General features: G+C 37.0%; 51 protein-coding genes, 1 pseudogene and 1 other annotated feature (2 of these 53 only partly in view). Of the genes and pseudogenes, 4 read left to right on the forward strand and 48 right to left on the reverse strand.

Annotation, left to right across the window (positions count from 1 at the left end):
* From priA to ACUXEY_RS09915, 7 genes are all read right to left on the reverse strand, one after another.
* Positions 1-1,910 carry the 5' portion of a primosomal protein N' gene (gene priA, locus ACUXEY_RS09885; protein WP_461300577.1) on the reverse strand. The gene continues 496 nt to the left of window position 1, outside the view, so 1,910 of the gene's 2,406 nt are visible here — the first part of the coding sequence; it begins with the start codon at positions 1,908-1,910; its stop codon lies off the left edge, out of view.
* Complete coding sequence (gene coaBC / locus ACUXEY_RS09890; protein WP_166702010.1) at positions 1,907-3,112, reverse strand: bifunctional phosphopantothenoylcysteine decarboxylase/phosphopantothenate--cysteine ligase CoaBC; 1,206 nt, start codon at positions 3,110-3,112, stop codon at positions 1,907-1,909. Before coaBC ends, priA begins: the two co-directional genes overlap by 4 nt.
* A gap of 172 nt (positions 3,113-3,284) precedes the next feature.
* A complete protein-coding gene (gene rpoZ / locus ACUXEY_RS09895) occupies positions 3,285-3,497 on the reverse strand; it encodes a DNA-directed RNA polymerase subunit omega (protein WP_000933968.1) in 213 nt (70 codons plus the stop codon).
* A gap of 2 nt (positions 3,498-3,499) precedes the next feature.
* Positions 3,500-4,117 carry a guanylate kinase gene (gene gmk, locus ACUXEY_RS09900; RefSeq protein WP_001257740.1) on the reverse strand — a complete coding sequence of 206 codons (618 nt, stop codon included), beginning with the start codon at positions 4,115-4,117 and terminating at the stop codon, positions 3,500-3,502.
* A 13-nt stretch (positions 4,118-4,130) separates the two neighbouring features.
* Positions 4,131-4,394, reverse strand: a complete 264-nt coding sequence (gene remA, locus ACUXEY_RS09905; protein ID WP_001251456.1) for an extracellular matrix/biofilm regulator RemA — start codon at positions 4,392-4,394, stop codon at positions 4,131-4,133.
* 67 nt (positions 4,395-4,461) lie between these two features.
* Complete coding sequence (locus ACUXEY_RS09910; protein ID WP_461300578.1) at positions 4,462-5,337, reverse strand: YicC/YloC family endoribonuclease; 876 nt, start codon at positions 5,335-5,337, stop codon at positions 4,462-4,464.
* Positions 5,338-5,437: 100 nt separating this feature from the next.
* Positions 5,438-8,161 carry a calcium-translocating P-type ATPase, SERCA-type gene (locus tag ACUXEY_RS09915; RefSeq protein ID WP_461300579.1) on the reverse strand — a complete coding sequence of 908 codons (2,724 nt, stop codon included), beginning with the start codon at positions 8,159-8,161 and terminating at the stop codon, positions 5,438-5,440.
* A gap of 103 nt (positions 8,162-8,264) precedes the next feature.
* On the opposite strand from ACUXEY_RS09915, the gene ACUXEY_RS09920 reads away from it, so the two are divergent.
* Positions 8,265-9,974: an Rqc2 family fibronectin-binding protein gene (locus ACUXEY_RS09920; protein ID WP_461300580.1), complete on the forward strand. Its 1,710-nt coding sequence runs from the start codon at positions 8,265-8,267 to the stop codon at positions 9,972-9,974.
* A gap of 342 nt (positions 9,975-10,316) precedes the next feature.
* A complete protein-coding gene (locus ACUXEY_RS09925; protein ID WP_461300581.1) occupies positions 10,317-11,387 on the forward strand; it encodes a M24 family metallopeptidase in 1,071 nt (356 codons plus the stop codon).
* Positions 11,388-11,429: 42 nt separating this feature from the next.
* Here ACUXEY_RS09925 and ACUXEY_RS09930 read toward each other — a convergent pair whose 3' ends face one another.
* Entirely contained in the window at positions 11,430-11,798 is a 369-nt protein-coding gene (locus ACUXEY_RS09930; protein ID WP_429599537.1) for a YoqO family protein, read from the reverse strand.
* A 15-nt stretch (positions 11,799-11,813) separates the two neighbouring features.
* Positions 11,814-12,178, reverse strand: a pseudogene (locus ACUXEY_RS09935) (YoqO family protein).
* Positions 12,179-12,343: 165 nt separating this feature from the next.
* Between ACUXEY_RS09935 and ACUXEY_RS09940 the strand changes: the two are divergent.
* Together ACUXEY_RS09940 and ACUXEY_RS09945 are read left to right on the forward strand one after the other, a co-directional pair.
* Positions 12,344-13,729 (forward strand): hypothetical protein, encoded by a 1,386-nt coding sequence (locus tag ACUXEY_RS09940; RefSeq protein WP_461300582.1) that lies wholly within the window; start codon positions 12,344-12,346, stop codon positions 13,727-13,729.
* A gap of 165 nt (positions 13,730-13,894) precedes the next feature.
* On the forward strand, positions 13,895-14,149 hold the full coding sequence (locus ACUXEY_RS09945) for a YbeF family protein (RefSeq protein WP_166702002.1): 255 nt from the start codon (positions 13,895-13,897) through the stop codon (positions 14,147-14,149).
* 113 nt (positions 14,150-14,262) lie between these two features.
* On the opposite strand, the gene pyrE is transcribed toward ACUXEY_RS09945, so the two are convergent.
* The 39 genes from pyrE to panE form a co-directional block, all read right to left on the reverse strand.
* Positions 14,263-14,895, reverse strand: a complete 633-nt coding sequence (pyrE, locus tag ACUXEY_RS09950) for an orotate phosphoribosyltransferase (protein ID WP_000711449.1) — start codon at positions 14,893-14,895, stop codon at positions 14,263-14,265.
* Positions 14,892-15,608: an orotidine-5'-phosphate decarboxylase gene (pyrF, locus tag ACUXEY_RS09955; protein ID WP_461300583.1), complete on the reverse strand. Its 717-nt coding sequence runs from the start codon at positions 15,606-15,608 to the stop codon at positions 14,892-14,894. The genes pyrE and pyrF overlap by 4 nt, the downstream gene beginning before the upstream one ends.
* The gene (gene pyrD / locus ACUXEY_RS09960) at positions 15,593-16,522 is read right to left on the reverse strand and encodes a dihydroorotate oxidase B catalytic subunit (protein ID WP_001081057.1); all 930 of its coding nucleotides are present in this window, start codon (positions 16,520-16,522) and stop codon (positions 15,593-15,595) included. Before pyrD ends, pyrF begins: the two co-directional genes overlap by 16 nt.
* A complete protein-coding gene (gene pyrK / locus ACUXEY_RS09965; protein ID WP_000983359.1) occupies positions 16,519-17,298 on the reverse strand; it encodes a dihydroorotate oxidase B electron transfer subunit in 780 nt (259 codons plus the stop codon). The genes pyrD and pyrK overlap by 4 nt, the downstream gene beginning before the upstream one ends.
* The gene (gene carB, locus ACUXEY_RS09970) at positions 17,295-20,513 is read right to left on the reverse strand and encodes a carbamoyl-phosphate synthase large subunit (RefSeq protein ID WP_461300584.1); all 3,219 of its coding nucleotides are present in this window, start codon (positions 20,511-20,513) and stop codon (positions 17,295-17,297) included. The genes pyrK and carB overlap by 4 nt, the downstream gene beginning before the upstream one ends.
* Positions 20,498-21,595, reverse strand: coding sequence for a carbamoyl phosphate synthase small subunit (locus ACUXEY_RS09975; protein ID WP_000828668.1), 1,098 nt, complete (start codon positions 21,593-21,595; stop codon positions 20,498-20,500). Before ACUXEY_RS09975 ends, carB begins: the two co-directional genes overlap by 16 nt.
* On the reverse strand, positions 21,592-22,878 hold the full coding sequence (pyrC, locus tag ACUXEY_RS09980) for a dihydroorotase (RefSeq protein WP_461300585.1): 1,287 nt from the start codon (positions 22,876-22,878) through the stop codon (positions 21,592-21,594). Before pyrC ends, ACUXEY_RS09975 begins: the two co-directional genes overlap by 4 nt.
* The gene (gene pyrB, locus ACUXEY_RS09985) at positions 22,862-23,776 is read right to left on the reverse strand and encodes an aspartate carbamoyltransferase (protein ID WP_166701998.1); all 915 of its coding nucleotides are present in this window, start codon (positions 23,774-23,776) and stop codon (positions 22,862-22,864) included. The genes pyrC and pyrB overlap by 17 nt, the downstream gene beginning before the upstream one ends.
* 148 nt (positions 23,777-23,924) lie before the next feature.
* Positions 23,925-25,208, reverse strand: a complete 1,284-nt coding sequence (gene uraA, locus ACUXEY_RS09990; RefSeq protein ID WP_000435928.1) for a uracil permease — start codon at positions 25,206-25,208, stop codon at positions 23,925-23,927.
* 146 nt (positions 25,209-25,354) lie between these two features.
* On the reverse strand, positions 25,355-25,897 hold the full coding sequence (gene pyrR / locus ACUXEY_RS09995) for a bifunctional pyrimidine operon transcriptional regulator/uracil phosphoribosyltransferase (protein ID WP_001156490.1): 543 nt from the start codon (positions 25,895-25,897) through the stop codon (positions 25,355-25,357).
* 203 nt (positions 25,898-26,100) lie between these two features.
* Positions 26,101-27,009 carry an RluA family pseudouridine synthase gene (locus tag ACUXEY_RS10000; RefSeq protein ID WP_001980601.1) on the reverse strand — a complete coding sequence of 303 codons (909 nt, stop codon included), beginning with the start codon at positions 27,007-27,009 and terminating at the stop codon, positions 26,101-26,103.
* Between the two features lie 4 nt (positions 27,010-27,013).
* Positions 27,014-27,472 carry a lipoprotein signal peptidase LspA gene (gene lspA, locus ACUXEY_RS10005; protein WP_001980603.1) on the reverse strand — a complete coding sequence of 153 codons (459 nt, stop codon included), beginning with the start codon at positions 27,470-27,472 and terminating at the stop codon, positions 27,014-27,016.
* Positions 27,473-27,596: 124 nt separating this feature from the next.
* Positions 27,597-27,926, reverse strand: a complete 330-nt coding sequence (locus tag ACUXEY_RS10010; RefSeq protein WP_001004659.1) for a TraR/DksA C4-type zinc finger protein — start codon at positions 27,924-27,926, stop codon at positions 27,597-27,599.
* A gap of 156 nt (positions 27,927-28,082) precedes the next feature.
* A complete protein-coding gene (gene ileS2 / locus ACUXEY_RS10015) occupies positions 28,083-30,848 on the reverse strand; it encodes an isoleucine--tRNA ligase (protein WP_166701997.1) in 2,766 nt (921 codons plus the stop codon).
* Positions 30,849-30,919: 71 nt separating this feature from the next.
* Positions 30,920-31,144, reverse strand: a binding site (T-box leader).
* Between the two features lie 51 nt (positions 31,145-31,195).
* On the reverse strand, positions 31,196-31,702 hold the full coding sequence (divIVA, locus tag ACUXEY_RS10020) for a septum site-determining protein DivIVA (RefSeq protein WP_001131611.1): 507 nt from the start codon (positions 31,700-31,702) through the stop codon (positions 31,196-31,198).
* Positions 31,703-31,791: 89 nt separating this feature from the next.
* Positions 31,792-32,559, reverse strand: a complete 768-nt coding sequence (locus tag ACUXEY_RS10025) for a YlmH family RNA-binding protein (protein WP_461300586.1) — start codon at positions 32,557-32,559, stop codon at positions 31,792-31,794.
* Between the two features lie 15 nt (positions 32,560-32,574).
* Positions 32,575-32,838 carry a YggT family protein gene (locus ACUXEY_RS10030; protein WP_048530595.1) on the reverse strand — a complete coding sequence of 88 codons (264 nt, stop codon included), beginning with the start codon at positions 32,836-32,838 and terminating at the stop codon, positions 32,575-32,577.
* 6 nt (positions 32,839-32,844) lie between these two features.
* The gene (locus tag ACUXEY_RS10035) at positions 32,845-33,315 is read right to left on the reverse strand and encodes a cell division protein SepF (protein ID WP_000119136.1); all 471 of its coding nucleotides are present in this window, start codon (positions 33,313-33,315) and stop codon (positions 32,845-32,847) included.
* A 19-nt stretch (positions 33,316-33,334) separates the two neighbouring features.
* The gene (locus tag ACUXEY_RS10040) at positions 33,335-34,009 is read right to left on the reverse strand and encodes a YggS family pyridoxal phosphate-dependent enzyme (RefSeq protein WP_461300587.1); all 675 of its coding nucleotides are present in this window, start codon (positions 34,007-34,009) and stop codon (positions 33,335-33,337) included.
* Positions 34,006-34,824 (reverse strand): peptidoglycan editing factor PgeF, encoded by an 819-nt coding sequence (pgeF, locus tag ACUXEY_RS10045; protein ID WP_063221170.1) that lies wholly within the window; start codon positions 34,822-34,824, stop codon positions 34,006-34,008. Before pgeF ends, ACUXEY_RS10040 begins: the two co-directional genes overlap by 4 nt.
* Positions 34,825-34,946: 122 nt before the next feature.
* Positions 34,947-35,231 carry a YlmC/YmxH family sporulation protein gene (locus ACUXEY_RS10050; protein WP_048530599.1) on the reverse strand — a complete coding sequence of 95 codons (285 nt, stop codon included), beginning with the start codon at positions 35,229-35,231 and terminating at the stop codon, positions 34,947-34,949.
* A 166-nt stretch (positions 35,232-35,397) separates the two neighbouring features.
* Positions 35,398-36,177, reverse strand: a complete 780-nt coding sequence (sigG, locus tag ACUXEY_RS10055; protein ID WP_000197753.1) for an RNA polymerase sporulation sigma factor SigG — start codon at positions 36,175-36,177, stop codon at positions 35,398-35,400.
* Positions 36,178-36,334: 157 nt separating this feature from the next.
* Positions 36,335-37,054 carry an RNA polymerase sporulation sigma factor SigE gene (gene sigE / locus ACUXEY_RS10060; RefSeq protein WP_000976948.1) on the reverse strand — a complete coding sequence of 240 codons (720 nt, stop codon included), beginning with the start codon at positions 37,052-37,054 and terminating at the stop codon, positions 36,335-36,337.
* A 19-nt stretch (positions 37,055-37,073) separates the two neighbouring features.
* Positions 37,074-37,991, reverse strand: coding sequence for a sigma-E processing peptidase SpoIIGA (spoIIGA, locus tag ACUXEY_RS10065; protein ID WP_048530602.1), 918 nt, complete (start codon positions 37,989-37,991; stop codon positions 37,074-37,076).
* A gap of 411 nt (positions 37,992-38,402) precedes the next feature.
* Positions 38,403-39,557, reverse strand: a complete 1,155-nt coding sequence (ftsZ, locus tag ACUXEY_RS10070) for a cell division protein FtsZ (protein ID WP_000888987.1) — start codon at positions 39,555-39,557, stop codon at positions 38,403-38,405.
* Between the two features lie 39 nt (positions 39,558-39,596).
* Positions 39,597-40,904, reverse strand: coding sequence for a cell division protein FtsA (gene ftsA, locus ACUXEY_RS10075; RefSeq protein ID WP_166701994.1), 1,308 nt, complete (start codon positions 40,902-40,904; stop codon positions 39,597-39,599).
* A 400-nt stretch (positions 40,905-41,304) separates the two neighbouring features.
* Positions 41,305-42,075 (reverse strand): cell division protein DivIB, encoded by a 771-nt coding sequence (gene divIB / locus ACUXEY_RS10080; protein ID WP_000798231.1) that lies wholly within the window; start codon positions 42,073-42,075, stop codon positions 41,305-41,307.
* Between the two features lie 98 nt (positions 42,076-42,173).
* Positions 42,174-43,079, reverse strand: a complete 906-nt coding sequence (gene murB / locus ACUXEY_RS10085) for a UDP-N-acetylmuramate dehydrogenase (RefSeq protein WP_461300588.1) — start codon at positions 43,077-43,079, stop codon at positions 42,174-42,176.
* Positions 43,080-43,140: 61 nt separating this feature from the next.
* Positions 43,141-44,235 carry an undecaprenyldiphospho-muramoylpentapeptide beta-N-acetylglucosaminyltransferase gene (murG, locus tag ACUXEY_RS10090; RefSeq protein WP_087959020.1) on the reverse strand — a complete coding sequence of 365 codons (1,095 nt, stop codon included), beginning with the start codon at positions 44,233-44,235 and terminating at the stop codon, positions 43,141-43,143.
* A 105-nt stretch (positions 44,236-44,340) separates the two neighbouring features.
* Positions 44,341-45,432 (reverse strand): stage V sporulation protein E, encoded by a 1,092-nt coding sequence (gene spoVE, locus ACUXEY_RS10095; RefSeq protein ID WP_166701990.1) that lies wholly within the window; start codon positions 45,430-45,432, stop codon positions 44,341-44,343.
* A gap of 90 nt (positions 45,433-45,522) precedes the next feature.
* Positions 45,523-46,875: a UDP-N-acetylmuramoyl-L-alanine--D-glutamate ligase gene (murD, locus tag ACUXEY_RS10100; RefSeq protein WP_461300589.1), complete on the reverse strand. Its 1,353-nt coding sequence runs from the start codon at positions 46,873-46,875 to the stop codon at positions 45,523-45,525.
* Positions 46,876-47,850 carry a phospho-N-acetylmuramoyl-pentapeptide-transferase gene (gene mraY, locus ACUXEY_RS10105; RefSeq protein ID WP_062923009.1) on the reverse strand — a complete coding sequence of 325 codons (975 nt, stop codon included), beginning with the start codon at positions 47,848-47,850 and terminating at the stop codon, positions 46,876-46,878.
* Between the two features lie 22 nt (positions 47,851-47,872).
* Positions 47,873-49,348 carry a UDP-N-acetylmuramoyl-L-alanyl-D-glutamate--2,6-diaminopimelate ligase gene (gene murE, locus ACUXEY_RS10110; RefSeq protein ID WP_461300590.1) on the reverse strand — a complete coding sequence of 492 codons (1,476 nt, stop codon included), beginning with the start codon at positions 49,346-49,348 and terminating at the stop codon, positions 47,873-47,875.
* Positions 49,349-49,555: 207 nt separating this feature from the next.
* Positions 49,556-51,472 (reverse strand): stage V sporulation protein D, encoded by a 1,917-nt coding sequence (locus ACUXEY_RS10115; protein ID WP_461300591.1) that lies wholly within the window; start codon positions 51,470-51,472, stop codon positions 49,556-49,558.
* 54 nt (positions 51,473-51,526) lie between these two features.
* Entirely contained in the window at positions 51,527-53,686 is a 2,160-nt protein-coding gene (locus ACUXEY_RS10120) for a penicillin-binding protein (protein WP_461300592.1), read from the reverse strand.
* 21 nt (positions 53,687-53,707) lie between these two features.
* On the reverse strand, positions 53,708-54,070 hold the full coding sequence (ftsL, locus tag ACUXEY_RS10125; RefSeq protein WP_000067082.1) for a cell division protein FtsL: 363 nt from the start codon (positions 54,068-54,070) through the stop codon (positions 53,708-53,710).
* A 15-nt stretch (positions 54,071-54,085) separates the two neighbouring features.
* Positions 54,086-55,018, reverse strand: a complete 933-nt coding sequence (gene rsmH / locus ACUXEY_RS10130) for a 16S rRNA (cytosine(1402)-N(4))-methyltransferase RsmH (RefSeq protein ID WP_166701987.1) — start codon at positions 55,016-55,018, stop codon at positions 54,086-54,088.
* Positions 55,019-55,386: 368 nt separating this feature from the next.
* The gene (gene bshC, locus ACUXEY_RS10135) at positions 55,387-57,003 is read right to left on the reverse strand and encodes a bacillithiol biosynthesis cysteine-adding enzyme BshC (protein ID WP_461300593.1); all 1,617 of its coding nucleotides are present in this window, start codon (positions 57,001-57,003) and stop codon (positions 55,387-55,389) included.
* 79 nt (positions 57,004-57,082) lie between these two features.
* On the reverse strand, positions 57,083-57,671 hold the 3' portion of the coding sequence (gene panE, locus ACUXEY_RS10140; RefSeq protein ID WP_432207161.1) for a 2-dehydropantoate 2-reductase. The gene runs 296 nt beyond the window's last position; 589 of the gene's 885 nt are visible here — the last part of the coding sequence; its start codon lies beyond the right edge, outside the window — the gene reads right to left on this strand; its stop codon occupies positions 57,083-57,085.

The following is a 57,671-nucleotide window of genomic DNA, read 5'->3' on the forward strand; positions in this document are numbered from 1 at the left end:
GGTAAGTGAAGCATCGTATCTGCAGTTAAAACCCCGACAAGCGTTACTTTAGGAAAATCTAATCCTTTCGCTATCATTTGTGTTCCAAGTAATATATCTGCTTTTTCTTCCCCAAATGCCTTTAATAATTTTTCATGCATTCCTTTGCGACTTGTCGTATCTACATCCATTCGAATGACTCGTGCCTCTGGAAATAGTTTTGTAATTTCTTCTTCTACCTTTTGTGTACCTGTACCAAAGAAACGAATATATGTACTTTGACAAGCAGGACACGCATTCGGCATATTCTCTTCGTAACTGCAATAATGACATTTTAAACGATGATTCATTTTATGATATGTCAGCGAGATATCACAATGCGGACATTGTACAACATACCCACAATCACGGCACATAACAAATGTAGAATGACCTCTTCTATTTAAAAAGAGCACCATTTGTTCTCTCTTTTCTAATCGATCTGCTATTTTTTCATGCAGTGCCTTCGAAAACATGGAACGATTTCCATCACGAAGTTCCTCACGCATATCAACAATCTCTACTGTCGGTAAGGCTTGTTCGTTCATACGTTTTTCCATCGTTAGTAATTCATACACACCTTTTTTCGCTCTTGCAAACGATTCAAGTGTCGGTGTTGCACTACCAAGAATGATAGGACATTTATGATATTGTCCCCTCCACACAGCTACATCCCTTGCATGATACCTCGGATTATCTTCTTGCTTATAGCTCGATTCATGCTCCTCATCAATAATAATAATCCCTAAATTTTCAAAAGGAGCAAATACAGCTGAACGTGCACCAACTACAACTTTCACTTCTTTTCTTAAAATCTTACGCCATTCATCATATTTTTCTCCAACAGACAGCGCACTATGAAGAACCGCAACTTGCGAGCCAAATCTACCTTTAAAACGATCTACCATTTGAGGCGTTAGTGCAATTTCAGGAACAAGCACAATAGCTTCTTTCCCTTTCTCGAGCACCGCCGCTATAGATTGTAAATATACTTCTGTTTTTCCACTTCCTGTAACACCATATAGTAAAAATGGATTGTAAGTTTCATTTGTAATTGATGATAAGATTGGTGCAATAACTTGCTTTTGTTCCTGCGTAAGTGGGAATGGTTTCGTTTGTTCAAAATTATCATCGTCATACGGATTCCGATATACTTCCACATACTTTTCTGAGATTAGCCCTTTTTTAACAAGTGCTTTAATCGGAGCATCTGTTATTTGCAACTCTTCTGTTATCACTTTCAACGGCACACTTTTATAATTTTCCACAAAATAATAGAGTACATCTTGTTGTTTTTTGCTTTTCAGTTCAAATGCTGCTAATTCTAATTTATCTTCTGGCAACTCTGGTTGAACGACTCTTTGTTTCTTCTTTTGCACTTTATCTTTTACCTGATAAACAACTTCAATCGTGCCATTTTTAATTTCTTGTTGAATCGTGCGGTATAGATGTGGCTGCGTCTCAATAACTTCCCAATCTATCGCTTCTTTGTCCTGAAATAAAAACATTAGTTCAGGTGCTACTTCTTCTTGTTTACGCAGTTGTAGACGCTTTTTATACGTCGCTTTTATCGCCGTTGGAAGCATGACTTGAAAAGCTGAAATCATATAACATAACGTCTCGCTTGTAAGCCAATATCCAAGCTTTAATAATTCCTCGTTTAAAACCGGTGTTACATCTAATATTTCATGGATTGTCTTTAACTTCTTACTTTCTACTTCAGCCGAATCTTTGATCCCAATAATAAAGCCTTGCAATTTTCTTGGGCCAAATGGAACTACTACACGCATGCCTGTCTGGACAATATCTTCCCACTTTTTAGGGATAATATAATCAAATGGTCGATCTGTCTGACGTGCAGGTACATCAACAATTACACTTGCAAATTTCATAGACGACCATCTTCTAACATCATTTCAATTTGCTTTAATATTTCACGAGCAACCTCTTTCTTCGTTAAAAGTGGCAACTCTATAACTTCTCCATCTTTTCTATACATTGTTACAATGTTCGTATCAGTGCCAAATCCAGCTCCTTGTGCCTTTACATCGTTCGCAACAATCATATTCGCATTTTTCTCACGTAATTTTTTTGTTGCATATTCCTCTACGTTTGTCGTTTCAGCCGCAAAACCGATAAGTAACTGTTTGTCCTTCATCTCACCTAACGTTTTTAAAATATCTACTGTTCTCTCGAGTTCGATTACAGCATCACCATTTTTCTTTTTCATTTTATTATCATGAACATATTTTGGGCGATAATCTGCAACTGCTGCTGTTTTAATGACAACATCTACGTTTTGATAATGGTGCAAAACTACTTCTAACATATCTTGTGCAGATTCCACTTGTACCGTATTTACATGTAATGGTGGGTTTAATGCTGTCGGTCCCGAAACAAGTATGACATCAGCACCTAAGTTCGCTGCCACTTCCGCAATTGCATATCCCATTTTCCCAGAAGAAAAATTGGTCATAAAACGCACTGGATCAATCTTTTCACGAGTTGGGCCAGCAGTTATTAATATTTTTTTTCCTTGCAATGGTTTTTTTGCTGAAAAAGCCTCTTCTAACCGTGCAATAATTGCTTCAGGTTCTTCTAGCCTTCCCTTGGCTACATAACCACACGCTAAAAAACCTTCTCCAGGCTCAATAAATGTATATCCTAACGTTTTTAACGTCATCATGTTTTTTTGAACAATTTTATTTTCATACATATGCACATTCATAGCAGGTGCAATCCACACTGGAGCTGTAGTAGCTAACAAAGTAGTTGTAATCATATCGTCTGCAATACCGCCAGCTAACTTCCCAATACAATTGGCAGTAGCAGGTGCAACAAGTACTACATCTGCCCAATCTGCTAAATCTATATGTGCAATAACAGCTGAGTCTTTCTCATCGAATGTATCTGTATATACGTCATGGCGAGAAAGTGCTTGAAATGTAAGAGGTGTAACAAACTTCATTGCCGACTCACTCATCATTACTTTTACAATAGCACCAGCTTGTGTCAATTTACTAGTTAACGCAGCCGCTTTAAAGACCGCAATGCCTCCTGTTACACATAGAAGTATCTTTTTCCCTTTTAGCATATGGCTCGTCCTCTTTCTTTTTCAAACTTATAATACTGAATCAGAATTCCCAGCTCGTCAGTACCAATATGTCTTCCCTATCGTAAAAAAATAACAACCTACTTGTAAATAGGTTGTTACCGTTACATAGAAAATTATAAAGTCTATGTTTTAATTTGTCGAAAAGAATGTCTTAATCGATGATTTTGTCTTCGCTTGGTACATATTTTAATACTTCTGCATCGATTTCTTCTAATGATTTACCTACACATTTATGAGAAACAGGTTGCTCAATAACACAATTGTTCGCAAGTTGCATTTCACGCGCACGTTTTGCAGCTACTGTTACAAGTGTATATTTAGAATCGATTTTTGTTAATAATGAATCAATTGATGGATTTAACATAATTATAGACCCTCCGTCATTTCTTTATAATATTTTGCTACTCTTTCGCGGCGGCAATGTTCACCAACCACAATTGCTTTAATTCTTTCACAAGCTAATTCAACTTGATCGTTTTCTACAACATAGTCGTAAGCGTCCATCATTTCGATTTCTTCTTTCGCTACCGTTAAACGATTTTCAATAACATCTTCAGTTTCTGTACCACGGCCGACAATTCGGTTCTTTAGTTCAGATAAACTTGGAGGTGCTAAGAAAATAAATACACCTTCTGGGAAAGCTTTCTTAACTTGAATTGCTCCTTGCACTTCAATTTCTAAGAATACATCTTTTCCTTCTTGTAATGTTTTTTCAACATAGTCAATCGGTGTTCCGTAATAATTACCTACGAACTCAGCCCACTCAAGTAATTTTTCATTACGAATCATTTCCTCAAATTCTTCTCTCTCTTTAAAGAAATAATCCACACCATCTACTTCTCCTTCACGTGGCTTACGTGTCGTTACTGAAATGGAGTACTGAAAACGTGTATCCTCATGACTAAACAGCTCTTTTCGAACCGTTCCTTTACCAACCCCAGAAGGTCCTGAAAGAACGATGAGCAATCCTCTTCTACTTCTCATAAATATGTAAAACCTACCCTTCCTCACTTAAATCTTCTTTATTATTCAAACGATGTGCAATCGTCTCTGGCTGAATTGGACTTAATACTACATGCCCATCATCCATAACAATAACCGCCCTTGTTTTTCTCCCATACGTAGCATCAAGTAAAGCATTATGTTCGCGTGCTTCCTGTACTGTCCGTTTAATAGGAGCTGACTCCGGACTTACAATAGCAATAATTCGATGAGCGGATACAATATTTCCGTATCCAATATTTAAAAACCGCATGGCCATAGTTTGCGCCTCCTAGTAAGTCTATCCGATTTCTCCACCACGTATAACTTTATATATTTTTTGAAAGCTACTCAATATTTTGTACTTGTTCACGAATTTTTTCAAGGTTATTTTTCATTTCTACAACATATTTTGAAATTGTTAAGTCATTTGCCTTAGAACCAATCGTATTAATTTCTCTATGCATCTCTTGAACGATGAAATCCATTTTCCTTCCAACAGGCTCTTCTAGCTGCAGTGTTTCACGAAATTGCTCTAAATGACTTTGCAAACGGACTAACTCTTCGTGAATATCACAACGCTCAGCAAAGATTGCAACTTCTGTGAGCAATCTTTGTTCATCTAACTCTTGATTATGTAATTCTTTTAAGCGATTTTCTAATCGTTCACGATATTTTTGTGTAACAATTGGTGCATGCGGAATAATTGCATTTACACAATTGTGAATCTCTTGTAAACGATACGCTATATCTTTATGTAATCGTTCTCCTTCGCCATCTCTCATCGTTTTTAACATATGAGCAGCTTGGCGAACAGCCTCATATAAACTGTTCTCAAATTGTTCATTTACATTTTCTGCTTCTTCAATCGCTGTTACTTCTGGCATTGCCATTAATTGCTGAAGTGTAACAGAATCTTGTAATTGAAATTTTCCTTTTATATCTTCCATGAGCGATTGGTACTGCTCAAGAAGCGACCAATTCACACTTAATTTTCTTTCAACAAGCCCTTCACCCGTTATACTAATAGACACTTCAATACGTCCACGTCGAACTTGCTCTGCAATTATTTTACGGATTTTGTCTTCGAATACCATCATTTGCTTCGGAAGTCGAATACTCATCTCTAGAAAACGGTGGTTCACCGATTTCATTTCTACTGTAATTTGAAAAGTATCATTTTCTACTTTTGACCTTCCAAATCCTGTCATACTACAAATCATTTTTTATCACATCCAAGCCATGAAATAACTCAATGAAAAAGGTAATAGAGACAAGGCTCTACTACCTTCTGTAAATTATATCACATTTTCATATCATTGACTATTTCAAGTTTAATCCCTTCTTATATAATACTGGCTTTTCCTTCTTCCCCTTTTTCCCTGTTAATAAAGAACCTACTAATAAGAAGGTCGGAATTGATGACAAACCTCCAATTAACAACCAATCTCTCGCTTGTATTGGCATTGTACTAAAGATCGGTTGTAGCGGTGGGTAATATATAACCACTAACATTAACAGTAAAGAAATGATAACCGCTCCTACTAAATATACATTCCCAAACGGATTACGGTGGAAGATAGAATGTTCACTTCGGCAATCAAATACATGAATAAGTTGTGCAAGTACTAACGTCGCAAACGCCACAGTTTGTGCATATTTCAGCTCATTTGGGTGTTGATTATATGCAATAATAAACGCCACTAACGTCACTGCTCCAATTAGAAAACCACGGCTTATAATTTTCCATGCAAGCCCTCTAGCAAATACCCCTTCTTTCGGATGACGCGGCGTTCTCTTCATCACGTCCCCTTCCGCCTTATCCAATCCTAATGCCATCGCCGGTAAACCGTCAGTAACTAAGTTCACCCATAAAATTTGAATGGGAACCATTGGCAGCGGTAATGCAAGTAACATTGCAAATAACATGACTAAAATTTCTCCTACGTTCGATGCTAATAAATAACGAATAAACTTACGTATATTCTCGTATATATTTCTACCTTCTTTAATTGCTGATTTAATCGTAGCAAAATTGTCATCCAGCAATACAAGGGAAGAAGCTTCTTTCGCAACGTCTGTCCCTGTAATTCCCATCGCTATTCCAATATCCGCTGTTTTTATAGCTGGAGCATCGTTCACACCATCACCTGTCATCGCTACTATATGCCCTTTATTTTGCAACGCTTTAACAATTTTCAATTTATGTTCTGGTGATACACGAGCGAATACATACGTATCTTCTACAACATTTTCTAATTCTTCTACATCCATATTTGCAAGTTCTATCCCTTCAACAACACGTCCACCTGGTGGTAAAACCCCTAATTGTTCTGCAATCGCCATTGCAGTCACTTTATGGTCCCCTGTAATCATAACTGTTCGAATACCAGCTTCTCTGCACTCTTTTACAGCCTGCTCTACCTCTAGTCTTGGCGGATCAATCATTCCTTGTATCCCAACCAACATAAAATCTTTTTCAACGTCTCTTTCATGTTCAATAGAATCTGTTACTTTTAAAGGCTTAAAGGCAACTGCAATTGTTCGAAGAGCTTGACTACCTAAGCTATGAATAGCCGCCTGTACTTCTTTTCTATACAACTCACTTAACGGTTGTTGCTTATCCCCCCACAAAATTGTTTGGCTCATTTGCAAGAGGACATCTGGTGCTCCCTTCGTAACAAGAAACTTTTTCCCTTCTCTATCTCGCACAATAACACTCATCATTTTTCGAGTTGAATCAAACGGAAACTCACGAATAATTTCAAATTTCCCTTTCAGTGCCTCACGCGTTATCCCCGCTTTCATTGCTGCAGCTACAAGCGCTCCCTCAGTTGGATCTCCATCTAATACATACGCCTTTTTCTTTTGAATAATATTTGCGTTATTACATAGTGAACCAAATGTAAGTAGTTGATAAAGCGCTTTCGTCTTAGCTGGATTAATTTCTTTTTCACCTTTTACAAAAGAGCCATTAGGTTCATACCCTTGGCCTGTTACTTTCCACAACTCTCCACCTGACCACATATGTGTTACCATCATTTTGTTTTGCGTCATCGTTCCTGTTTTATCAGAGCATATAACGGAAGCACAACCTAACGTTTCTACTGCTGGCAACTTCCTTACAATTGCTCTCTTTTTAATCATACGCTGTACACCAAGCGATAAAGCTACTGTAACGATTGCTGGTAATCCTTCTGGAATAGCAGCAACAGCTAACGACACGCCAGCTAAAAACATATGATACACTTCATTCCCTTGATACACACCGGCTAATACGACAAGCGCTGTCAAAACAAGAGCCACTATAATTAATATTTTTCCAAGTTGCTCTAATCTTCTTTGCAGTGGTGTTTCCATTTGCTCTGCATTTTGTAACATATTTGCAATTTGGCCCATCGCTGTATTCATACCCGTTGCTACAACGACTCCTGTTCCAGCTCCTCGTGTAATCATCGTACCCATAAAAGCCATATTTTTTTGATCACCAATTGAAACATCTTGCCCTTGCAATGCTTCTACTTTTTTCTGCACCGGTACTGACTCTCCTGTCAAAGCTGATTCTTCGATATATAAACTCGATGCCTCAACAAGACGTACATCAGCACCAATTCGATCGCCACTAGAAAATTTAATAACATCACCTAAAACGAGTGCTTTAGACGGTGCCTTTATCCACTTTCCATTCCGCATTACAGTAACTTGCGGGGCGGCTAGCTCTTTTAAAGCTTCCAATGACTTTTCAGCCTTTCTTTCTTGGAAAAAGCCGAGAATACCGTTGATAATCACAATTGCAACAATCGCAATCGAATCAATGTATTCCCCTAAAAAAGCCGAAACGATTGTTGCACCAAACAAAACAAGTACCATGAAATCTTTAAATTGCGCTAAAAAGACCATTAGTGCAGAAGGCCTTTTCGCTTCATCTAATTCATTTGTACCAAATTTCTTTATTCGCCCTTCTGCTTCTTTCTCTGTCAATCCAACCTTCACATTTGTATTCGTTCTTTCTTCCACTTCATGTGCGCGCATTCCATACCAGTTCATCCTGCTATCGACCTCCTCATTCCAGACATACTCTATTGAAAGCTTATTCAGCCTCGTCCAAAAAAATGCTATAATTAACTTTTAGTTAGAAAGGAGTGTTTTTATGGCATTCGATGGATTATTTACAAGAGCAATTACACATGAAATTGCAAATTCTCTTTACACGGGGAGAATTTCAAAAATATATCAACCTTCAAAATATGAGATTTTATTACATATTCGAGCAAACGGAAAAAATCAAAAACTGATTCTTTCCGCTCATCCGACATATGCACGTTTACACTTAACAAATCAAAATTACGATTCACCTGCACTTCCACCAATGTTTTGCATGCTTCTTCGTAAGCATTTAGAAGGTGGATTCATTGAAAAAATTGAACAAATTGATTTAGAGCGTATTATTCAAATTACTGTGCGAAGCAGAAATGAAATTGGTGATGAATCACTAAAAACATTAGTAATTGAAATAATGGGACGACATAGTAACATCATTTTAGTAGACACAAAAACAAACAATATTTTAGATAGCTTAAAACACGTTTCTTTAGCGGTAAACCGACATCGAACGGTATATGCTGGAGCGGAGTATATTGCACCACCAGCACAACATAAAATTAACCCACTTCAGATTGAAACAAATGATGAATTTATTAGACCGCTAGACTTTCTATCTGGAAACATGGATAAACAGCTTGTCGGCACCTTTACGGGAATATCACCATTATTCGCAAAAGAAGTAGTGAAAAAAGCTGGTATGGTAAATGAAAAAGCATTAGCAGACGCATTTTTCTCCATACAAAAACCATTATTAACTCATACATATTCACCAACGATGACTACTTCAAATGGGAAAGAATTCTTCTACCTTTTCCCTCTTGCACACTTGCAAGGGACAGACAAGACGTTCTCATCTGTTAGTGAATTGCTAGACCGTTTCTTTTTCGGAAAAGCAGAGCGCGACCGTGTAAAACAACAAGCTTATGATTTAGAGCGCTTTATGCAAAACGAAAAAAATAAAAATGAGAAAAAACTCATTAAACTACAAAAAACATTACAAGATGCTGGAAAAGCAGATAAATATCAACTATTTGGCGAACTACTTACAGCCAATATGTACGCTCTGAAAAAAGGTGATAAAGATATTGAAGTCGTTAACTATTACGATGAAAATGGCGGAACTGTAAAGATCACATTAGATCCTTTAAAAACGCCTTCTGACAATGCACAACGCTATTTCCAAAAGTATCAAAAGGCAAAAAATTCAGTTGTTGTTGTAGAAGAACAAATCGCAAAAACAAATGAAGAAATTCTTTACTTTGATAGCTTACTTCAACAAATGGAAGCTGCTTCTTCAAAAGATATTGAAGAAATTCGCGAGGAATTAGCTGAAGAAGGTTATATGCGCAATCGTAAAACGAAAAACGCAAAGAAAAAGCCTACTAAACCATTATTAGATAAATATTTAGCAAGTGATGGCACAGAGATTTTCGTTGGTAAAAACAATAAACAAAACGATTATTTAACAACGAAATTTGCTCGCCGTGATGAAATTTGGTTACATACGAAAGACATACCTGGTTCTCACGTTGTCATTCGTTCTTTAGAGCCTGCTGAAGAAACTTTACTAGAAGCTGCCAAGATTGCTGCCTATTACAGTAAAGCAAAAGAGTCTAGCTCTGTACCTGTTGATTTCACCAAAATACGCCATGTCAAAAAACCGAGTGGTGCAAAACTTGGTTTTGTTACGTATGACAATCAGCAAACTGTTTATGTAACACCAGATGCTGATACTGTAATGAAATTAAAAGCGTAAATACAAAAATGCGTTGCTTTTAAGCAACGCATTTTTTATATGTTTTCAATTTAGTTGCTATATCCATTCCATATTGTCAAAAAAATTGACAGCTTCATTTCATATTTGTATAAATTTTTTTACACCATGTAAATAACGTACAACTGCAATTCCAATCAATATTTTTTCATCCCCTGCTATTTATTGAAGTAATTTGGATTTTATGAACAAACCGTCTCCCACAAATTGCAGACTATTTTTTTATCTCCCCTAAAATATATGTTGTCCCTACTATCTTTTCTTCAAATATATATTTTGGCACACTATTTGCTTTATTCAATACTGTGAATAGGGGGAATTAACATGACTTCAAAAATTAATAAAATCCAAAATCAACTACAAAACTACGAAATTGACGGATTGCTTATTACAAAAAAAGAAAACCGCCAATATGCAACTGGCTTTACAGGTAGCGCTGGCGTCGTCTTACTCTCTGCGGATAAGGCTGTTTTTATAACTGATTTTCGCTATGTAGATCAAGCGAAATCACAAATAAAAGATGCTGAAATTATTATGCATCAAGGAAATTTAGAAAAAGAAATTGCAAATCAAGTATCGAAATTAAACATTCAAAAACTCGGAATTGAAGAAAACAACATGACATTGCAACAATATAAAAACTTACAAAAATACGTACATGTAGAAATGGTTCAAGTGTGCGAAATTATCGAAAATATTCGTATCATTAAAGACACGCCTGAAATAGAAACAATGAAAATCGCAGCTAATATCGCGGACGAGGCATTTCACCACATCCTTACGTTTTTAAAAACGGGAATAAGTGAAAATGATGTACGAGATGAGTTAGAGTTTTTCATGCGAAAAAAAGGGGCTACATCCTCTTCATTTCAAATTATTGTAGCTTCTGGCGTTCGCTCTTCTCTTCCTCATGGAGTTGCATCAAATAAAATAATCGAACGAGGCGACGTCGTTACATTAGATTTCGGTGCACTTTACGATGGATATTGTTCTGATATAACTCGTACTGTAGCAATCGGGGAACCATCAGAAGAATTCAAAAAAATATACAGTGTTGTCCTAGAAGCGTTAAAACGTGGGACTGAAGCAATTAAGCCTGGAGAAACCGCGAAGAGTATCGATGATATAACGAGAGATTACATTACAGAACATGGATATGGTCAATATTTTGGACACTCTACCGGTCATGGTCTTGGGTTAGAAATACATGAACCTCTTCGCCTATCTCAGGAAAGTAAAGCTACTTTAGAAGAAGGTATGGTTGTTACAGTTGAACCTGGTATTTACATTCCAAACTGGGGCGGCTGTAGAATTGAAGATGATATCGTTATTACAAAAGACGGATATGAAGTGATTACAAAATCAAATCGAGAACTAATTGTTATTCCTTGTTGAAATCATAGAAAAAAATGCCACCGAATAAGGTGGCATTTTCTTTTATTCATTAACGAATAACTTTTCGTTTACTTTTTTAGTGATTACCGCTATCGACATTAATATACATATTAAATATAGCATTTTCGCAATAAACAACCACCCTTGAAACATTACAATTCCATCTATTATCTCATTTCCTTTCAATAGCAAAAACGGAATTGTGCTAATGATAATGACAAACTCGATGCTGAACACAATTTTCTTTTTTTGGCTATATGATTTCCATTCGTTCCAGCGATACATAGGTGCAAAAATCAATACTCCTATACATAATATAGCTGGTACCCAGTCACTGTTAAGGAATTGTCCTGAAATAACTGATAATAGTAAACAAACGAGCACACCATAATATCCTATTTTTTCTCTCATTCGTACTCCCCCATTCTACTTCTCCTTTAGTATGTAACTTGCTACGCTTATAACAATTCTTAGAAAAACAACAACGACAATTACAAGATAAAGACCCTTCGCAGAAGACATCCATTCTTGAAAAATAGACATTTTCTCTATTTGTTTCTGCCCTTCTATTAAAATAAACCCTACGAAAAATGAGCAAACAACAATAATACCAATCATAATTCGATACTTTTCTTACTATATTGTTTCATATCTTCCCAGTTATATAAAAGTATAAATACAAACCCGAAAACAGGTATGATACTGATCCATTCATTGTTTGTAAACAAATTTAAAGTGATTAATAGACTACAAGATATGATAAATCCCCAAAACCCAATTTTTTTACGCATAAGTCCTCCTTTAATTCCATTTTTAGGATTAATTGTATTGTAACATCCATTTATCGTTCTTACCATTACAGTACATGAAATTTCATTTTTTCTTTTTCCTATACTCACATACTTTCACTGCTTTCATACAATAAACTACACGAACGCCTAAAGGATGTGAATGTTATGGGAGTTGAATTAACGCTGTTGCATGCTCTCTATATTCTTTGTTTACTCACTATCATTACCTTTTTTATTCTCCGGAAAGATACGACGATTATTTGTATCGTTTTTATCTTTTTATTAGCATTAACCGCTACAAGCTCTATCCCTCTTGCCGTTAGCGGTATTTTTCAAAGTTTCATTTACGCTATTACTGAACTATTACCGACTATATTAATCATCTCTATTATCGTATCAATGAGTAATCTACTCGTTCATACTGGCATAAATGATACGATGATTTCACCATTTACAAAGATGATTCGTACCCCTACCCTTGCCTATTGGATTATCGGCCTTTTAATGATGACAATTTCTTTCTTCTTTTGGCCTTCTCCAGCTGTCGCTTTAATGGGAGCTATTTTATTACCCGTCGCTGTACGCGTCGGCCTTCCTCCAATTGGGGTTGCCATTGCTATGAACTTATTCGGACACGGCATTGCCTTATCTGGTGACTTCGTTATTCAAGGCGCACCGAAATTAACTGCGGATGCTGCCGGTCTTCCTGTTTCTAGCGTTGTTTCTGCCAGTGTCCCTCTCGTAATTGTTATGGGCATTGTGACAACTTCCGTCGCATTTTTCTTCTTACGAAAAGAATTTCATACAGGCTTATCCATACAAGAATCTATTCCATCAACTGCGTCTTCTAAAACGCTCACTTCATTATCTCCTCGGACAAAAAAATGGCTCGCTATTTGCATTCCGATCGTATATGCCATCGATATCCTTTGCATGATTCAATTTAAACTACAAGGAAGCGACGCAACTGCACTTATCGGCGGGACGACTGTTATTATGATTATCATCATTTCTCTCATCGCCTACAAAGGTAATGGACTAAATAAAACGACCGATTATTTTATAGAAGGGCTCCAATTTGGCTTTAAAATCTTTGGTCCAGTTATCCCAATTGCTGCACTCTTTTATTTAGGAGATAGCGGTTTTGTAAAAATTATCGGAGACGATTTACCGAAAGGTTCACACGGAATCATTAACGACTTAGGAATCGCTTTGTCTCAAACAGTTCCTTTAAATCAATATGTATCGGCGGGAACATTAACTATCGTTGGTGTCATAACAGGATTAGATGGATCTGGCTTTTCTGGTATATCACTTGCTGGTTCAATTGCTAATCTTTTCGGAACAGCACTTGGGCATGGAACAGCTACATTAACAACACTCGGGCAAATCGCTGCCATATGGACCGGAGGCGGGACTTTAATTCCTTGGGCACTTATTCCTGCCGCTGCCATTTGTAAAGTGGATCCATTTGAACTTGCACGCCGAAACTTTTTACCAGTTGTGATTGGTTTAATTGTCACCACGATCGTTGCAATGTTTATTCTATAGCGTAAGCAAGTTTTCTCTTGCTTACGCTTTTTATTATGAAATCCAGCATTTATTACTGACTATCAAAAGGGATTATATACATGTTAGCGAAGTTATATTAAGAGAGTATTTTTTAAAAACGTTTACGAGAAACAGATTACTTCCATTAGAAAAGGGGACATAACTATGAATGAATTGATTTTCGTCTTATTAATTTGTCCATTACTTATCTTTATCGTTTCTATTATTGGAACACGCAAGACGAAAACGTATTACGTAATGCCGATTGTAACGTTTGCTAGTTTTTTAATAATAGGTGTTATCGCCTTCACTCCAAAATTCTTCTTTTGGGTTGGCATGTACAGCATCTTTTCATTTATTGTTTCTTATATGACGCTATTGTTTGTAAGAGGTTATGAGGTTGCGGAAAACGCTAAATAGTTGTTAGCAAGGAGATTATTATATGATTTTCTTTGATATTGATGGAACTTTACATGAAATTATAACAATAATATAAAAAAACGACCGCGTTCCCCCGCGGTCATTTTTTCGTGTTACGCTGTGATCCAAGCTTCGTTAGCTGGATTTTTACGCCACTCTTGTAATTTTTTCGTTTCAGCTTGTCCGATCATACCTTTTTCTGCCGCTACTTCAGTTAATGCACTGTAGTCGCTTAAAGAGTATGATGCTACGTTAGCAGCTTCTAGTTTTTCTTTTCCTGCTTCAAGCTCGTATGTGAAGATTGATACGATTCCTAATACTTCACAGCCAGCTTCGCGAAGTGCTTCTACACATGTAATTGCACTACCGCCAGTTGAAATTAGATCCTCTACTACTACTACTTTTTGACCTTTTTCAGCTTTTCCTTCGATTTGGTTCCCTTTACCGTGACCTTTTGCTTTACTACGTACGTAGCACATTGGTAAATCCATACGATCGCTTACCCATGCAGCGTGCGCAATACCAGCAGTTGCTGTTCCTGCAATAACTTCTACAGTTGGGAAGTGCTCTTTAATTAACTCTTCTAATCCAGCTGCAATCGCTTGACGTACTTTTGGATAAGATAAAGTTAAACGGTTATCACAATAAATTGGTGATTTCATACCTGAAGACCAAGTGAATGGATCATTCGGTTGTAAAAATACTGCTCCAATTTCTAATAAATGCGATGCGATTTCTTTTTTCATACTGTTACACCTTCCCACTGTTGTTTTACTGTTTTATACGCTTCAAGCGGATTTTCTGCTTTTGTAATACTACGTCCAACTACGATATAGCTTGAGCCAAGTTCCCTCGCACGTTTCGGTGTTGCTACGCGCACCTGGTCATTTACATCATCGCTTGCAAGACGAATCCCCGGTGTTACTGTTACAAATTCATTTCCGCATACTTCACGTAGTTTTGGAACTTCAAGCGTTGAGCAAACAACGCCATCAAGTCCACTTTCTTTCGTTAGTTTTGCATAATGAGCAACCGCTTCTTCTAACGTTTTCTCAATGCTGATCTCTTTTTTCATCATAGCTTCCGAAGTGCTTGTTAGTTGTGTAACTGCAATACAAATCGGTCTCTCTTTTCCTTCTTGCTTACCTTCCTCTAATCCCTCAATCGCAGCTTTCATCATACTGCTTCCCCCAGCAGCATGAACATTTACCATATCAACATCTAGACTAGCTAGGCTACGCATAGCGCTTTTTACTGTATTCGGAATATCATGAAGTTTTAAATCTAGAAAAATCTTATGTCCTTTTTCTTTTAAGTACGTAATAATCGCAGGGCCTTCTTTGTAAAATAACTCCATACCAACTTTGACAAATAACTCTTCCCCTTCAAAGTGGCGCAAGAATTGTTCTACATCTTGTTTCCCTGGAAAATCTAATGCAACGATTAACGACTGTGACATGTTTGCTTCCAGCTCCTTCCTTGACATTCCGAAATGTGATCAAATCCTAATTCATCTAGTAATGCTGGTAACTCTTCAATAATTGTCGGACATACGAACGGATCAATAAAGTTCGCTGTACCTACTGCAACTGCGCTTGCACCAGCGTAGAAGAATTCAATTACATCTTCCGCTGTTTCAATACCACCCATTCCGATAATTGGAATGTTAACCGCTTGACTTACTTCATGTACCATACGAATTGCTACTGGCTTAATCGCAGGACCTGATAATCCACCTGTACGGTTTGCTAAAATTGGTTTAGCTGTTTTTAAATCTAGACGCATACCAAGCAATGTATTAATCATCGTTAAACCATCTGCACCTGCATTTTCAATCGCTTTTGCAATTTCCACAATGTTTGCCACGTTCGGTGACAACTTCACGTATACAGGTACTTCAGAAACCTCTTTTACTCGCTTCGTTAAATCAGCAGCAATTTCAGGATTTGTACCAAAGGCGATACCACCTGTTTTTACGTTCGGACAAGAAATATTTAATTCTAGTGCATGGACATTAGGCGCTTTAGAAATTTCTTTTGCAACCGCTACGTAATCCTCAGCTTGTGAGCCTGCAACGTTCGCAATGATTGGAAGATCAAATTGTTCTAACCATGGTAATTCAGAATTCATTACTTTTTCTAACCCTGGGTTTTGAAGTCCGATTGCATTTAACATGCCGCCCGGTGTTTCAGCAACACGAGGCGTCGGATTTCCATAACGTGGTTGTTCTGTCGTCGCTTTAATCATGATTGATCCTAGTACACTTAAATCGTAAAACTGTGCATATTCACGACCAAATCCAAAGCATCCAGATGCCGGTATAATTGGATTTTTTAATGACAATCCTGGTAATTCAACTTGCAATCTGTTCATAGTACAACCTCCCCGATTGGAAATACTGGTCCGTCGCTACACACCTTCTTGTAAGAATGTCCACTTGGATCTTCTTGTAAGTGGCATACACATGCGAAACAAGCTCCAATACCACAGCCCATACGTTCTTCTAAAGAAATATAAGCTTTTTTCTCTTTGTAACGTCCTTCTAATGCACGAAGCATCGCTAACGGACCACATGAATAAAGAATATCAAAGTCAATTCCGTAATTATCAATTACATCTGTGACAAATCCTTTTGTACCGTGTGTACCGTCTACTGTCGCAACGTACGTATCACCAAGTTCTGCAAATTTTTCTTCATAGAAAACTACATCTTTCGTTTGAAAACCTAGGATGTGAATAACACGTACACCTTTTGCAACGAGGCGCTGTGATAATTCATAAAGTGGTGGTACACCAATTCCCCCGCCTACTAGTAAAGCTGTTTGGCCAGCTTCTGCTTCTTCTACAGGAAAACCGTGTCCCAGTGGTCCTAGTACGTCTACCATTTCACCTTGTTTCCTAGTTGCTAATGTTTTTGTCCCTTGTCCTTCCGCACGGTATAGCATTGTAAATTCGTTCTTCTCTTGATCTACATTACAAATACTAATCGGGCGGCGCAGAAGGGGCGCAATGCCCTCTGCTACCTTAATGTGTACAAACTGCCCTGGTTCGTTCATTTGCTGTACTAACGTTCCTTGAAGCACTAATTCGTAAATGTTTTTTGCGATTTCTTTTTGATTAACGACGATCATATTTTGCTTTTGCATCATGCATGTACCACCTCGTGACGCTTTGTTTGCGTAATTTCTTTCATTGAATGAGCTGAGAATGTCATAGATTCTAATACTCGTAAGATTGCTCTCGTTGTATCAAGTGATGTTAAGCAAGCTACACCATTTTCTACTGATTCACGGCGAATGCGGAAACCATCACGCGCTGGTTGTTTACCTTTTGTTAGCGTATTGATTACAAACTGTGCTTTTCCTTGACGGATAATATCTAGTAAGTTGTAGTCTTCAGAATCAATTTTGTTTACAACTTGTACTGGGATATTTTGCTCTGCTAACGATTTTGCTGTTCCAGCTGTTGCTAATAAGTTATAACCGATTTCGTGGAAACGTTTTGCAATTTCCATTGCCTCTTCTTTATCTTTATCCGCTACAGTAATGATTACTGATCCGTGCGTTGGGATGTTAATTCCAGAAGCAACTAATCCTTTGTATAATGCTTTTTCAAGCGTTAAGTCTTTACCCATTACTTCCCCTGTTGATTTCATTTCAGGTCCTAATGTTGTATCAACTGAGCGTAGTTTCGCGAATGAGAATACCGGAGCTTTTACATATACTTCTTTCTCTTCTGGGTGATAACCAGTTCCATATCCTTGCTCTACTAGGTCTTGCCCTAAAATAACTTTCGTTGCAACGTTCGCCATTGGTACACCTGTAATTTTACTTAAGAATGGTACTGTACGGCTCGCACGTGGGTTTACTTCAATTACATACACTTGATCTTCGAATACTACAAACTGGATATTTAGTAATCCAACAATGTTTAATCCTTTTCCAAGTGCAATTGTATGTTCAATAATTTGTTCTTTTAATTTGTCAGATAAGCTTTGTGGTGGATATACTCCAATTGAGTCACCAGAGTGAACTCCAGCACGTTCAATATGTTCCATAATACCTGGAATGAATACATTCTCACCGTCTGAAATTGCATCTACTTCAATTTCTTTACCAACCATGTAACGGTCGATTAATACTGGGTGATCAGCGTGAACTTTAACTGCATTTTTCATGTAGTGCAACAGTTCTTCTTGACGATATACGATTTCCATCGCGCGTCCACCTAGTACGTAAGATGGTCTTACTAATACTGGGTAACCAATTTTGTCAGCGATTGCTACTGCTTGCTCTACAGTCGTTGCTGTTTTACCAACTGGTTGCGGGATACCAAGCTGTGTTAGCGCTGCTTCAAACTTATCACGATCTTCTGCGCGATCTAAATCTTCAAGTGATGTTCCTAAGATTTTCACACCGTGAGCCTCTAATTTAGCAGCTAAGTTAATTGCCGTTTGTCCACCGAACTGAACGATAACACCTTCTGGTTTTTCTAAATCGATAATGTGCATTACATCTTCAATCGTTAATGGTTCAAAGTATAATTTGTCAGAAATACTGAAGTCTGTTGAAACTGTTTCTGGGTTGTTATTAACAATGATTGCCTCATATCCAGCTTCTTTAATTGCCCATACTGAGTGAACTGTTGCATAGTCAAACTCAACACCTTGACCGATACGGATCGGACCAGATCCTAGAACTACTACACTCTTACGATCTGTTCTAACCGATTCATTCTCGTCACCATATGTGCTGTAGTAGTATGGTGTTGCAGATTCAAACTCTGCCGCACAAGTATCTACCATTTTATAAACCGGAGTTATATTGCTTTCTTTACGCATATCGTAAATTTCACGCTCTGTTTTGTTCCAAGCATTAGCGATGTAATGGTCACTGAAGCCCATTTCTTTCGCAGTTTGTAGTACTTCCATATTTCCTACATTTGCTTTTACTTCGCGTTCCATGTTTACGATATTTTCTACTTTTTGTAAGAAGAAGAAGTCCATTTCACACCAATCGTTGATTTCTTCTTTCGTTACACCTTGACGGATTGCTTCTGCTACGATAAACAGTCGCTCATCATCAGCTTTTATAATGCGTTTTTTCATTGTTTCTTTATCAAGTTCTTTTAAGTGGTCTAATTCTAGGTGATAAATACCAAGCTCTAAAGAACGAACCGCTTTTAATAATGATTCTTCTAAGTTACGTCCGATTGACATAACTTCACCAGTTGCTTTCATTTGTGTTCCAAGTGTTCTGTTCGCTGATTCAAACTTATCAAATGGCCAGCGTGGAATTTTTGAAACAACATAGTCTAATGCTGGTTCGAAACAAGCGTATGTTTTTTGTGTTACTGGATTTATAATTTCATCTAATGTTAAACCGACTGCAATTTTCGCCGCTAGCTTCGCAATTGGATATCCAGTTGCTTTAGATGCTAGTGCAGATGAACGACTTACACGCGGGTTTACTTCGATTACATAGTATTGGAAGCTATATGGATCAAGTGCCAGCTGAACGTTACATCCACCTTCAATTCCTAATGCACGAATAATTCGTAATGAAGTGTTACGTAACATTTGGTATTCACGGTCACTTAATGTTTGGCTTGGTGCTACAACGATAGAATCACCTGTGTGAACTCCAACTGGATCGATATTTTCCATGTTACATACTACAATCGCGTTATCATTTGAATCACGCATTACTTCATATTCAATTTCCTTACAACCAGCAATACTCTTTTCTAATAAACATTGTGTTACTGGACTATGTTTTAATCCACCTGATACGATTTCAATTAGTTCTTCTTCATTACTACAGATTCCGCCACCTGTTCCACCCATTGTAAATGCTGGGCGAACAATAACTGGATATCCAATTTCTTTTACAAATTCATGTGCTTCTTCTAGCGTATGAATAATTGTACTAGATGGAATTGGTTCATTTAATTCCTGCATTAATGTACGGAATAAATCACGATCTTCCGCTTGCTCAATTGCTGATAATTTTGTTCCTAAAATTTCAACTCCACACTCTTCAAGTATGCCTGATTTCGCAAGTTCAACAGCCATGTTTAAACCTGTTTGACCACCTAATGTTGGTAAGATTGCATCTGGGCGTTCTTTACGAATGATACGGCTTACGAATTCTAGTGTTAATGGTTCTATATATACTTTATCTGCTGTTGCAGTATCTGTCATAATTGTTGCTGGGTTAGAGTTAACAAGGATTACTTTGTAACCTTCTTCTCTAAGAGATTGACAAGCTTGTGTACCAGAGTAGTCAAACTCCGCTGCTTGCCCAATTACAATTGGTCCTGATCCGATTACTAAAATTGTGTTAATGTCTAGGCGTTTTGGCATAACTCTTCCCCTTCTTTCTTGAAGTTTTCAATCATTGCTAAGAAATCTTCGAATAAATCGTTTGCATCTTCTGGTCCTGCAGAAGCTTCTGGATGATATTGTACTGTAAATGCTGGGAACTTCGTATGACGAAGACCTTCTACTGTTCCATCATTTAAAGCGACATGCGTAATTTCAAGTTCTGTATTTTTAACTGACTCTTCTTCTACTGCGTAACCATGGTTTTGAGATGTAATTGCTACTTTTCCAGTTGCAAGATGTTTTACTGGATGGTTTAAACCACGGTGACCGAATTTCAATTTACTTGTATTCGCACCAGATGCTAGCGCGAACAATTGATGTCCTAGGCAAATTCCGAATAAAGGAACTTTACCGATAATGTCTTTTAACATTTCAATTGCTTCTGGTACATCTTTTGGATCCCCAGGTCCGTTACTTAACATAATTCCATCTGGGCTAAGTCGTAAAATCTCTTCTGCTGTTGTGTTGTAAGGAACTACAATCACATCACAGTCACGTTTATTTAATTCTCGTAAAATACCATGTTTCATACCGAAGTCTACAAGTACAACGCGATGTCCGCGGCCTGGGCTTGGGTATGGATCTTTCGTTGATACGCGTTTTACATGATCTGTAAATACTGTCGCTTTTAATTGGCTCACGATGTATTCTACATCTGCATCCATGTTACAAAGGCGTCCGCGTAATGTACCGTATTGACGAATTTTTCTCGTTAATTTTCTCGTATCAATCCCTGCTAATCCTGGGATGTTTCTTTCTTTTAAGTAGTCATTTAACGAAATTTCATTACGGAAGTTTGATGGGTGATCACAAATTTCGTTTACGATTAAACCATTTACAGAAGGGTGAATCGATTCAAAATCATCACGGTTGATGCCGTAGTTTCCGATTAATGGGTACGTGAATGTCACGATTTGACCGCAATATGATGGATCAGATAATGTTTCTTGATATCCAGTCATTCCTGTTGTAAATACAACCTCACCTGACTTTTCGATTTCTCCTCCGAAACCTTTTCCAATTAATACTGTTCCATCTTCTAAGATAAGTTGTCTTTTCATACTAATGCACTCTCCTTTTGCCATGCGATCTTACCACCAACGATTGTCATTACCGGCCATCCTTGGCATTTCCAACCTGCGAATGGTGTATTTTTTCCTTTTGATAAGAATGTTGTTGGATCAATCTCTTCTTCTTGTTCTAAATCAATGATTGTAATATCAGCTGTTCTACCTTCTTTCAGGCGACCTGCTTCTAAGCCGAATGTATCAGCTGGCTTTTCTGTTAAGAATTGAATTAATTGTTCTAATGTAATAATTCCTTTTTTCACAAGGTTTGTGTATAGAAGCGGGAATGCTGTTTCAAAGCCAGTAATTCCGAATGGTGCTCTTTCAATTCCTTGTGCTTTCTCTTCCGCTGTATGCGGTGCATGATCAGTTGCGATCATATCGATTGTTCCATCTAGTAAACCTTCAATTAGTGCTGCGTGATCTTCTTTTCCACGAAGCGGTGGGTTCATTTTAAAGTTAGGATCAGCTGATGGGATATCATCTTCACATAACACTAAGTGATGAGGTGTTACTTCTGCTGTTACTTTAATTCCAGCGCGCTTTGCATCACGAATTACGCGTACAGAGCCTTTCGTACTTACGTGACATACGTGATAGTGACAATCTGCCGCTTCAGCAAGCAATATATCCCTTGCAATATGTACAGATTCACATACTGATGGGATACCGTTTAATCCGTGTTTCTCAGAAAACTTCCCTTCATGTACACAACCTTTATTAATAAGAGTATTCTCTTCACAGTGTGCAACTACTGCCATATTTAATTTCGCTGCACGCTTCATAGATGCTAACATCATGCTAGCATCTTGTACGCCTACACCGTCATCAGTGAAAGCAAATGCTCCAAGTTCTTTTAATGTTTCGAAATCTGTCATTTCAGAACCCGCTTGGCGTACTGTAATTGCTCCGTATGGTAGTACATTGACATGCGCTTTCTCTTTAATACGATTTTGCAAGTCTTCCATATGTTCTCTGCAATCTGGTACTGGGCGTGTATTTGGCATTGCACAAATTGTAGTGAATCCACCTTTTGCCGCTGCTAGTGTGCCCGTTTCAATTGTTTCTTTATGTTCACCACCTGGTTCACGAAGATGCACGTGCACATCTACTAATCCAGGTGCGATTAACTTTCCGTTCACATCGATTACTTCAGCATTATCTGCCGTAATATTTTCTGCTACCTTAGCGATTTTACCGTCTTGTACGAGAAGATCTGTTGCTACGATTTTTCCTTCTTCATTCATATAACGACCATTTTTAAACAAGTAATTCATGTTTCATTCCTCCTAATACATTTGGTAAGGCACGTTTTAGTACAGCCATTCTTACGTAAACTCCATTTTCCATTTGTTTAAATATGCGTGAACGCTCACACTCAACAAGTTCACTTGCAATTTCAACATCTCGGTTTACTGGAGCTGGATGCATAATAATGCTTCCTTCTTTCATACGTTTTTCTCTTTCCACTGTTAATCCGTGTTTCTCATGATACTCTTTCATAATGTCTGTTTCATAATGATCATGACGCTCATGTTGTACACGAAGTAACATCATTACATCCACTTCTGGAACAAGTTCATCTAATGGTTTGTATGTTCCAAATGTGTTGTCTTCATCTTTCCACTCTTCTGGACTTGCAAAGTAAATTGTTGCACCCAGTTTCGTTAATGCTTCTGCATTAGAACGTGCTACTCGGCTATGACGAACATCTCCTACTATCGCAATCTTTAATCCTTCAAATCTTCCAAACTCTTGTTTTATTGTAAGTAGATCGAGTAGGCACTGCGTTGGATGGTTTCCACATCCATCTCCAGCGTTTAAGATTGGGATATTTACCTGATCTTTCAGTTCATCGAAGTAGCGATCTTGCTCATGGCGGACGATTACCGCTTTTGTTCCGATTGATTCTAGTGTTCTTATCGTATCGTATAAAGTCTCTCCTTTTTGTACGCTAGATGCATCAGCTGAAAAGTTTAAAACTTCTAGTCCTAATCTTTTCTCAGCAACTTCAAAGCTAAATCTCGTTCTCGTACTATTCTCAAAGAACAAGTTCGCAACAAAAGTTTGCTCTGTCGTTTTGCTCTCTTTTCCATTCGCGAAATCTTCTGCGTCTTTTAGGATTTCTGAAATTTCTACTTCCGATAATTCACTCATCGTTAACAAATGGCTCATCGTCATCCCTCATCTTTCTGATTTTTATGTTACCACTTTTGTATTTTTATAACAACCTTTGCATAAAAATACCCTAGTCGTGTGAGACTAGGGTGCAAGAAAGAAGCCACCCTTTCCGGTCTCACAGGACTGAATTAAAAGGTTATTATTATGATGCAATCTGTTTAGATTGTTTTATTTGTTTCGTTTCTGGTAGTAGTAGATTTAATAGTACACCTACAATTGCTGCTAGTGCCATTCCTTCTACTTGGAACGATTCTCCTACGTGAAGTACCGCTCCACCAATACCGATTACTAGTATTACTGATGCAATCATTAAGTTTCGTTTGTCACTTAGGTCTGTTTTATCATCTACCATCATGCGTAATCCGCTTGATGCGATTACACCGAATAGTAAGATTGATACCCCCCCCATAACCGGTGTTGGGATCGAATGAATGAGTGCAGAAATCTTACCGATAAACCCGAACATGATTGCGAACACTGCTGAACCGATGAATAAGTATACACTGTATGCTCTCGTAATTGCTAGCACACCGATGTTTTCACCATACGTTGTATTCGGTGGTCCACCGATTAGTGATGCGATTAATGTCGCTACTCCATCACCGAAGATTGAACGGTGTAAACCTGGTTTTTCAATTAAATCTCTTTTAATAACATTTCCAAGTACAATTTGATGTCCGATATGCTCTGAAATTGTTACTAGTGCAACTGGTACCATTAGGAGTACAATCTTCCACGAAAACTCCGGAGTATATGTTACAAATGGTACTGTGAAATCTGGTACAACAAACCATTTTGCCTCAGCTACCGGCTTTAAGTCTACTAGCCCTTGGAAGTAAGCGAAGATATATCCGCCGATAATCCCTAGTAACACTGGTATGATACTGAAAAACCCTCTTCCGAATATAGAGCAGATAATTGTAATTGCTAACGTTACTAACGCTACTGAAAAGTGTGTAAAGCTATATTTGCCATCCGCACCGTTCATCGCCATGTTAACTGCTGTATGTGCTAAAGCTAGACCGATTACCATTACTACTGGACCAACTACGATTGGCGGAAGTAATTTCATAATCCACTCTGATCCTGACTTCTTAATTCCGAGTGAGATTAAGATGTACACAAGTCCTGCTAGCAAACCACCGAGCATTGCTGCTCCAGGTCCACCTGCTGTTTTCGCTGTTATTATCGGTGCGATAAAGGCAAATGATGATCCTAGATAGGCAGGTACTTGACCTTTCGTTATAAGAAGAAACGCTAGCGTTCCTAATCCACTTGATATTAATGCTACTGACGGATTCAATCCTGTTAAAAACGGAACAAGCACTGTTGATCCAAACATCGCGAACAAATGTTGTATACTTAAAAATAACCATTTTCCCGGTTTTGGTACTTCATTAACGTCTAACACTGGCTTTTGTTCCATTGTTACATCCTCCTTCAGTTTAATTCTTTGCAATAAAAAAACTCTTTGTGCCTGTGCACAAAGAGTCCTACACTTTCGTATGCCAAATTTGACATATGAAAGCCAAGACCCTTTGGCAGCCTCACAGGACTACATTTAAAAGGGCTTTACTTATCGTATATGCTTACTCTATCTTGTTGATCTGTCTCTTGCAAATCAACTTCGATACGCTCTTCACTTGATGTTGGAATGTTCTTTCCTACATAATCAGCGCGAATTGGTAGTTCACGATGACCTCTATCAACAAGAACCGCCAGTTGGATTTGTGATGGTCTACCTAAATCCATAAGAGCATCCATTGCTGCTCGAACTGTTCTTCCTGTATATAATACATCATCTACAAGGATAACTTTTTTCTTTGTAATATCTACAGGGATATCAGAACCTTTTACAAGTGGTTCTTCATTTTTCGATTGTAGTGTTAGATCATCACGATATAATGTAATATCTAGCTCTCCAACTTCCATTTCTTTTCCTTCAATTTGACCAATTCGTTCTGCCAAACGTTGTGCAATAAAAATCCCACGAGTTTTAATTCCGACAAGAACACAATTATCGACACCTTTATTTCGTTCCACGATTTCATGACTAATTCGTGTTAAAGCGCGGCGAATCATTTGGTCATCTAAAACGACTGCTTTCTCTTGCATGCTCTACACCTCCAAGCTTTTTTCTTGCGTGAGAGTAATGGTATAAAAAAAGTCCTCTCAGCGTGTGCGAGAGGACTTTTGAAAAAAGGGTACAGCATACCCTATGTATTTCAAACCGTTACCTTCTCAACCTCACGGGGCTGTGTTAAAGGATCATTATTTAACTGTTGTCAGTATCTCAGTTTTCTTATGATTTGTCAATACTATTTTCGTAAAATATTTAATGCATCTTCAAACACTTCTGGAATCGGTGCCTCAAACTGAATATACTCACCCGTGCGGGGATGGTCGAATCCTAAAATACCTGCGTGAAGTGCTTGTCCATTCATGTCTAATGTTTTCTTTGGTCCATACTTTGGATCTCCTGCAAGTGGATAGCCAATATATTTCATATGAACACGAATTTGGTGTGTACGTCCTGTTTCTAAGCGACATTCTACAAGTGTGAAATCTTTGAATCGCTCTAACACTTGAAAATGTGTAACAGCATGCTTACCATTTTCATCAACTGTCATACTTTGACGCTCTTTCTTATCACGAGCAATCGGAGCATCAATTGTTCCCTTATCGTGTGGAATAACACCGTGTACAATCGCTTTGTAACGTCTTGTTACTGTTTTTGCTACAAGTTGATTCACAAGTGATTCGTGTGCCATATCATTTTTAGCAACCATTAATAGGCCTGATGTATCTTTATCAATACGATGCACGATACCTGGACGCATTACACCATTAATGCCTGATAAGTCTGTACAGTGGTGCATAAGACCGTTCACAAGCGTACCACTTGTATGACCTGGTGCTGGATGTACAACCATACCACGCGGCTTATTAACAACGAGTACATCTGCATCTTCATAATAAATTTCTAAGTTCATATCTTCTGCTTGAATATCTAACTCTTCCGGATCAGGAATCGTTACTGTGATTTCATCATTTTCTTTAACTTTATAATTTACTTTTACCGATTTCCCATTAACTGTTACAACATCATCTTTAATCCATTGCTGTACTTGTGAACGTGACCATTCACCGTTTATTTCTGCAACGAATTTATCAATTCGCTCGCTTTTTTGTTCCTCTGCAACTGTTACTTGTACTACTTCACTCATTCAATTACTCCTTCGTTTTCTTGCCTTCTAATAATGTTTGAATAATAATTAATACAACACCAATACATAATGCTGAATCAGCTATATTGAATACTGGGTAGTTGTACGAAAAAATATACACGTGAATGAAATCCACTACTTCTTGTCTAAATACACGATCAATAAAGTTACCAATTGCTCCGCCTAAAATTAGACCCAATGAAATTCCTAGAAGCTTGTCTGTTTTTGCGTATTTTTTCATATACATTACGATAAATACTACAAAGACAACTGTAATAATGTAGAAAAACCACATTTTATTTTCTAAAATACCCCAGGCAGCTCCTCTATTTCGATGTGATGTTATGTATAATACATTATCGATAATCGGAATACTCGTACCCAATTCCATGTTCTTTACAATTAGCCATTTCGATATTTGATCGATGGCAATGACAAATAACGCTATTACATAATATATCATTTTCATTTCCCCCACAAAGACAGTGTACCTCAAAATTTTAGCATAGCTGCAACCTTTTCACAATGAACCTTTATAGAAGAATAAAATAAATTAAAAAAAGGTAATATAATATCGTTGTGCACATTCATACATTTACTTTTTCATAGAAAAATTCATGTATAGTACGGGCAGTCGGCATCGTCTTCATTTGTTTTACCGAAATTACTCTCCCTGTTTCTTCACAAATACCATACATATCTATTTCCATTTTGAATAATGCACGTTCTACATCTTTTAAATCCTCTTTTATATCATGTAATAACAGTTTTTTCTTTATCTCTTCCTTAATTTCATATCCAAGCTCTTCGCTAAACTCTGTATCATATTTGTGCATGACCTCTTTAGCTAGCCTCTCTTGTAACTCTTTTCGCATCAATTGCAATTCTTCTTTGATTTCCATATACATTTCATTCACGTGTACATTCCTCCCAGCTGCAATGTACGATTAGTGTGTCCGAAATTTCTATGCTTACCTCACACACATTTTTCCTTCATAGGAAAGAGAGTGAAAGTTATTTCAATATATCGTCAATAAAAAAACTGACTGTACTTACGCACAGTCAGTTTTTTATTATTTTACGTAGTTTTCTTTAACAACTGTTGCACAACGCTCACATAATGTTTCATGTTCAGCATCTTTACCAATTGTTTCTGAAACTACCCAACAACGTTCACATGTTTCACCAGTTGCTTGAGCCACAACAACTGCTGTATGCTCATACTTCGGTGCACCTGCTGGCGCTTCTTCCATCATGCCACCAAGTTTATACTCAGAAACGATGAATAATTGCTTTAAGTCTTCATTAATAGACTCTAACATAGCTTTCATTTCTGCAGTTGGATATAGTGTAATGCTTGCATTTAATGACTTACCGATTACTTTTTCATTACGAGCTACTTCTAACGCTTTTAATACATCATCACGCAATGTCATAAATGCATCCCATTTTGTTTTTAATGCTTCCGCATCATCTAATTGTACAGCTTCTGGCATATCAGTTAATTGTACACTTTCTTCTGTTACACCTGGAATGTATGGCCATACTTCATCCGCTGTATGCGGTAAGATTGGTGTTACAAGTTTCGTCAATGCAACAAGAACATCATATAATACAGTTTGAATTGCACGACGATCTTCATGGTTTGCACCTTCAATGTATAAAATGTCTTTTGCAAAGTCTAAGTAGAATGAACTTAAATCAATTGTACAGAAGTTATGAATTGCATGATATACAGCAGCGAAGTCGTATGTCTCATATGCTTCTTTTACTTTTGTAATTAAGTCATTTAACTTCACTAACATGTAGCGATCTACTTCACGAAGTTCAGCTACAGCTACTGTATTTTCACTTGGCTTAAAGTCGTCTAAGTTACCTAATAAGAAACGGAATGTATTACGGATTTTACGATACACTTCTGCTACTTGTTTTAAAATATCATCTGAAATACGCACGTCAGATTGATAGTCAACAGAAGATACCCATAAGCGTAAAATATCTCCACCTAATTGATCCATAATTTTCTTCGGTACGACGATGTTTCCAATCGACTTACTCATTTTACGTCCTTCACCATCTAATACGAAACCATGGCTTAGTACGCCTTTATATGGAGCTTTACCTGTTACAGCAACTGCTGTTGATAATGAAGAGTTAAACCAACCACGATATTGGTCAGATCCTTCTAAATATAAATCAGCTGGACGTTGTAAATCATTGCGCTCTTCTAATACCGCTTGGTGAGAAGAACCTGAATCGAACCATACATCCATGATGTCTGTTTCTTTACGGAATTCACCATTTGGGCTACCTGTATGTGTAAATCCTTCTGGTAATAGATCTTTCGCTTCACGCTCGAACCATACGTTAGAACCGTGCTCACGGAATAAGTCTGCTACGTGGTTAATTGTTTCATCTGTAATAATTGGATCACCATTCTCTGCATAGAATACAGGGATTGGCACACCCCATGCACGCTGACGAGAAATACACCAGTCACCACGGTCACGAACCATATTATGAAGACGAGTCTCTCCCCATGCTGGTACCCATTTTGTTTCCGCAACAGCTTCTAATAATTCTTTACGGAACGCTTCAATAGATGCAAACCACTGTGCTGTCGCACGGAAAATAATTGGTTTTTTCGTTCTCCAATCATGTGGGTATGAATGCGTAATGAATGTTAATTTCAGTAACGCGCCTACTTCTTCTAATTTTTCTGTAATTGGCTTGTTAGCTTTATCATAGAATAAGCCTTCAAATCCAGGTGCTTCATTTGTTAATACACCTTTATCATCAACTGGACAAAGTACTTCTAATCCATACTTTTTACCAACAACGAAGTCATCTTCCCCGTGTCCTGGTGCTGTATGAACACAACCTGTACCTGCATCTGTTGTTACGTGATCTCCTAGCATAACTAATGAATCACGATCGTAGAATGGATGTCTTGCAACTGTATACTCAAGTTCGCTACCTTTTACTGTTTTCACAACTTCAGCATTTTCCCACTCTAACGTTTTTGCAACTGTCTCAAATAGTTCAGAAGCAATAATATATTTTTCATCATTTACTTTTACAATAGCGTAATCAAGTTCTGGGTGAACAGAAATACCTAAGTTTGCAGGTAACGTCCAAGGTGTTGTTGTCCAGATAATGAATTTCTCATCACCTTCTAATACGTTCTTTCCGTCTTTTACAGGGAATGCTACGTAAATAGATGCTGATTTTTTATCTTGATATTCAATTTCAGCTTCTGCTAAAGCTGATTCACTCGTTGGAGACCAGTAAACTGGTTTTTGTCCTTTATAGATATAACCTTTTTTCGCCATATCACCAAACACTTTAATTTGTTGTGCTTCATAAGCTGGCTCTAAAGTAATGTATGGGTTATCCCAGTCAGCACGTACACCTAAACGCTTAAATTGTTCACGTTGACGTTCTACTTGTTCATATGCATACTCTGCACATAACTTACGGAACTCAGCAACTGTCATTTCTTTACGCTTTACACCTTTATTTGTTAAAGCTTGCTCAATTGGTAAACCGTGTGTATCCCAACCTGGCACATATGGTGCACAGTAACCAGTCATTGATTTATAACGTACAATAAAGTCTTTTAACACTTTATTTAATGCATGTCCCATATGAATGTCACCATTCGCATATGGAGGTCCATCATGCAGTACAAATAAAGGACGACCTTTCGTATGTTCTTGTACCTTTTCATAAATATTCATTTCAGCCCACTGTTCTTGCATTGCAGGCTCACGTTTTGGTAAATTCCCACGCATTGGGAACTCTGTTTTTGGCATTAGTAATGTATTTTTGTACTCCATGCTCAATTCCTCCTTACATGTATAAAAGAAACACTTAAAAAACGGAATAAAAAAGAGACCTTCTCATCCCAAAAAGGGACGAGAAAGTCTCCCGCGGTACCACCCTAGTAGATCCTATACGTATGTATACAATCCTCTTTATATTCTTAACGCGAATATACGTCTACGCTTACTCTATTTGTTCAGCGCGGAACTCCAGGGTGATATTCCCATTATCTCCTTATCCTGAGCTTACACCATCCTCAGTTCGCTATATAAGGTATGAAAAAGGTACTTATCCCTATCTTCGTTTTTCTTAATAAATATGTTGTTTAAAATTATATGTAATAATGAGAAAAACGTCAAGCTTACACTGTTTCTTCTTTTTTCAACAGCTCGTCTACTTCGTCTTCTAACTCAATTAGTTTATCCCAATCATCGTTGTTTAACATTTCAAGCTGCGTTTCTAGTAACATACGGAAACGTGTGCGGAATACTTTCGCTTGTTTCTTTAGCTCTTCAATATCAAAAGCAACTTTTCTTGATTTTACTAACGCTTCGTTAATAATACGGTCTGCATTCTTTTCAGCTTCACGTACGATTAATTTTGCTTCTTTTTGCGCATTACGTTTTACTTCTTCCGCTGCTTCTTGTGCAACGACGATAGATTTGTTTAACGTATCTTCAATATTAGAGAAATGATCTAACTTCCCTTCTAATTGCGCAACTTTTTCTTCTAAAGCTTTTTTCTCACGAATGACTAATTCATAATCTTTGATAATTTGATCAAGAAACTCATTTACTTGATCTTCATCATAGCCACGGAATCCGCGACCAAATTCTTTGTTATGAATGTCTAATGGTGTTAACGGCACAACGCCACCTCCAAGTAGTTATCTAAATTTCCTCTTTCAATTATATCTTTTCTTCGACAAAATAGGAGGATTTCCTTCTAAAAAACCAATCATTTTAGTATACCATACAAAATTCTCCATTTGTCGCGCTTTGTTCTACCTTCTATAGACAACAATTTACTTCGTCCATACCCTCTCACTGAAAAAACATCTCCTGGATAACATTCATAAGAAGTTTGCTCCACTGTTTTCCAATTCACTTTTACTAAACCATTTTTTATGAAAGGTTGTACTTTTTGTCTGGATATATGTAACATTTCTGCTAATATAACATCTAAACGAAGCGAAGAAACCGTTCCAGATTTCTCTCCCCACGTTTCTTGCATCTGTAGAATTTTTTCTCCTTGCACTGGTGATAAGGAAACCTTCACTTTCCCTATCGATTGTAAGTTCATCTCAATATAAGATACAACTTCTTTCGCAACTACAATTTGGGCACGATCTTCTTGAAGCAAAATATCACCACATTTTTCTCTCGTTAAACCGAGAGACATAAATGTACCTAATATTTGCCTATGCTCTAGCGTATAAAACTTAGAAGGATAGTCAATTTCCAATACTTCTACTTGAAATTCCTCTTCATTCACTACTAGATAGTCCGGATAAATGAGTGCTCTTTTACGCTCTGCATGAGGCGTTGCACCATCAAACTGTACAGCAACATCCCCTTGTCCTATTACCATAGTGACAATTTGTTGTTGTCTTGGATCAAGGAAGTCTGTTAACTTCACTTGATGGTACTCCGCTACTCGCTTCCACTCTAACACCTTATCCACAAAGACCTCTTCATCAGGTCTGAAATGTTCATAGATGCTCATGTATTTAACCTCTTACTATAAGAAATAGGCGAATATACTTACTAAACCCTTCGTAGCAAGCTTTAACGTGAAAATCGCAACGAGTGGAGAGATATCAATCATACCAAGCGGCGGAATAAATCTGCGAAATGGTTCTAAATACGGTTCACAAATACGCGCAAGAACATCTCCGAAAGTTGATTCCTTTGCACCTGGGAACCATGATAGGAGAATGTAAATAATAAGTGCCCACGAGTAAATCTCGATAGCATAAACTAAAAGCCTTAAAACTGTTTCCATGGCGTATTACCACCTCTTTATATTTGTGTCTTCTTCTTCACCGAACAACTCTGAAATTGCACCAACAATATCTACATTTTCAGGCGTACACATAAATGTTTTCGGTCCTATTTTTTGAATGTCCCCGCCTATAGCGTATACAGTACCACTTAAAAAGTCAACGATACGTACAGCTTGATCAGTAGACATTCGTTGTAAATTAATTACAACAGCTCGTCTACCTTTTAAATGGTCCGCAATTCCTTGCGCTTCCGAATATGTGCGTGGTTCTAATAAAACAACTTTTGAAGATTGCTTTGCCGTTTCAATGCTCACAACATTTTGTTTCGGTTGTGCTTTTGGAAACGTAACATCTTGTTGTTCTGGCGGATCTTGCTGCTTCTTCATGTCTGTTTGCTCCTTTTCATAACTATATTGAGCTGCTTCTTTTTCTTCTGGTGTATCAAAAAAGAAGTATTTTACTTTTGACCAACTCATAATAAGATTCTCCTTCCTTTTACGCTTTTCCTACTAAAATCGTCCCCAAACGAATATATGTAGCGCCTTCTTCAATTGCAATTGTGTAATCATTAGACATTCCCATTGATAATTCTTTACATGGTGCATGCAATAATTCCAGCTCCTGCACCTCTGTTTGTAGCATACGTAACTCCTTAAAACAGCGTCTAATTTCTTCCTCTTCTTCTGTAAACGGAGCCATTGTCATTAGTCCCACCACTTCAATCTTATCCAATTCTTGCAAACTTTGAATAAAAGGAATGGTTTCATCTATTGCCAAGCCTTGCTTTGATTCTTCAGATGATGTTTTCACTTGAATAAAACATTTCACTTTCTTATTCGCACGTTTTTGAATTTCTTTTGCAAGTGAAAGGCGATCTAATGAATGTAAGTAATCAATTTCATTAATGATTTCTTTTACTTTTCTCGTTTGTAATGATCCAATAAAATGCCAATTCACTTTTGAACCGAAATGTTCGTACTTCTGTAAGAAACCTTCATTTCTATTTTCACCTAAATCGATAATTCCAGCTTCAATTACTTCGTTTGTTTTTTCAATTCCTACCGTTTTTGTAACCGCAACGAGTTTAATATCTTGCAACGAACGTCCCGCTCGTGCACAAGATTGCTTAATTACTTCGTTTACAGTTGTTAAATTTTTTTGTACTGTCACTTGCTTTCTTCCTCCTTAAAACCTATGAAACTCAACATTCTTCCTGTCTTACCTTGATCACGGCGATGAGAGAAAAATAGTTGCTCTTCACAGCTTGTACAAAGAGATGACATTACAATATTCTCTTCTTTTATGCCTGCTTGTACACATAATATACGATTAATTTCTTTTAAATTAATTGCGTACTGCCCATCAGAAATTTTTTTATAAGGGACAGAACCGTTTACTACTTGCTCTGCTGCTGTTAACACTCGATCATCAACAACGTAACAACAAGATCCAATTGCTGGTCCGATTGCAACATGAATTTCATCGCTTGAAATGCCTTCTGCATTCCATTTTTGAATCATTTCCTTTGCAATCTCTTTTACAGTCCCTTTCCATCCAGCATGCGCAAGTCCTATCATACCATGTGATGGGGCATAAAAATAGAGTGGAACACAATCTGCGTAACAAGATGTTAGAAGAACATCATTATTAGTCGTATAAATGCCATCTGTTTTTGAAATGCCGTCTTCATATGAATAGACGCCACTTCCTTTTTCTTGTTGTCCTACTTTTTCAACATGATGATCATGAACTTGTTCAGAGCAAATCCAGTTTTCTAATGGTTTTTGTAACTTATTTGCTAAAATGCGTCTGTTTTCATGAACGTTCTCCACGATATCATTCACATGTAATCCTAAATTCATCGCATGAAAGGAGCCCGTACTTATCCCACCATCTTTTGTCGTAAATCCAGCAGTAATGTTTCCAAGTTCTTTCCACGCTTGTAAATACAGTATACCGTCCACATATTTAAATGGTTCTCTCATAACAAAGCGACCCCTTTTTAATTAAAATATCATAAAAAAAGCATGGTACTTCCTGTCTATTTTACCATACTTTTATTTTTTCATAATCCTAACAGAAAAAAAAGAGGAATTTGTAATATTCTTTATGAAATTGTCGGTGTTTGTATTGATTCTGTTACAGAATTAACAGTATTTACTCTAACAAGTATGACATCTTCCCCAATTTTCACAATTTCTTTCCAAGGAATTACAATTTCTACATCTTTCCCAAATATCCCTAACATACGTGCCTGTTTAGAAATAATAATAGACCCGATCTTCCCTGTATTCATATCAATTTCAATATCTCCAATATTCCCAAGCCGTTTTCCATCTGAAACATTTATTATATCTTTCATCTGCAATTCCGAAATTCGTATCACTTTCATCCTCTCCCTTATATGTGACGAATTGAAAAAAGCTATTTCTTAAATTAACAGGAAGTACCGTCTTGCCAACCCCATATTATTTTCATTATATGAACACCCTTTACCTACTATGAGCACAAACAAACTATGTTACATATAAAAAGGTTTCACCATAAATGGTGAAACCTTATCCTTGAATCGTCTTATTCATTTGTTTAATAGCTGATTTCTCTAAACGTGACACTTGCGCTTGAGAAATCCCAATTTCTTCTGCAACTTCCATTTGTGTTTTTCCTTGGAAGAAACGTTTTCGAATAATCATTTTCTCACGATCATTTAAACGCTTCATTCCTTCTTTTAGTGCTAACTCTTCAACCCACTGCTCGTCCTTTTGTTTTTCATCACTTAACTGATCCATAACAAAGATAGGATCTCCCCCATCGTTATAAATCGGCTCAAATAATGAAACTGGATCTTGAATTGCATCTAACGCGAAAACAATTTCTTCATGAGTTACTTCAAGTACTTTTGCAATATCCATCGCTGTTGGTTCTTTTGAATTTTCTGCAATCAACTTTTCTCTTACTTGTAACGCTTTATACGCAATATCTCGTAATGAGCGAGATACGCGAATCGGATTGTTATCACGCAAATATCTGCGTATTTCCCCAATAATCATCGGCACAGCATACGTTGAAAATTTTACATTTTGGCCTAAATCAAAGTTATCAATGGATTTCATAAGTCCGATACAACCAACTTGAAATAAATCGTCAACATATTCTCCTCTGTTATTAAATCTTTGGATGACGCTCAGTACAAGACGTAAGTTTCCATTCACTAATTTCTCTCTTGCGCTTATCTCTCCACTTTGCATTTCACGAAATAATTTACGCATTTCATCATTTTTTAGTACGGGAAGTTTAGCTGTATCAACACCGCAAATTTCTACTTTGTTTCTCGTCAAAGTGTTCCCTCCTATCGGGAGTTGCTGTACAGTGTAAAGTATTTCCTTTGAAGGGGATTTTATGCATGCGGTTTTTTCTTCATTTTTCATTTTAGTTGCCTTTCCTCATACAACTAAATAGAATAAGACCAGCCGTTATATAGGCTGATCTTATTCTTTACACCATTTTATTAAATTCTTTTCGTAATCTTTTTATGATTCTTTTTTCTAAACGCGAAATGTATGACTGTGAAATCCCAAGCATATCCGCTACATCTTTTTGCGTCTTTTCCTCTCCTCCAGCCAGCCCAAAGCGAAGTTCCATAATTTGTTTTTCACGATCATTTAATTGATGTAATGCTTTCATTAGAAGATGACGATCAACAGTAGCCTCTAAATCTTTTGTAATAATGTCATCGTCTGTACCTAATACATCTGATAACAAAAGTTCATTCCCGTCCCAATCGATGTTAAGCGGTTCATCAAAAGAAACTTCTGAACGATTTTTATTATTCCGGCGCAAATGCATTAAAATTTCATTTTCTATACAACGCGAGGCATATGTTGCTAATTTTATTTTCTTTTCCGGATTAAATGTATTCACCGCTTTAATAAGGCCGATTGTTCCAATACTAATCAAATCTTCAATATTTATCCCTGTATTTTCAAACTTTCTTGCTATATATACGACTAGCCGTAAGTTGCGTTCAATCAGTAACGATCTTGCTGCCTGATCTCCTTTTGGCAATTTATTTAAAAGAACTTCCTCTTCTTCTTTCGTTAACGGTGGTGGCAACGCTTCACTTCCACCAATGTAATAAATTTCATCGGTCTTAATTCCTAATTTCAGCAATACTTTATACCAAAGGTATACTAAATAAAATTTTAATTTCATCATATTATCCCGCCTCCCATTATTAAGCAATTACCATTTTTTGCGAAATTAACATTTTCGGATGCACAATACATTGATACTCTCCATTGGTTGACAACTGTTGTGTATTTAACCCAATCAATACTTTGCTGACTACAATAGAACTACCTTCATGATCAATGTGTACACTGTCTGGCTTAACGGCCCATAAAAATTGACTCTCTACTCCTACTGCTCGGAAAGGAATTAAGCGTAATTTTGTCGCCCATCCAGAATCATTTTCTGGTATTTGAGGAATCTCTGTTTTAGAATAAACTTGTTCTGTTAACCAAGCTGGCAAGCAATGTTCTAATGATGAAATATGCATAATCATAACGGGTGTTTTTGTTAACGGATCGTAAAGTTGGTTCCCACTATCAATCAAACCTGTGAGTTCTAGTTCCTCTTCAGCTAATTGAATTTTCAATTTCACAATTTGATCATAGTGTATTTTTGTAACCTCTACGCTTTCAATACGCTTTTTAGAAAAATAATAGATTACTGGAAAACCAAAAACAACAAACAACCAGCTAATTGGATCACCGTAAGAAATAGATTGAGATTGAACCAATCCATTTACCATTTCATTCGTTTGCAAAAAGAAATGAGTGCCAATTAACCCTCCGCCAACCATAAAGGTTACAAAATAAAAAGTAAAAACAGTTTGTGCATAATTTCTAAACGTTGTAAATCCAAAGGCTGTATACACAATAAGTAACGAATACAGCAGTTTCATAATCGGATGTGTCATCATAGAAGCAAAAGGAGTAAAGGCAAAAATAACAATGGTTGAACCTATAAATGCCCCTAACACAAGCCTCCATCTTTTGATCTTCTTTTTTAACACGGTGGCTGTTAATAAAAGTAAAAGAAAATCAATGCAGGCGTTTAACAACCAAACAACGTCGGCGTAAACAACCAAACAATTCACCTCTTTTTTTAAGTTGAGACTAGTATAATGCATATCCAATAGGAAAGTGTGTCAATTTGCGGAGGTGTTTTTTTGTTATTTTGTGCTTTCTAGACATAATCTGTCGGTAAAAAATAAAAGTATATGTTTCATAGAATACTATGCTTTTTTACTTACATATAAAGTGAAATATATAAAGTGAAACTTTAATCAGTGGGGATTTTCTTCATCTCCCACTGATTATCAGCCCTCACCAATCGGACTTTTATGGGCAGCCCGACCCCCACCTAAATTCTTTGCTTTCGCTGAATTTTGAGGTGGGGGTCTTACTGCCCATTAAAGCGGGATAAAATAAAAAAAGACCTGCTTAGCAGATCTTTTCCCTGTATAAAACAAAAAAGGAGCCTGAAAGCTCCTTTTCCTTTATCGTCTACGACGGTTACGTAAAAATGCTGGAATATCGATATCATCTGAATCTGAATGACGCTCATGTACAACCGGCTCTTCACGCTTCATTTCACGTTTTACTTCACGTTGTTTTGGAGGTTGAGCTACTGGCTGTTGCTGTTGTTGCGTGTGGTTCACATTCGGACGAATGATTGGTTTTGGTGGTTGAGTTGCAATGCTATCATCAAAACCAGTTGCAATTACAGTTACAACGATATCATCTTTTAATCCTTCGTTAATAACAGAACCGAAAATCATATTTACTTCTGGATCTGAAGCTGAAGCTACAATGTCTGCCGCTTCTTGTACTTCATATAAGCTTAAGTTAGCTCCACCCGTAATGTTCATGATAACACCTTGAGCTCCATCAATAGATGTTTCTAATAATGGACTAGAAATCGCTTTTTTCGCAGCTTCAGCAGCACGATTTTCTCCATTACCAGAACCAATACCCATTAAAGCAGAACCTCTATTAGACATAATTGTTTTTACGTCTGCGAAGTCTAAGTTAATTAAACCTGGTGTTGCAATTAAATCAGAAATACCTTGAACACCTTGACGTAATACGTTATCTGCTTCACGGAACGCTTCTAACATTGGCGTATTTTTATCAACGATCTCTAATAAGCGATCGTTTGGAATTACAATAAGTGTATCTACATTTTCTTTAAATGCCGCAATACCAGATGCTGCTTGTGTTGCACGCTTACGTCCTTCAAATGTAAATGGACGTGTTACAACACCAACTGTTAATGCACCTAATTCTTTTGCAACTTGAGCAACAACTGGAGCTGCACCAGTTCCAGTTCCGCCGCCCATACCAGCAGTTACGAATACCATATCAGCACCACGAAGCGCTTCTTGAATCTGTTCTTTGCTTTCTTCTGCAGCTTTTTTCCCTACTTCAGGGTTTGCACCTGCACCAAGTCCACGTGTTAATTTTCCACCAATTTGCATTTTTGTTTCAGCTTTTGATAGATTTAATGCTTGTGCATCAGTATTTACAGCGATAAAGTCTACACCTTGTACACCGTGTTCAATCATACGGTTTACAGCATTGTTTCCGCCACCGCCGACACCGATAACTTTTATATTCGCTAATTGATCTTGAGTAGTATCAAACTCTAACATGTCGAAATCCCCCTAGAACCTCATTTTTCGTGTCCAATTTTAATCCCATAAATAACGGAATACACGTTTTACTTTTGACATCATACGGTCATCATTTTGATTATTATTGTTTTGATTACGAGTTTTTTGTTTCGCAGGTTGCTGTTGTACCGGCGTTGGAGCTGGTGCTGGTACTGGTTCAAAATGCTCTTGCTTTTCCTGCACATTTTTTCCACGTAATTTAGCTTTTTGATAAGAATGTTTAATTAATCCCACTCCACTTGTATATTGTGGCTCACGCACACCAATATAATCAGGAGTTGCTATACGAATATTTTCATGTAAAATATCATATGCAAGATCAAGAACACCTGGCATAGAAGCAATTCCACCGGTTAGTACATAACCAGAAGCTACTTGCTTTACTCCTAACTTACGCACTTCATCTTGAACAAACATTAAAATTTCCTCTACACGAGCCTCTATTATATCCGATAATTCCAATTGAGAATATTGTTCTGTTTGATCGCTTCCCATAATAGGAACCGTAAACATCTCTTCTTCAGATGCTGTATCATAAAAAGCATGTCCATATTTCAACTTAATTTGATCTGCATTTTCTGTTGAAGTTTTCAACCCAATCGCAATATCCTTTGTTATATGGTCTCCACCTAATGGTAATACACTCGTCGCTTGTAACTCTCCATCTTTAAAAATAGATAAAGTTGTAGATCCTCCACCCATATCAACAAGGGCTACTCCTCTATTTTTTTCATCTGAAGATATAGCAACTGTAGCAGCTGCTAAAGGCTGAAGGCAAATATCAACAATTTCAAGACCTGCTTTTTCTACACAACGAAGTAGATTATGTAGTAAAGTTCTCGAGCCTGTAATAAGTGTCCCTTCCATTTCTAATCTTACACCGATCATCCCTCGTGGATCGTTAATCTCGTCAAGACCGTCTACAATGAACTGTCGAGGTACCACATCAATAAACTCACGTTCTGGAGCAATTGACACAACTTGTGCTGCATCTAGAACGCGTAAGACATCTTCATTCCCGATTTCACGATCTTCATTTGAAACAGCGACTACTCCGTGACAAGGAAGTAGCTGTACCTGGTTTGCATTGACACCTACCACAACTTGCTCAATGTGGATTCCCACCATGCGCTCAGCTTGTTCAATTGCTTTTTTAATTGATCGAACAGTCTCGTCTATATCAACTATCGATCCTTTCTTCAAACCATTTGATTTTACATTTCCAACACCAATTATGTTTAAGCTGTCATTAACCATTTCACCAATGATGACTTTAACATTGGATGTACCGATGTCAAGACTAACATATATTTCATTGCTGTTCATTCTTTGGCACCTCCTTCTTTATTTATACCATACAACTCAATATATGGAACAACAATCGCAACTTTACTATTTATAAGAAAAATATTCAACGTCTTTATACGTTTCCCTTTTTTAACCCTATATTTTTCTTATTTTTATTTAACATTCATTTAAGAATATCGCAGTAAACTGTGAATAACTGCTTATCTTGAAATAATTCTATTTCAAGTGTAAAGATTACCGCCAAGTATAAGTCTACACTAAGATGTACTCATAGAAAAGTGAAACTTGTACCAATCCTAGTATGAATCTAAGAATTTTTACATATTTTTCATCAAATGAACCATTCTTGTAAATTCCTATGCATCAAGTAGAACGTTCGTTTCGTTTTTTCTACAATAACGTAGTGAAAACTATCGTTCTATTCTTTTTTTTCTTCCGCTCCTATTTCTTTCGTATATGCCCCTACTTCTAAGTCAATTAATACCTTTTTACCCGGCTCAATTGTTTTTAATATAAGTGGATAAGCTTCCATACGTTTTGCGAAATTTTGAATCGTAGTGCTCACTTCATACCCTTCATTCATATATAAAGTAAGGTGGTCCTCATTCGCATTTGTCGGCGAATAACGAATTTCAGAAATAGACCTTAAAATAGTTGGTGTTAATTTTTCAAGCTCAGCAATTAACTCCTTCATTTTCTCCTCTTTAAAAGGTTCAAAAATTGGCGCTGCAACAGGAAGTTTTCCGTTCGGAAGTACATCAAGTGTTTTCCCATTTTCTAATAACGGTTGTAATTTCCCATCTTTGTTTATATAACCAATCGTTAAATATTCTTCAATATGAACATCAATTTTATTTGGAAAACGTTTTTTTACATTTACTGCTTTAATTTCTTTTCGTTTCGTTAAGTTTTCTTCTGCTTTATGTGCTGTCACTCGGAAATAACTTGTATCATATGTCACACCTGATTCCTTCATTACTTGTTCATCTGTCATATAATGATTTCCAAACACACTTATCTTTTTTATATTGCTAAGCGGAGACCGAAAATAAATCAAAAAGAGCACTAATAAAAATAAAATTGATATGTATAAAATCAACCGATGATTAACATTTTTCTTGTTTTTTTTCTGTTGATTTTTTAACTTTGGTACACGATCCTGTAGTTTAATTACTTTACTATTTTTCATGTACGATCCCCCTACGTAACATAAAGAACGGCATGTTCCTCATGCCGTTCTTATCTTCTTATTATAACATAAATGATAATGAGCGGAACGAATAACCGTTATCTTCCAATGATTTCTACTTCTGTATGCATTTCTACGCCAAATTTATCCTTGATTGTTTGTTTTATTAATGCAATTAAAGATAAGACATCTTGCGCACTGGCTCCCCCAGTATTAATAATAAAATTCCCATGCATTTCAGAAATTTGAGCTCCACCTATTTGATAACCACGAAGTCCCGCTTTTTCTATTAAATCTCCTGCAAAGTATGGAATTGGATTTCGGAACACACTTCCTGCACAAGGATGATTCCACGGCTGTGTTTCACGGCGGTAATCTTTATTCTTTTGCATGACACTTACAATTCTTTCACGCTCTCCTATCTGTAATTGAAACTCAGCTTCCAAAACAATACCAGGACGTTTCATTTGCAATACAGATGTACGATAGGAAAACTCCATTTCTTCATGCGTTAACCAGTCAATTGTTCCATCTTCAAACAAAATAAGAGCTTTTGATACTACATTTGATATATCCGATTTATGTGCTCCTGCATTCATATACACTGCACCACCAACACTTCCTGGAATACCACTTGCAAACTCCAGACCGGCTAATCCTTGACGACTAAGTAAAGTTGATAATTTAATAAGGGGATACCCACCACCAACTCTTACTTTGTATTTTTCGACTTCTAAGTGGTCTAATCCTTCTCCTAAACGAATAACGACACCATCTATACCTAAATCAGATACAAGAAGGTTCGAACCACGACCAATTACAGTCCACTTTGTTTTATACTTTTTTACTAACTGCAACGTTTTTTCAATACCGGCAACATGCTTTGGCACAATTAAAATATCAGCTGGTCCACCTATTTTCATAGTTGTATAACGAGCTAACGGTTCATCCACTAACACGCGACCAACATTTGCTTCTATAAGCTCATTTACTAATTGCTCCATAAACAATCTCCCCCATACTAAGTATCCTTATTACAGTAGTATGCAGGGCTTTCACCTAACGTTATTTTTTTACAAGCTTATTCATTACTTCATACAACTTATTTGCTGCATCAGGAATACCTAATTGCCCAGCAGCAAGCTTCATATTTTGTAATGTTTGTGTATCTAATAAAATCTCATCAATGTCACGAATAAGCGTTTCTGCTGTTAAATCTTTTTCAAGCAACATTTTTGCTGCTCCTTTATCGACAACAGAACGTGCATTTTTTTCCTGATGGTTATTTGTTACGTAAGGACTTGGAATTAATACACTTGGCTTACCTAACGCTGTTAATTCTGCAAGTGTTGTTGCCCCAGCTCTTGAAACAACAAGATCTACACCTGTAAGTACTTCTGGCATATTATGAATGAAAGGTTTAATAATAACATTACTCGGATTCCCTTTTTGCTTCACTGCTTCCATCACTTTGTCGTAATGAACTTCACCTGTTACATACAATATTTCGTAACTTTTATTTCCAAACTGCTCAATTGCCTCTACGAAAGCATCGTTAATCGGTCTAGCGCCACGGCTTCCACCAAAAATAAGTACGGATTTTTTAGGAAGAGATAAACCTACTGAACGTTTTCCTTTCATTCCATTTTGATCCATCACTTCTGATGCTCGTGGATTTCCTGTCATGACCACTTTTGATTGTGGAAAATGCTCTACAGCTGCATCAAAACAAACCGCAACTTTATCAACATAGCGGCTTAAAAATTTATTCGTTACACCAGGTACACTATTTTGTTCATGTACAATAGTTGGAATACCTAATTTTGCCGCAGCATATACAACAGGTCCACATACATATCCACCCGTTCCAATTACAATATCCGGATTAAAACGACGAATATATCGTTTACTATCTTGTACACCTTTTAGGAAACGCATCACTGTTTTCACGTTATCTAACGATATTTTACGCTTAAATCCACTTATAACAATGGATTGAAACGGTATACCTGCTTTCGGCACGATTGTGCTCTCTAATCCATTCTCCGTTCCAATATATAAAAACCTTGCTTCCGGATTTAATTTTTTTATTTCTCTTATTAAAGCAAGAGCCGGATAAATATGACCTCCAGTGCCCCCACCACTTACTAATACACGCACTACTAACTCCTCCGCTTCTCTGTTTCTAATTTCAGTCGTATTTATTTCTATATACATATTGTTTCTTCGCGCACATACGAAAAACCCTGTCTTATAAAACAGGGTTTAGTAGCGAGAATGGCGACTTATATTTAATAATACACCTACTGCCATTAACATTAATGTCAAACTTGATCCACCATAACTTAAAAACGGCAAAGTAATACCCGTAACAGGCATCAATCCTGTTACAACACCAACATTAATCATTACTTGAATCGCAATCATCGCCACAATACCTACTGCTAAAAACGTACCATATAAATCTGGCGCTCCTAAAGCTATACGAATCCCACGCCATAATAATAGACTAAATAATAATAACACAAATGAACCACCAATAAAACCTAATTCCTCGGATAAGATTGCAAATATAAAGTCTGTTTGCGGTTCAGGTAAATAAAGAAACTTTTGTCTACTTTGTCCAAGTCCAAGCCCGAATAATCCACCCGGTCCAATTGCGAGTAACGATTGAATAATTTGAAATCCACTTCCAAGCGGATCTGACCACGGATCTAAATATGATGTTATACGTTTCATTCGATACGGTGCTGATGCAATTAACCCTACAAATCCTGCTACACCAATCAAACCAAACATTGCAAAGTGAAAGACCCTTGCCCCCGAGATAAATATCATAATGATACATGTCCCAACCATTACCGTTCCTGTACCAAGATCTGGCTGTAACATAATCATTCCGAAAGCAAGAAATACAAAACTTAGAGCTGGTAGTAAACCACGTTTAAAAGAAGTAATTAATTTTTGTCGTTCCGCTAAAAATTTCGCTAAGAAAATAATCATCGCAAACTTCATAAATTCTGACGGTTGAATGGAAAATGCCCCGATTCCAATCCAACTTCGCGCTCCGCCTCGAACAAGTCCTACTCCAGGAATAAGAACGAGAATAAGAAGAATGAAGCAAACTAGCAAAATTACTTTTGAGTACGTACGCCACACCCAATAATCAATTTTCATAATTAAAAACATAGCCACTACACCAAGACCTGCAAATAGCAATTGCCTTTTTGCAAAAAAGAATGAGTCCCCCATTTTATAAGAGGCCCAAACCGCACTCGCACTATACACCATAACCATTCCGATTGTTAACAACGCAAGTGTAACGATGATGAGAATAAAATCAGGCGTTTTCTTCATTACCCATAAACACCACCTCTTTAGGCAGAAACTTTTGCCCTATGTAACAAAACATCAGTAGGTATTAGCCTACTGATGTTTTGATTTACTTTATATAAGTTTATGCACAGCTTGTATAAAAATGTCTCCTCTTTCTTCAAATGTTTTAAATTGATCCCAGCTTGCACATGCTGGAGAAAGAAGAATAACATCACCATCTGTAGAATGAGCGTAAGCTTTCACTACCGCTTCATCTAAAGTATCGACACTTTCAATTGTATCTAATCCCGCTTTTTCTGCAGCTCTTACTAATTTAGGAGCTGTTTGTCCAAATGTTACAATTGCTTTTACATTTTTGAAATATGGAATTAAATCATCAAATTCATTTCCACGATCCAGGCCACCTGCTAATAACACAATCGGTTGTGTAAACGCAGATAAAGCTTTCTCAGTCGCTAACATATTCGTTGCTTTTGAGTCATTATAAATCTTACGATTGTTAATAGTTGTTACATATTCTAAACGATGTTTAACACCCGTAAATCGTTTTAACACCGCCGTAATCGCTTCATTAGAAACACCCAATAATTTTGCGATACTCATCGCTGCTAAAATATTTTCTAAATTATGTTGACCAGGTAAAACGATATCGCCTACTTCAACAACTTTTTCACCTTTGAAATAAAGAGCATTATCTTTTATACACGCGCCATCTTCAATTTCTTTCGTTGTTGAAAATAGTACTTTTTGCCCTTTACTATAAGCAGATAAAGCCATCACATCTGTATCATCTGCATTTATTACACTATAGTCATTTTCTGTTTGGTTTTTAAAAATATTTGCTTTCGCTAAACCATATTCTTTCTTCGTCCCATGATAATCTAAGTGGGCCTCAAATAAATTTAAAAACGCAGCAATTTTAGGTTGGAACAATTCTACTCCCATCAATTGGAACGATGAAAGTTCTGTAACTACAACTTCATTTTCTTTTGCATCCTGTGCTACTTCACACGCTACAGTTCCAATGTTTCCTGCAATTACAGGATGCTTTTGTCCTTCTTTTAGCATTTCAAATGTAAGCATTGTCGTCGTCGTTTTACCGTTAGACCCCGTAATCCCAACAAATGGCGCTTCTGAAATACGATATGCTAATTCAACTTCCGTAACAATCGGAAGTTGTTTTTCTTTCGCAGCAACTAATATTGGATTAGAATACGGGATTCCTGGATTTTTTACTACAAGAGAAATATTTCTCTCTAACAATTCTAAAGGATGACCACCACATACAACGTCCATTCCTTTTGCTTGTAATTCTGCAGCAAGTACATTATCTGCTAAAGGCTTTCCGTCATTTACAATAACATTTGCACCTAATTTTTGTAGCAACGTAGCTGCTGCATAACCACTTTTTGCAATGCCTAATACAAGAATATTTTTATTTTGAAATTCAGTTACAGTTTTCAATTACATCCACACCCCGATATAAATTCCTAACACAGCTAATAAAAATCCTACAGACCAAAACGTCACAACAACACGCCATTCTGACCAACCACATAATTCATAATGATGGTGTAATGGACTCATTTTAAAGACACGTTTTCCTGTTGTTTTAAATGAAATAACTTGAATAATAACAGATAAAGTTTCCATTACGAATACTCCGCCAATGATTACAAGTAGCAATTCTTGCTTTAATAAAATTGCTACAGCTGCAATGGCTCCACCTAAAGCTAAAGAACCTGTGTCCCCCATAAATACTTTCGCTGGATTCGCATTGAATACTAAAAATCCAAGTACAGCTCCTACAACCGCCATACAGAATATCGCTACTCCAAATTGCTCTTGTGCTACAGCAATAATACTAAACGCTCCAAATGCAATAGCAGCTGTTCCTGATAATAAACCATCTAAACCGTCAGTTAAGTTAACTGCATTTGATCCACCAATAAGCATAAATAGTACAAGTACAAAATATGCCCAACCTAATTCAAACTTAACATCTGTTCCTGGAATCATGATGTATGTGTGGAACGCTTGCCCTTTTCCAATTAAAAAGAACGCAATAGCAATAACAAGCTGACCTACTAATTTTTGTTTTGATGTTAAACCAAGATTTCTCTTCTTAACTACCTTTATGTAGTCATCTAAAAATCCAATCAATCCGTAACCAAACGTCACTAATAGTAACAATGAAACCTCTGCACCTAAATGTTTAAACTTAATCGCCATAATAAGTGAAGTTACCATCATAGATACGTATATGACGATACCACCCATTGTCGGTGTCCCTGATTTTTTTTGATGTGACTTTGGTCCCTCATCACGAATACTCTGTCCGAACTTTAATTTTCTTAAAAATGGAATAAACAATGGCGAAAGGGCAACAGAAATTAAGAATGCTACCCCAGCCGTTACTAATAAACCTTGCTCAAGCACATGTAGTCCTCCTCTCACGTTGTTACTCTTCGTTGTTTAAACGCTCTGTAATTGCTTCTTTAGCGACTTCACGATCGTCAAAATGATGAACGTCTTTACCAATAATTTGATACGTTTCATGACCCTTACCAGCAATAATGATGATATCTTCAGCTTTCGCGTTAGCAATTGCATGGTATATCGCTTCTTTTCTATCAATAATTACTTCATAATTATTCCCATTTGCACCCTGTACCATATCATCTAATATAGCCCCTGGTTCTTCACTTCTTGGATTATCTGACGTATAAATTGCGTGAGTTGCATATTTTGTTGCAACACTTGCCATGATCGGTCTCTTCGTTCGATCTCTATCGCCGCCACAACCGACGATACAATATACATCACCTTTTGCAAATTGCTTTGCTGTTTTTAATACATTTTCCAAACTATCTGGTGTATGAGCATAGTCAACAATAACTGTATAATTCTGTCCACCATCAACCACTTCAAAACGTCCTGGAACTCCAGCTAGTTTCTTTATCACATCAAGGATTGTTTCTAAACTTACACCAGAAACAAGTCCTGCCGCTGTTGCCGCTAGTACGTTATATACATTAAATTTCCCAATCAATTTCATCGTAACATTTACACTTTCATACGGTGTTACAAGCGTAAATGTAGTTCCACCACTCGTCATAACGATATCTTTGGCCATAATATCACTTGTTGTATCAATTCCATATGTTACAACAGTTGCTGCAGTACTTCTCATATATTCCTCTGTTACAGCATCATCGTTATTCAGTACCGCGTACTTTTCACGATTATGATTATAACTATTGCCAAGTTGTGCAAATAACAACCCTTTTGCATGTTTATATTCTTCCATCGTATTATGATAGTCTAAATGATCTTGTGTTAAATTTGTAAACACTGCTACATCGTAATCACATCCGTGTACACGACCAAGATCTAAAGCATGTGACGAAACTTCCATTACTGTGCTATCCACACCGTATTCAACCATTTTTGAAAATGTTTGTTGAAGTGTTAGTGCATCTGGCGTTGTATTTTTCACCTCAAATGTTTCATCACCGATTTTCATATTAATCGTTCCAATTAGCCCCGTTTTATGACCATGTGCGCGCATAATCTCATCCATAATATGCGATGTTGTTGTCTTTCCATTTGTACCTGTAATTCCGATTAAATGTAACTTGTGTGTTGGTTGACCATAAAAATAATCAGCTAAAATCGCTAACGAACGAAAAGTGTTTTTCACAAGTACAACTGGAACGTCAACATCAATTGGTCTTTCCGCAACAATAGCAGCCGCTCCTTGTGCCGCTGCTTGCTTAGCAAAATCATGGCTATCAACCGTATACCCTTTCATACATACAAATAAGCTTCCTTCTTTCACTTTACGTGAATCAGCTTCTATAGATGTGATTTCTGGATTTTCTTTTGGAACAACTGGAAAATCATGCAAACATGATACAAGTGTATGCAACTTCATTTCACTAAACCCTCTCTACATTGTGTATTTATCTCTTTTTTAATAAGCAACACGTTACCTCCTAATTAAGTAAAATAGGAGGTAAGTGCTACTGTGTCTAATAAATAGACTTATTTATAATTGAAACTCTTACGGTCTCAAATTAAGTAACTCTTCTATAGAGAACTCACTTCCACCAATTGTACCATAAAACGTACTAGGTTACCTTTAATTCCCGAAGTAAATTCTAATTTTTGAGCCTTCTTTCACTTTAGCTCCTGCTTCTGGGGACTGTTTAATGACCTTCTCTCCGTCTCCACTTATATCAAGCTTCAAATCGACGAGCTGCGTCTGTAAGTCTTTCTTTTTCATACCAATTAAATTCGGAACCTCCACAGTTGGTATATCGCCCCATTTATATTCTCTCTCAACTTGTTCTGTTCTCGGTTTCACTCCCATAACAGGAAGTGCATCCCTAAGAATATTCCCAACAATTGGAGCTGCTACTACTCCACCGAATTGCGTTACACCTTTCGGATTATCAACAGCAACATAAACGACAATTTCCGGATCATCTGCTGGAGCAAAACCGATAAAAGATACAATATAATTATTCTCTAAATATTTACCATCTTTCACTTTTTGAGCCGTACCTGTTTTTCCACCTACACGATACCCATCAATGAAAGCACCTTTACCAGATCCTTTTGCTACAACATTCTCCAATGCATACCGAACTTTTTCTGAAGTTTCCTTGGAAATAACTTTTCTTTTTTCTACAGGTGTCTTTTTGCTTACAACTTGATTGTTTTTCGGATCAATAAATTCCTTAGCTATATACGGTTGATATAAAGTTCCACCATTTACAGCCGCTGCTACTGCCGCTACTTGCTGGATTGGCGTAACAGAAACACCTTGACCGAATGAAGTTGTTGCTTGCTCGACTGGACCGACTTTATCTAAGTTAAATAAAATCCCACTACCTTCACCTTGCAGATCAATTCCGGTCTTCTGTCCAAAGCCGAAATTACGAATGTATTTAAACAATCGGTCTTTACCAAGGCGATCACCCAGCTCAATAAATCCTGGGTTACAAGAGTTTTGAACTACTTCTAAAAACGTTTGGCTACCGTGGCCTCCTGCTTTCCAGCATTTCAATCTTGCTCCACCAACTTCAGCTGCTCCATCATCATAAAACGTATCTTTCTCTAAGTCTACTAAATTTTCATTCAAAGCTGCAGCTAACGTAATGATCTTAAATGTTGAACCAGGCTCATACGTACTCCATACTGGTAAATTTCTATTGTACACTTCTGGAGAAACACTTTGAAAATCTGCCGGATCAAAACTCGGCCGACTCGACATACCTAAAATTTCACCATTTTTCGGATTCATCGCAATCGCAATCATACCATCTGGATTATATGTCGACTCTGCAATATTCATTTCTCTTTCCATAATTCTATTAATACGCGCATCAATTGTTAAACCTAAATTCAAACCAGCTTCTGGTTTTTTGAAATCATCGCCAACATTAGGCATCCTTTGTCCTTTTGCATCTGCAAAAAAACGCACATGGCCTTCATCACCATTTAGCTCTTTATCATAATATTTTTCTAGCCCCATAAGACCTTGGTTATCACTACCAGCAAACCCTAATACGTGCGATAAAAAGTTACCAAATGGATAGTACCGGATAGAGTCTTCTGCGATATATACACCTTTCAAACTTAATCCTCGTACCTCTTTCGCTTTATCATGTGATATTTTCCTTCCGCCTTTATCTAACCTTACAATTGATTCTTTTTTTGTAATTCTCTTGTAAACCTCATCTTTTTCCACACCTAATACTGCAGCTAACTTCTCTGCAGTCTCTGCTGGTTTTTCAATTTGCCTCGGTACAACAAAGACAGTTGGAGCACTTTTATTCGTAGCAAGTTCCACACCATTTCGGTCTAAAATCTTCCCACGTTCAGGTTCAAAAGTAATATTACGACTCCATGAATCTTTCGCACGATCCGTTAACATATTTCCAAGAAAAAATTGTACATATCCAAGACGAATATCGATGATAGTGAAAATAAGTATACCTGATATGAGTATAAAAATAAGTCTTTTTCTAACTGTTACATTTGATACACGCATATTGGAACAAGCCTCCCTTACGCCTAGCTTGTTCCAATATATGCTTGTACTTATTTAATTAGAACTTGGCTTTTCTGCTTCTTGTTGTGGTTCAAGTGGCGGTACAAGTGTTACACCTAACTCTGTACCAGGTTGCAACAATGTTCCTTCCGGCACACTTTGTTCAGTTACGTATCCTGTACCATTAGGTTTTAGGTTAAGCTTTAATGTTTTTGCTAAATTCATAACATCGCGAAGCGCCCAACCTTGTATATTTGGCATTGTAGGTTTATCCCCCACTAAAAAGACTCGGTCACCCTTCAATGTTTGTTCAGTCGCTTTCGGGACTTGTTGTTGTACTTTCCCTTCACCTAATACGATTGGACGAAGTTTTGCTTTCTCAATAGCTTTTTTCGCTTCTTCCATCGTTTTTCCGGTTACATCTGGAACAGCAGTTTGCTGCTCTTTCACATATTTCTTCGGATCTTTCACTTCATTAGGCTTAATCTTTAAATACTCTAAACTATTCTTCGTTACATATTTAAAAATATCAGCTAAAGGTTGTGCGCCACTCTCATCATCTTTCAACTTCGGTTGTTTAACAGCTACATATACAACAAGTTGTGGGTCATCCATAGGTGCCATACCTAAGAACGAGAATATGTAATTCTCTCTTCCTGTCATATAGCCACCTTTTCCATCTGGAATTTGCGCTGTTCCTGTTTTACCACCAACTGAATATCCATCGACTTTATAGGCAGTTCCCGTTCCTTTAGGCGATGTAACAACACGTTCTAATAACTGTCTTACTTGCGCCGCTGTTGCTTTCGTAACAGGTTTCCCTACTTCTTCTGGCTTATGTTCTAATTTTACTTCGCCTGTTATTGGATCTACAATTTTATCAATTGTATAAGGCTTCATCATTTTCCCATCATTTGCAATAGCTGTTGCAGCTTGCACAAGCTGGATTGGCGTTACAGTAGAACCTTGTCCAAAAGCTGTTGTTACTTGCTGTATTTGCTGATCGAATATAATTGTATTTGACCCTTCACCAGGTAAATCAATGTTCGTTTTTTCATCTAATCCAAAACTATGAATATATTTTCGGAAACGTTCTGGGCCAAGTTTTTGATCCCCTAAAATCGCAAACGCTACGTTGGAAGAACGCTCTACCCCTTCATCGAACGTGATAGATCCCCATCCAGCACCACCGTTATGATCTTTTATTTTTCTGTTTCCGACTTGATATGTACCAGACTGATAATAATCTTGTCCCTTATACACACCTTCATTAATAGCTGCTGCTAGCGTGAATATTTTCATTGTTGATCCAGGTTCAAATGCATTTGCAATTGCATCATTATAAAAATACTTATTATTCTCTTGGTTCGGATCATAACTGGGCTTACTAGACATCCCTAATATTTTCCCTGTTTTTGGATCCGCAACAATTGCTATTAAGCTTTCTGGTTCATAATGTTTACTCGCTTCTTTCATCGCGTCTTCTAAATAACTTTGAATACGCTGGTCAAGCGTTAAATATACATTATCTCCATTTTTAGGTGCCTCTACATTCACTTTCCCGCCGTCAAGAGACACACCTTTACGATCGCCTGTATAAGCTACTTTTCCGTTAGAAGCTCCTAAATACTTATCCAAACTCTGTTCTAAACCAAATCGCCCTGTAGCAATCCCTTTATCATCAGGTCTCGCATGACCTACGACATAAGATGCGAAATCACCGTTTGGATATACTCTTGCATTTTCAGTAATAAAAGATATACCTGGCAATTTTAAAGCTTCTATTTGATCTTTCTGTTCTTTCGTCAAGCCCTTACCTATTTTTCCAAATTCTACTTGACTTCTACCTTCTTTATTTAACGTGGCTAAAATCTTCTCTTCATCTGTTCCGAGTACTCCCGCAATTTTCTTTGCAGTATCCTCTTTATCCTTAACCGGCTTCGCACCTTTTAATTCCGCTACAAGTTTATAAGAGTTTGCATCTTGCGCTAATACATGGCCGTTTTGATCATAAATCGTCCCGCGATTCGCTTCCAGAACTCCTGTTTTACCATGTTTTTGCTGAGCGAGTTTATCTAAATCCTGATTATGCACTGTTCCAGTTGCTTGTATGTAAAAAAATCGGGCTAATAACAGCAAAAAGAGCAGGAGGAATAAAATCATAAAATACCCTGCTCCCTTATTGGTATGAAATTTAGTCATAGTTCTCTTCATTTTCCCTTCACACCTATTGCCTTATTTGAGGCCTTTCACATTATTCGCATTAATTTCTAGCCCGTGTTTTTTTGCAACTTCAGAGATGCGTTCATAACGACTTAACTTCTCTACTTCAGCTTGTAATTCTTGATTTTCTTTTTGCTGCTGTACAATTTTTTGTTCTATCGTCGCAGCTTCTACATTAACTTGATAAAGACCTGCTTTATTTCCAATAAACGCTACACAGGCATACAATAAAAAGCCAATAAACGCTACATACAACAGTTTTTCGATTCTTGTAATCTTCGCTTTAGCTTTTGGCTGAACCATCTGCTGTGGGGGCGTTTGAATCTGAACCTCTTCTTGCGCTTGTTGTTTGTACTTTACAGCTAAGTTACTCATACCTCTCTCCCCTTTTTATCTTTTTTCAGCGATTCTCAATTTCGCAGAACGCGCTCGATTATTTTCTTCTAACTCAATATCAGAAGGTAAAATCGGTTTTCTCGTAATAAGCTTTAGTTTCGGCTTAAATTCATCAGGAATAATTGGTAATCCTGGTGGCAATTGTGGAGTTGTACTATTTCGCTTAAACGTCGTTTTACAAATACGGTCTTCTAAAGAATGGAATGTTATAACACTAACTCTTCCGCCTGGCTTGACCATTTCAATTGCAGATTCCAACGCTTCTTCAAATACTTTCAATTCATCATTTACTGCAATACGGATTGCTTGGAACACTCGCTTCGCAGGATGTCCACCCGTTCTACGAGCAGGAGCTGGAATACCCTCTTTAATTAGCTCTACTAATTCCCCTGTCGTTTCAATAGCTTTATTCTCACGATACGCTTCAATTTTTCTTGCTATTTGTTTTGAAAATTTCTCTTCACCATACTGGAAGAAAATTCTTACAAGTTGTTCATATGACCAGCTATTTACAACATCATATGCTGTTAACGGGGCATCCTGATCCATTCGCATATCTAACGGTGCATCATGATGGTAACTAAAGCCACGCTCTGGTGTATCTAATTGTGGGGATGAAACACCTAAATCAAATAAAATACCGTCTACTTCTGTTATACCTAATTCCTGTAGTTTTTCAGATAAATAACGGAAATTACTCTTTACTGTTATGAATTGCTCACCGTATGAAGAGAATTTTTCTTTCGCATTTTGAATCGCTATCTCATCTTGATCAAACGCGATTAATCTTCCGCCTTCAGTTAGTTGGGATAATAAATAAGAACTATGTCCTCCTCCCCCCAGTGTACAATCTACATATGTACCATCTGGCTTTATATCTAAGCCGTCTACTGTTTCCTTCAAAAGCACTGTTACGTGTTTAAACATTGTTGCACCTACTCTTTTTCCAATTAATTATGTTGAATGTATCTCCTCCTCTAAACGCATAATTCACGATTAGAAAACGAAATACTATGAAAGAACGACTCATTTAACTTGCCTACAAAGGCAGCATACTATACAAATCGCTATTTTCTTTTATTATATACTAAATTTTATCATCTTTTGCGGGAATTTAAATAAAAAACTGTCGAAAAAGATAATAATACGTTTACATTTTGTGCTATTTTGTCATATATTTAAGTATCCTGCATAATTACGATATTCACTATTTTAAAATTGATAATTCAGAAAAATTTCACTTCACAGTAAATTCAACGAGACAAAAATAAAATCCTGCTCCTAAGAGCAAGATTCTATAGTTTTATAACATGATGTTTTCCGTTCCAAGAAAATGATTTTTCCATTACACGATCAACGAAATCTAAACCGTACTGATTTAAATAGTAACATACATTCCACACACGCTCTTGCGGCGCTCCTGATGGGCGGAGTGCAAATTGTATACGACGGAATTTATTTAGTTGCACTTCATGTTTTTTCTCAACATTTCTCTTCAACATTCTTTCCAGCAGTTCAATTTGTTCATTAATTTTGAATTCATTTTTCCCTGCAAATGCACTTAACCCAGGATCTATTTTCTTCACAAATTGTTGTAATGACGTATGAATATCAATTATTTCTTTTTTCGCCTCTACAAATCGGTCATCTATCGGTTCCTCTATTTGATTAGACAACCAATCATCGCGCAACTTATCTACTTTATTTAAAAACGGATCACTTTCTTGCAATTGTAAATCATGCAAATCTGTCGCTATATCCCTCTCTATATAAGTGATTGTTATACGCGGAACGACAGGCGGCATTCGGAAACCGATAGTATGGAAGACTTGTTGTAATTCACTCCAGTAAGCTAATTCTCCTGGACCTCCAATAAACGCCAATGTAGGAAATACATACTCTTGCATAAGAGGGCGCGTTACAACATTATTACTAAAGCGCTCCGGGCTTCTTTCCATCTCATCAATCAATTCCTCATACGAAAAGGAATACGCTCCATCCTTCCCAACAAACTTACCTTGATTGTCTTCAAGTAGCACTCGCTCATTATCAATTTCCATGAATATATGTACTGCATTAGACTTCGTTTCAATAATTGGTTTATATCCTAATTCTTTAATTGCTTCCTGTTGGTTATGAAGCCCCTCTTGTACGTCTTTATACTTTCCTACAATTTGTTTAAAAAACGGAACTTCTAATTTTCTTAATTCAGGATGATGCGAATCGACAAGAATTAAACCAGAATTCACGAACATTTTCATAATAAGATGGCCAAAGAAATCTACATACGTATTTGATTTTCCCAAAGAATCATCAATAAATTGCAGTACATCCTTTGTAAAATTCGTTTCAGGGTATGTTTTAAAAATTTCTTCAATCCACTTTCTACAGTCTTCCAAAGAAAGTTCGGACTCTGAAGCACTCGCCTTTTTCGGATTACGATCATGAAAAATAGTCTTTTTTATTTTTTTATTCTTCGTTACAAAAGTATGATTAATTTCATCCATATCATGGTCTTCACCAGCAATCCAGAAAACAGGAACAACTTTAACACCTAAACTTTCTTCCTTTTCCTTCGCAAGCTGTAAAACTGAAATAATTTTATGAATCGTGTAAAGTGGCCCTGTTAATAACCCAGCTTGTTGCCCAGCTATTACAACATATGTATTTTCATCTCCAAGCGCTTTTACATTTTGAAGTGTAGCTTCTCCCGCTTGTAATTTTGTATTATATTCTAATAAATGCGCTACTAAATCTTGGCGGAAAAACTCCCTCTCGCGCAAATCTTGTACACGCTGTTTAAAAGCATCTTCTGTTAACATATAATCAAAACACGACTGTATCTCTTTTTTACCGTTCATATAGTCCGCTACAACACCTTGTTGCGGAACAGAGATTTCTTTTATCTCCATATAATTCTTCCTTTCGTATCCTGTTCTCTCACCAATCCACATTGTAGTCAATGTTGCACGTAAAAGCAAAGAATTACACTTATACTTTTACTTCTAATCCTTTTATTGCATCAAACAAAAATTGAAGTGTCGGAACGGATCTTCGCTGTTTCTTAGCTTCTTCTAATACATACCCAACAATCGCACCAATTTCCGTTTGTCTATTCGCTCTTACATCTGCCAGCATAGATGATGTATTATGAGACGTTCTTTCACATACGTGACGTACCAGTTCCCATACCATTTCTTTTTCTTCTTTAACAAGAAAAACGACTTCGTGAAATACTTGCTCCATCATCTGATAAAAAAATGGATTCGTAATCAAATCTCCGTTCTTGACTTGTAATAATGCTGTTAATGGATTGATACATACATTAACCACTAATTTTTTGTGCATAACATCCTTCCAATCCTCTTCTATTTGAATCGGAAAATGAGGAAAAGGAAAGCAGTTAAACATTTTTTCAAAATGTATAGACCGGCCGTGCACAATTCCAAACTTCGTTACACCTATCCCAGTATGATAAACGGTATGTATTTCTTCTTTTTTTGCACCATGCTCTACAATTCCAACTGCAATATTTTCATTCTCTATTTTCTGCATAGCATGAAGATGTGACATTCCGTTT

Source organism: Bacillus sp. F9_6S_D1_P_5 (assembly GCF_054823925.1).

Excerpts from the sequence above, each read along its gene's own strand:
- spoVE (WP_166701990.1), bottom strand. The coding sequence starts at position 45,432 with ATGAAGAAAACGCCTGATTTTATTCTCATCATCGTTACACTTGCGTTG.
- ACUXEY_RS10035 (WP_000119136.1), bottom strand. The coding sequence starts at position 33,315 with ATGAGTTGGTCAAAAGTAAAATACTTCTTTTTTGATACACCAGAAGAA.
- ACUXEY_RS10050 (WP_048530599.1), bottom strand. The coding sequence starts at position 35,231 with ATGAAAGTGATACGAATTTCGGAATTGCAGATGAAAGATATAATAAAT.
- pyrD (WP_001081057.1), bottom strand. The coding sequence starts at position 16,522 with ATGAACAGATTGCAAGTTGAATTACCAGGATTGTCATTAAAAAATCCA.
- bshC (WP_461300593.1), bottom strand. The coding sequence starts at position 57,003 with ATGGAGATAAAAGAAATCTCTGTTCCGCAACAAGGTGTTGTAGCGGAC.
- ACUXEY_RS09975 (WP_000828668.1), bottom strand. The coding sequence starts at position 21,595 with ATGAAAAGACAACTTATCTTAGAAGATGGAACAGTATTAATTGGAAAA.
- ileS2 (WP_166701997.1), bottom strand. The coding sequence starts at position 30,848 with ATGGAGTACAAAAATACATTACTAATGCCAAAAACAGAGTTCCCAATG.
- ACUXEY_RS09940 (WP_461300582.1), top strand. The coding sequence starts at position 12,344 with ATGGGAGTTGAATTAACGCTGTTGCATGCTCTCTATATTCTTTGTTTA.
- gmk (WP_001257740.1), bottom strand. The coding sequence starts at position 4,117 with ATGAGAAGTAGAAGAGGATTGCTCATCGTTCTTTCAGGACCTTCTGGG.
- murB (WP_461300588.1), bottom strand. The coding sequence starts at position 43,079 with ATGGAGCAATTAGTAAATGAGCTTATAGAAGCAAATGTTGGTCGCGTG.
- ACUXEY_RS10025 (WP_461300586.1), bottom strand. The coding sequence starts at position 32,559 with ATGAGCATCTATGAACATTTCAGACCTGATGAAGAGGTCTTTGTGGAT.
- pyrC (WP_461300585.1), bottom strand. The coding sequence starts at position 22,878 with ATGAATTACTTGTTTAAAAATGGTCGTTATATGAATGAAGAAGGAAAA.
- ACUXEY_RS10120 (WP_461300592.1), bottom strand. The coding sequence starts at position 53,686 with ATGAAGAGAACTATGACTAAATTTCATACCAATAAGGGAGCAGGGTAT.
- ACUXEY_RS10030 (WP_048530595.1), bottom strand. The coding sequence starts at position 32,838 with ATGGAAACAGTTTTAAGGCTTTTAGTTTATGCTATCGAGATTTACTCG.
- ACUXEY_RS10115 (WP_461300591.1), bottom strand. The coding sequence starts at position 51,472 with ATGCGTGTATCAAATGTAACAGTTAGAAAAAGACTTATTTTTATACTC.
- ACUXEY_RS09920 (WP_461300580.1), top strand. The coding sequence starts at position 8,265 with ATGGCATTCGATGGATTATTTACAAGAGCAATTACACATGAAATTGCA.
- ACUXEY_RS09930 (WP_429599537.1), bottom strand. The coding sequence starts at position 11,798 with ATGAGAGAAAAAATAGGATATTATGGTGTGCTCGTTTGTTTACTATTA.
- pyrK (WP_000983359.1), bottom strand. The coding sequence starts at position 17,298 with ATGATGCAAAAGCAAAATATGATCGTCGTTAATCAAAAAGAAATCGCA.
- uraA (WP_000435928.1), bottom strand. The coding sequence starts at position 25,208 with ATGGAACAAAAGCCAGTGTTAGACGTTAATGAAGTACCAAAACCGGGA.
- ftsZ (WP_000888987.1), bottom strand. The coding sequence starts at position 39,557 with ATGTTAGAGTTTGATACTACTCAAGATCAATTAGCGAATATAAAAGTT.
- pgeF (WP_063221170.1), bottom strand. The coding sequence starts at position 34,824 with ATGAGAGAACCATTTAAATATGTGGACGGTATACTGTATTTACAAGCG.
- carB (WP_461300584.1), bottom strand. The coding sequence starts at position 20,513 with ATGCCAAAACGCCTAGACATTAACACAATTTTAGTAATCGGATCAGGA.
- rsmH (WP_166701987.1), bottom strand. The coding sequence starts at position 55,018 with ATGTTTAAACACGTAACAGTGCTTTTGAAGGAAACAGTAGACGGCTTA.
- rpoZ (WP_000933968.1), bottom strand. The coding sequence starts at position 3,497 with ATGTTAAATCCATCAATTGATTCATTATTAACAAAAATCGATTCTAAA.
- ACUXEY_RS09945 (WP_166702002.1), top strand. The coding sequence starts at position 13,895 with ATGAATGAATTGATTTTCGTCTTATTAATTTGTCCATTACTTATCTTT.
- pyrE (WP_000711449.1), bottom strand. The coding sequence starts at position 14,895 with ATGAAAAAAGAAATCGCATCGCATTTATTAGAAATTGGAGCAGTATTT.
- ACUXEY_RS10000 (WP_001980601.1), bottom strand. The coding sequence starts at position 27,009 with ATGAGTGAAGTAGTACAAGTAACAGTTGCAGAGGAACAAAAAAGCGAG.
- murE (WP_461300590.1), bottom strand. The coding sequence starts at position 49,348 with ATGAAGTTGCATACACTTGTATCATGTTTGCATGATTTTCCAGTTGTT.
- ftsL (WP_000067082.1), bottom strand. The coding sequence starts at position 54,070 with ATGAGTAACTTAGCTGTAAAGTACAAACAACAAGCGCAAGAAGAGGTT.
- lspA (WP_001980603.1), bottom strand. The coding sequence starts at position 27,472 with ATGATATATTATGTAATAGCGTTATTTGTCATTGCCATCGATCAAATA.
- ACUXEY_RS09910 (WP_461300578.1), bottom strand. The coding sequence starts at position 5,337 with ATGATTTGTAGTATGACAGGATTTGGAAGGTCAAAAGTAGAAAATGAT.
- sigE (WP_000976948.1), bottom strand. The coding sequence starts at position 37,054 with ATGATGAAATTAAAATTTTATTTAGTATACCTTTGGTATAAAGTATTG.
- ftsA (WP_166701994.1), bottom strand. The coding sequence starts at position 40,904 with ATGAACAGCAATGAAATATATGTTAGTCTTGACATCGGTACATCCAAT.
- ACUXEY_RS09925 (WP_461300581.1), top strand. The coding sequence starts at position 10,317 with ATGACTTCAAAAATTAATAAAATCCAAAATCAACTACAAAACTACGAA.
- divIB (WP_000798231.1), bottom strand. The coding sequence starts at position 42,075 with ATGAAAAATAGTAAAGTAATTAAACTACAGGATCGTGTACCAAAGTTA.
- pyrF (WP_461300583.1), bottom strand. The coding sequence starts at position 15,608 with ATGTCACAGTCGTTAATCGTTGCATTAGATTTTCCAGGGAAACAAGAT.
- ACUXEY_RS09915 (WP_461300579.1), bottom strand. The coding sequence starts at position 8,161 with ATGAACTGGTATGGAATGCGCGCACATGAAGTGGAAGAAAGAACGAAT.
- remA (WP_001251456.1), bottom strand. The coding sequence starts at position 4,394 with ATGGCCATGCGGTTTTTAAATATTGGATACGGAAATATTGTATCCGCT.
- pyrB (WP_166701998.1), bottom strand. The coding sequence starts at position 23,776 with ATGAGCCATTTGTTAACGATGAGTGAATTATCGGAAGTAGAAATTTCA.
- pyrR (WP_001156490.1), bottom strand. The coding sequence starts at position 25,897 with ATGCAAGAGAAAGCAGTCGTTTTAGATGACCAAATGATTCGCCGCGCT.
- coaBC (WP_166702010.1), bottom strand. The coding sequence starts at position 3,112 with ATGCTAAAAGGGAAAAAGATACTTCTATGTGTAACAGGAGGCATTGCG.